This is a genomic window from Pseudomonas gingeri (assembly GCF_013385635.1).
Lineage (GTDB): Bacteria > Pseudomonadota > Gammaproteobacteria > Pseudomonadales > Pseudomonadaceae > Aquipseudomonas > Aquipseudomonas gingeri_A.
Window position 1 is genome coordinate 484,174 of record NZ_JACAPR010000007.1, and the last position, 57,671, is coordinate 541,844.

A 57,671-nucleotide genomic window follows, 5' to 3' on the forward strand; every position below is an offset into this window, starting at 1 on the left:
TCGCCGGCCACCGAGTAGTGTCCGTAGCGTTCGGTCTCGGCGCGGAACGGCCGGATCATCTGCGAGTGGCAACCGACGCAGCCTTCGCGGATGTAGATATCGCGACCTTCCAGTTGCAGCGCGGTGTAGGGCTTCATGCCTTCCACCGGCTTGTTGGTGACGTCCTGGAAGAACAGCGGGACGATCTGGGTCAGGCCGCCGATGCTGACGGCGAAGACCATCAGCAGCATCAACAGGCCGACGTTCTTTTCAATCACTTCGTGTTTCATGGCGAACTCCTCAGGCCGTCTGCGCGGCGGCGGTGACGGTGGCTGGCTCTGCGCCGCGCACGGTGCGCCAGGTGTTGTAGGCCATCAGCAGCATGCCGCTGAGGAAGATCGCCCCGCCGATCAGCCGCACGACGAAGCCGGGATGGCTGGCCACCAGGGTTTCGACGAAGGAGTAGGTCAGCGTGCCGTCCTCGTTGACCGCCCGCCACATCAGGCCCTGGGCGATACCGTTGACCCACATCGAGGCGATGTAGAGCACGGTGCCGATGGTCGCGAGCCAGAAGTGCGCGTTGATCAGGCCGAGGCTGTGCATCTGCGTGCGGCCGAAGACTTTCGGGATCATGTGATACAGCGCGCCGATGGAAATCATCGCCACCCAGCCCAGGGCGCCGGCATGCACGTGGCCGATGGTCCAGTCGGTGTAGTGGGAGAGGGCGTTGACGGTCTTGATCGCCATCATCGGGCCTTCGAAGGTCGACATGCCGTAGAACGCCAGGGACACCACGAGGAAACGCAGGATCGGGTCGCTGCGCAACTTATGCCAGGCGCCCGAGAGGGTCATCATGCCGTTGATCATGCCGCCCCAGCTCGGTGCCAGGAGAATCAGCGACATCACCATGCCCAGCGACTGCGCCCAGTCCGGCAGGGCGGTGTAGTGCAGGTGGTGCGGGCCGGCCCAGATGTACAGGGTGATCAGTGCCCAGAAGTGGACGATGGACAGGCGATAGGAATATACCGGGCGTTCGGCCTGTTTCGGCACGAAGTAGTACATCATCCCGAGGAAACCGGCGGTCAGGAAGAAGCCCACGGCGTTGTGCCCGTACCACCACTGGACCATGGCGTCGGTGGCCCCGGCATACACCGAGTAGGACTTGGTCAGGCTGACCGGGATTTCCAGGTTGTTGACGATATGCAGGATCGCCACGGTGATGATGAAGGCACCGAAGAACCAGTTGCCCACATAGATGTGCTTGGTGGTGCGCTTCATCACGGTGCCGAAGAATACGTAGGCGTAGGCCACCCAGACGATGGTGATCAGGATGTCGATCGGCCATTCCAGTTCGGCGTATTCCTTGGAACTGGTGTAGCCCAGCGGCAGGCTGATGGCCGCCAGCAGAATGACCAGTTGCCAGCCCCAGAAGGTGAACGCCGCCACTTTCGGCGAAAATAGCTGGGTCTGGCAGGTGCGTTGCACCGAGTAGTAGGAACTGGCGAAGAGCGCGCAGCCGCCAAAGGCGAAGATCACCGCATTGGTGTGCAGTGGACGCAGACGACCGAAGCTGGTCCACGGCAGATTGAAGTTGAGTTCGGGCCAGACCAATTGGGCGGCGAGGAAGACCCCGAGGCCCATCCCGACGATGCCCCACAACACCGTCATAATGGCGAATTGGCGGACCACCCTGTAGTTGTAGGCGGTACTGATTGAAGTGTTCATGGTTCCCCATCCACGGTTCAGACCCGGCCGGCGCTGTTGCATTCGCGGGATCTGGAGTTATAGGCAGACTAAAAGCCAGCCAAGCATGGGCAAATAGCCAGCGGGTGGTATTGACGGGGGTCAATGGGGCGGGAGTTGCCGGTGGCTCCCGTAGCCACCGGCGGGTTGATCAGAGGTGGTACTCCTCCTGGCTTACTTGCAATCGGTGAGTCGTACCGGACCGATCCCCAGGCCGCAGGCCTCATAGATCAGGCTCAGGCCAGGGGCGATCTTGATATAGGGGCGCTCCGGTTCGATGATGTCCAGGGTCATGTCCAGTACCGCATGCACCGTTCCCAACAGGGTCTTTGTGGTCGAGGACCAGGTTTTCGGGAGCAGTGGCGATTGTAGCGGCCAGCGTTTGCCGTAGGCTGTGCGGATGCTGATCAGTTCGTCCAGCGAGGGTACGCTCAGCCCTTGTGCCTGAGCCTTGCGCAGGGTCTCGGCGCTGCTGCCTTTGCCCAGGTTGTAGCACTGGACCACGCCGCTGACGGTGACCTCGTAGCTTTTGCGCTGCCCGGCGCTGTCGCTGACGCGGATAAAGGTCTTGCCATTGCCGCGCACGGTGACCCGGCCGCTGCTGTCGACGACGGCGATGCCCGGTTGATCGCTGCTGTAGTGATAAGCGGGCACGCCACCGCTGGCCGCGCGCTGGATCGTCGTGCCGGGGCCGAAGGCCGGCAGCACCAGCGGATGGCAGGGAATCAGGTAGATTTTCCCGGCGAGGCTGACGGGGCTGGTATCGAAGACCAGCTCCGGCACGCGCTTGCGGGCCCTGACCGTCAACGACAGGCGCGGGAACGTCAGGGCGGTCGATTCATCGCTGCTGCCGTCGAAGGCCACCTTGAAGGTGAAGGTCAGGCCGCTCAGGTCCCGCAGTTGATCGAGGTGGGTACGTGAGAGCACGCCTTCGATGACATCCGAGATACTGCTGACCACCTCCGCGTTCCACAGTACGAGGGTGAAGGGCCTGCCGTTGACCAGGGTACCCTCGATCCTCAGCCAGATCCGCTGGCCGATCTGGATATGCGGCCATTTCCTGACTTCTATATGGGCATCGCCGGCAAAGGTGTTGAGGTCCAGCAGGAGATTGTCCGGTGCCTCGCGAACGAAGGGGGGCGACAGGTCCTCGTGGGCGATGGGCAGTATGTCCAGCGGCAGGATTTTCGACGGTGCCGCGACACCACGACGGATGACGGTATAGCCGACCTCCACGCGCTTGCCGATATTGGCGCTGACAGCGGTGGCGGGAACGGCAAAGTCGACGCTGCCATTGGCATTGCCGGGCTTGGCGTCGATCGGCGGTGTGCCGCTACCGGGCGTGCCCCGCCAGTAGGCTTGAATGCTGTCGCCGGTTTCCATGGCATAGCCGACCCGGATCGTCGCGCCATCGAGCGCCTGCAGCGGGAACAGCACGGTGTCATGGGCCTCCAACACGGTGGGGCGTGGCAGATCCAGCGGCAGCGCGCTGACCGGTAGCAGCAACGGCTGTGAAACCAGCGGATCCGGGGCTTCGGTCTTGACCTCATAACGCACCACGACAGAGCCGCCGGCCAGCACGCTGACCTTGTCATCAGGGATCGTGAAATCGATGTCCTTGCTCGTGTCGATGACCGGCAGGGTCTGGTCATGACGGATTTCCATGCCGCTGGCGGTCGTACCGATCCAGACCAGCGTCACCGTCTGGCCCACGGCGCTGACCGGGTAGGGTTCCACCCGCGCGATCACCCCGCTTGCCGTCGGATCGAGCACGTTGCCATTGGCTTCAGCCACGGGCACCCGTGGCGGCTTGAGGATCAGCGCCTGGCCGACGATTTTCAGCGACAGGCTCTTGGAACGGCGCAACGGCTGTCCGGGTGCCTCCACGTAGTAGTAGAAGCGTGCCAGCCCCTGGATGATCAGCGGGAACTGTTCGTAGGGTACCGCAAAGGACACGAAGGGATCGCTGTCGTGGCCGGGTATGACCGCATTGTACGCCGGCAGCGTCGCGCCGAGGGCGGTTTCCCGCTCCACCAGCAGGCGCACGTTCTGCGCGCTGCTCATGTCGTCATAGCGCAAGACCAGGGTCTGCACGTCGTCGCCATCGAGCTGATCCAGGTCCAGTTGCATGCCCTGGGCACGCGGCACCACCGGTGCTGGCAGGGACGGATCGCCGATGCCGACTTCGACCAATGCCGGGCGTGACCAGCGCGACCAGTTGTTGACCCCATCGCGTATCTCGTAGCGCACCAGGATCGCGTCGGAGTTGCCGGCTTCGCGGATAATCTCGGGATCGATCGGCACCACCACTTCGTCGCTGGGCGCGGCCAGCGGTGGGTGTTGCATCAGGCGGCCATGCCAGGACACCACGATGGCATCGCCGGCGGCCATGTTCGCATAACGCTTGATGACCACGCTGACGCCTTCCGGATCCTCGATTACCCCGGGCGGCATCACCACGGGCAATTCCAGCTTGTCATTGATGGTCGGCGTCGCCGACTGGGTATCGGGGGCGCCGGGCACGTCCAGCTTGACCCGCAGGCTGGTCTCGGCGGTTTCCGGCGCGCCGCCGGGGAACGGCGTGAGGACATAGCGTACCGTCACCTCGCCGGTCATGATCCAGCGCGTGTCGACCCCCAGGGTGAGGTGGCTGGCGCCGGGTTCGCTGCCTTGGGTATGGCTGGCGACGGGATCGGGGTGCGTGCCCCAGAACAGGTCGACGCGGTCCCTGGGTTTCAGGTCCAGGGGCGCGATCACCACGGGTAGGGGACGTTGCGGATCGATCACGTCGGTGGCGCCGACGCCGCCGATATTGAAGCTGTTGATCAGCGGTGGTATGAGCTCCCGCGTGGCCCGCGGACGGCGCTCGGTGGGTGTCCATGCGGGCGCCCAGTCGGGACCGATCGGACCGGGGGTGGGCCACAGCCGGCTGGTTTGCAGCACGCTCAGCTTGCCGGCGGCGGCGACCGCATTGACCAGGCGGAACTGCGGCGGGGTGAGGCTCCTGATGCTGTCCGGTTCCAGCGGTGTGCACAACCCGCGCTGGGCGTTCGAATCCCTGGGTTCGTACTTGAACAGGGCGCCGTCCTGGCTGGAGTAGTAGATGCCATTGAGGAAGAGATTGTCGGCCAACAGAGTCTTGGTGACGAAGCAGATGTCCTCGACGGAAAAGAAGTCGACAGGCGGACTGTCGTCGACCTGATAGCGGGTAGGGGCCGGTGGCTTGGCATAGTGAATGCTGTCCAGCGATGTCCTGCCGAGAGTCAGCTCCAGGCGTTCTTTTTCCAGCACCTCGGTCTTCAGATCGGCCAGGGTGCGGGTGACCTTGATCGCCTGGCCATCGACGAAAGGTTCAAGGGTGACGTAGCCCTCGGGGGCGGAGGTGCGATAGATCGCGTCGACCAGCAGCGCACCGCGACCGTGGCCGAGCTTGCCGTGGGTATGCAACGCGGCATCGTCGGCGTGGGCGAACAGCGGGCTGAGGGCATAAGGCTGCGGGGTGCTTGGCACGCTGTCGGACACGTCCCAGGTAGCCGTGACCGGGCCACTCTGGCGCCACAGCGTACCGGGCTGCAGTACGCTCAACTTGCCGCTCGCCGCCACGCGCCGGACGTAGTCGCGGCCTGACAGCGAGCCGTTCTCCAACTGGCCCTGGGTGTCGATACCGTCATTGTGGAAGACGCTGCCACGGATCACTTCGTCCGCGTCCGGCACCAGCGGTACCGCATAGCTCAGCAAGGCGCCGTCGACTGTCGACAGATACAGTCGGGTGGTAGCCTGGTGGCCGGGCACGATTGCCGTTTCACGGGCGGTCTTGATGGCGTGGGCGAAGTCCCGTGCCGAAATGAAATGCGCGTAGGCCGGGTCGTCCGGTGGCGCTTGCTGGCTACCGGTCGCGACATACAGGCCGTCGACGACATAGCCGGGGATCAGGGCGAGGACCGCGATCTGCGGCGGCAGTACCTGCGTGCGCTCGAAGTTCGAACGGGTGTCGGCGATGGCCTCGGTCGCGACATATTCCTTGTCGGATTTCCTGAAGATGAAACCGAAGCTGCGCCCGGTTCTCTGGCCCATCTGCGCGAGCGCATGGCGCACGGCGTCCGGCGGCGTCATGAACACCGGGCTGAACATGGGCACGGAGGTGGCGATGGAGGCCTGGTCGGTGTCGACCAGCAGCCCGGCAGCGGTGTCGCGCAGGGCCAGTACCTTGCCGGGGCTCGTCCATATCTCGCGACCGCCGACCAGCACCCGCAGTTCCCCGGTTTTGACCAGCTCACGGGCGAAGGCCGGCACGGTGCCCTTGTCCTCGTCCTTGCCGCTCTTGAAACGCTGCTCCGTCGGATTGTCCATCAGGTTCAGCGAGCTGGCCGATGACGGCGCCAGCACGTTGAACAGATCGGTTTCATCCGGGGAGTGCTTGCTGGTGTAGCGGATCAGCGAGCCGTCCTGGCACGAAAAGTAGCGCAATGGAATCGAGCGATCCTTGATTGCCCGGTAGATGTCCCAGGTGGGAAACAGGTTCAGGTACAGGCGGGCTTCGCTCTCCGGCAGGGAGAAATCCAGCCTGCCCAGACGCGAGTTGTAGGTCCCGACAATCGTATGGTCTTCAAGGGGCAGGCCATTGCTGGTCGGGAACACCAGCGTGTGATCGAAGATTTCGGTAGGGGAAACCAGCGGCGTGGTGGCCACGAACTGGCCGTCGGGGCGTTTCAGGATCACGCCGCCATGAACCTGGTCATGGCGGCGGGCGATCTGCCAATGGGCATGGCGGGCCGCGTCGTCGGCCGTGGCGAAGACCGGGCCGAGGGCTCGTCGGCGCTGCCCCTGATAGGCCCGCCATGCGCCGGTGAGCCGAGCGGGCGAGCCCCACAGTTCACTCGGGTGCAGCACACTCAGTTCGCCGATCTCGGCCAGTGCGTGAATGAAATCCAGCGGGTCGAGGATGCCCTGCACCAGCCGCTCGGCGTAGCTGAGCTGATTGCTCGAACCGGCGAGCAGCGCCTTGTCGAAGGTCGTGTCCCGCGAGATGTATTTCAGCTGTGCGCCATCGCGGGTGCTCAGGTACAGCGGCAGATGAGGCGCGGTCGGGGTCGGGCGATAACCTTCGATCAGCGTGAGCGCGGCCAGCAGTTCATCGGGCAGGAAAAAGTTGCGATACAGCCAGACGTCCTTGCAGGGCAGGCGCTGCGGATACAGCTCGGTGCTGTAGTAGAGCCCGGCCAGACGATAACCGGGCAGTGCCACCAGGGAACCGTCAGGCCCGGTACGCAGCAGCGGGTTGGCGGCAAACAGGGGCGCGCGAGTGGTGATCGGCTCGCTTGCCACGTAGCGGTTGTGGCTGTCGGTGACGATGAAGCCGATCCGCCGTTGCCGGTGTTGACCGTTGATGCGTTGATTGGCCTGCAGGGCGGCGGCGTCCGGGGTGTCGAACACCGGTCCGAAGGCCGGCAGGGCCGGGGCCGACGCCTTGCCTGACGGGTAGGGCGTCCAGTTTTCGGGCGCCTTGCCAGGCGGGCCCCAGTAACTGTCGCCGCTGACGATGTAGAGTCCTCCGGCCTTTGCCAGGGCCTTGATGAAATCGCTGGGTGATATCCGGTCGAGGTCGCCGAGGTCCTTGCCGGGCAGCAGGCGCGGGATCAGGTCATCTTCCTCGGCGGACCCGCTGGGCATGTACTTGATGATGTTCTGGTCGGTCATCAGTACATAAAACGCCCTTATTCCGCGGAGTCGCGGGAGGAGGGCGATGAGCACCTCATCGGGGGTGATGCTTTTCAGCCTGAGGCGTCGCTCCTGCTCGGTGCCGGTCGATTGATCGTCCACGGCACCGCTGGTCTGCTCCTGAATGGTCGACAGGCTGATATTGGCACGGTACACGGCATGCAGCCTGTGCCCTGGCGGGAAGTCGGCGATACCGCTTGCCGTGACGGGATACAGGCTCTCACTGTCGAACCGGCTGCCACTGCCACTGGTGGGCAGCGTGGCGACAAAGGTCCCGTCCTCGCGCTGGAAGATCAGCCCACCGAGTTCCTTGTCGGTGCCTCCCTGGATGATCTGCTGGGCATGGCGGGCGGCATCGTCCGCCGAGAGGAAGACCGGGCCCAGTTCAGGGGGTGTGGTATCGGCGAAGGGGGTCCACTTGATCGGGTTCACTTCGCCCGCGCGGTTCCACAGGCGGCTGGTCTGCAGCACCCGCAGCTTGCCGGCGGCGGCGAGGGTCCGGACGAACTGGCTGGTAGGCAGCACACCGCTCGACAGTTGTTCGTCATAGTACGCGGCCCGGGCCTGCCAATCCGCGTCTTCGGGCAGCAGTGCCTGCTCCAGGTCACTGTCGTCGGCCTGATAGGCTAGCAGTGCACCGTCAGGCGTACCGTAAAACAGTGGCGGTGGTTGCGATCCGGGTGTCGAAGGACGTGCGCGGCGTGCATGGCGCAGTCCGCTGAACAGGTCGTGGGGACTGAAGAAGTTTTCGTACAGTGCGCCTCCCCGGGGCGGCAGTTGTGCGGGGCTGGCCTCGGCCTGGCCATAAAGGCCGACGAGGACAAAGCCTTCTGGCAACGACGGTACGCCCCGGGCGTCGTGCGCGAAGACGGCTTGCGCATTGACATAGGCCTGTTGGGCGGCCTGCGGTTGCGTCGCTTTGAACTCATCCTTCTGCGGATGCTTGAGGAGCAACGACGACTGGCGCTTCGCGCCTTTGAGAGCGGCCTGGCCGTGGGCATACCGGACAGCTTCGTCCAGGCTGGCGAAGGTGCGACTGAGCGGCGGATGAGCCTCGTTCCCCGGTCCTCGTGCGTCCGCGTGATCGGCTGGCAAGAGACGTGAAGTGGGTGGTTCGGCGTGGGTAAGGGCGTCTTGAAGCATGGCAATACTCGTCTGGAAATGACCGCGGGAAGCATCCCGTGTCGGCAGCGCCGGCCTTGCAGTGTCTGCACAGGCAGGTAAGGTGCATTCATTTTCAGGAAAAGCGGCGCAGCGATGCGTTACATATCTAGAGGCCCGCGGTCGGTGCGGGCAGTGAAGTGAGAGGTCATATGTCGACGCAGCAATCAACCCGTTCCCAGGTGCCATGGCCGGAGAATCCGGCCTGGCTGTACAACGCCGCCGAAGGAAAAGGCCCGGTGGCCACGCTGATCCTCGCCCACGGTGCCGGTGCGCCGATGGACAGTGATTTCATGAACGCCATGGCCGCGCGCCTGGCGGCAGAAGGCATCTACGTGCTGCGTTTCGAGTTTCCCTACATGGCCCAGCGACGCCTGGATGGCGGCAAGCGCCCGCCCAACCCGCAGGCCCGGTTGCTGGAGTGCTGGCGCGAGGTGTACGAGCAGGTCCGGCAGCAGGTCGGCGGGCCGCTGTTCATTGGCGGCAAGTCCATGGGCGGGCGCATGGCCAGCCTGGTGGCCGACGACCTTGGCGCGCAAGGACTGGTGTGCCTGGGCTACCCGTTCTATGCCGCGGGCAAGCCGGAGAAACCACGGGTGGCGCACCTGGCCGCGCTCGCGACAGCGACGCTGATCGTCCAGGGTGAGCGCGACGCCCTGGGCAATCGCCAGGCGGTATCGGACTATGCGCTGTCGGCCCGGATCGAACTGAGCTGGCTGCAAGCTGCCGATCACGATCTCAAGCCATTGAAGGCCAGTGGCTTCAATCATGCGCAGCACCTGGACACGGCGGCGCGGCAGATCGCTGAATTCATCGGCCGGCATGCTGGCTGAAGCGCCGGTTGCCCTGCCTGCGGCAACCGACGCGATTGGGCTCAGCGTCAACCGATGCTGACCACGACCTCGGTGGCGGGCGAGCGTTTCGACCAGTTGCCGACCACGTCATGGACCTCGTAGCGCACCGGCAGCTTGCTTGAGTCGCCGACGGCCTCGATGATCTGCGGCGGAATCGGGATAACCACCTCCATGCCGGCTTCCGCCGCTGTCAGCGGAGGGTGGTCGACCGTCGATTCGGCCCAACTGACCCGGATCCGATCGCCTTCGCTCATCTGCTCGTAGGGCGTGACGATCACCCGCACGCCCTGCGGGTCGACGATCACGGCTGGCGGCTGCACCCGGGGCGGGCGCAGGGCTTCGTTCTCGTAAGGCGTGGCCGGATCGATATCGATGCCGCCGGGGGCTTCCAGCTTGACGCGGATGTGGGTGATGTCGGAGTCCTGCGAGGTACTGCCGGGAAACGGGGTGAAGCGATAGCGAACCGGCACCGGATCCCTGGCCGACTCGATGTTTCCGGTATCCACCGCCAGGGTGACGAAGTCATTGATCGGTGGCGCGTCCCTCGGGTGATCGTAGCTGCTGACGGGGTCCGCGATTGCCCCCCAGTACAGGTCGATATGATCCAGGGGCTTGAGGTCCAACGGCCCCACCAGCACGGGCAGGGGTTTTGCCGGGTCGGCTACGTCAATGGCACCGATTCCGGCGGGATTGACGCTGAGGATCACCGGTTGATCCAGGTTTCTTGGGCTGATGTATTCAGACATGATGAAGGCTCCAGAAAGAGAAAAGACAGGTGGTCACTGCCCGCGTGCCTCGGGGCACCTGCCGGACACACGCATATCCACATAGGCGCTGCGCCGCTTTGAACGACCGATGCCGGTGAGGCTTTCCACGCTGAACGTGGCCTCGGCATGGCCATAGCAATTGCTGTCCAGCACCGCGCGCGGCACCTTCAGGTCGTAGCCATCGCGAACCTGTTCCTCGGTCAGTGGAGCGGACGTGTATGGCCACTGGTTTTTCGGATTGCCGCCCACCAGTTGGTCGAAGCCTTCGTAAAGGAAATGGATGACATCGCCTGGCCTGATGTTCAGATACGGGGCGATATGGACCGGTGCGCCGTCCTGGCCGTTGATCGTATTGATTGCACCATGCTCGTTCAGGTCGGTGAAGACCGGGGCTTCCGGTCCGTTCGGACCACCGGGCAGTTCATCCCGGGAACGGACGATGATGCCTTGTTCCGGCGACCTGGAAGTATTCGGATTGCCGGCCTGGGTGATGGTGTACTGCACGCGTATATCGGTGCCGGTGCCCACCGGGCGGAAACGGTTGTTGGGCACCGCCAGGTTCAGGTCGCGGGCGGCGCTGACATCGCCTGCGGTGATGCGATAGGGCGGTTCGAACATCGCCTGGCCGCCCCAGGTCAACTGGATGAGCTGCCCTTCGACGAACGCGGGGTTCCAGGCGATGATGGCGCTCGCGTCCCGTTCGAAGTCGTTCTCGTCGATCAGGTTGTCCACGGCCTCGGGCGAGGCGCCGCGAATGATCGGTCGCGCCATGTCGCCGGGCACCGGCAGCCTGGCCCTGACGACGATATCCAGCGGCAACGAGTAACCGACGACATGACCGTTGCGGCTGACCTCATAGCCCAGGCGGATGTCACCGTCGCCGGCCTGTTCGATGGTTTCGAAGGCCACGTCGATACGCAGGATGATCGGCTGGCCGATGGTTGCCGGGTCGAAGGGACCCAGAGCCACGCTGCCCCAGTGCAGGAGAATCTGATCGCCGTCTTCCACCAGGTCCGAAGTGGGGATCCAGACTTCGATACCGGCCTGGGCCTGTTCGTGGCTGATCGGCTCGACATAGCCATCGATGATTGGCGCGGGCAGGTCGAGCACCGGTTCATTGAGCAGCAGGAGAACGTTTGTGGCGGTCGAGTCCTGTGAGCGGTTGCCGGCCCGATCCGTGACGGTGTAGAGCACCGGTCCGTTGAAATCGCCCAGCGACTCGAGAAAGGCGCGGGAAAACTCGATGATCACCTCCCGGGGCTCTATGTCACCCTCTTCGACCCTGCCGCCAGGCCCTTCGGTATCGCCCCAGAAGGTGCGGATCCTGTCACCGATGGCGAAACCGCTATAGCCGTGGACGGTGCCCGGCAGCACATCGCCCAGTTGCGTCAGCTCTTCCGAGGTGAGGCCGTCGTTGACCTGTGGCGGGAAATCGAGAGGACCGAGGGTTGTGGGATGGCCGGGGGCGGTGGTGTCGATTTCGAGAAGGTAGGGGAGGGAATCAACGAATTCCTGGCTGATGGTGTCTGTAATTCGGTAGGCCAGTTGATATTTGCCTTCGACAAGGAGTTCGATAGGAACATCCCGTGTCAATGTATCCCCGGGGCTGTCCGTGGGTTTGATGAACTCTCTGGTACCTATCAGTTGCCCCTCCCTGAGCAATTGATAGGTTTCGTCGACCGAAGCATTGTTCCATACCTTGAAGGTAACGGGTAACGGGTTGTCGAGAGCACTTACAGGTAGTAATCCATCTTCCAGTGCCAATGGGATATCGGGCCGTTCTGGTTGCGATTCTTTAGTGGTTTGGAAGTTTTTTTTGGTTGTCATGTTCATGGTTTTTCCTTGTTTGCATGCGGCCTTCCCGCGCAGACCGCATGCAGGGAGAGTTGCTCGGAGAAAGTTAACTGTTGAAGTTAAGATTAATGGTGTGAGTTACCAGGGGTAATCGCATCCTACGACAGGACGACTCATTTTTACGGGGGCTGATCCCATAAGAGAGTTGGCAGGTTCCTGATTATGTTCGGGGCGTGGTTCAACACGATAGGTAATCTGTGCCCGCCCTACGCAAATACTCATCAGGTTGGCACGTGGGACTTGAAAGGTCAGGCCGGTACCAATGTTTGTAGGATTGATTGTTTCGGTTTTTTCATAGCGTGCCTCTTCGATAGGAGCGCCTGCTTCATCGAAGCCTTCGAAAGTCAGAGTGATATCGTGGTAAAGGCGGATATTTTCATAAGGCCTGATCAGCACAGGGGTATATTCGGGATTCAACCCCGGAATGATATGGCCTGTGTCAGATAAACGTGTGAATACCGGTTCCTGAAGACCCATCTCTCCACCGGGCTGTTCCATTTTCGAACGAACGATTACCGATTGTGTGGGTGACATGGCCGGATTGGGGTTTGTATCACGTGTTACCGTGTAGTAAACCGGAATTGCGGCACCGGTACCTTGGGTCTTGATAATCGAGTTTTCAACCGGAATATCGAGGTCGGAGCCGGCATTAAAGTCGGCCTGTGTGATTTGATACCATTGTTCCTGTGATTGCTGGCCCCAGTGAAGGTTGAGATAGTCGTTGACTCTCAGCCCATTGGTCCAGCGGAAGATGGCCCTTGCGTCCAGTTCGTAGTCATCCGGGTCAATGAGGTTGTCTTGCCCGTTCGGATTGCCGCTGGTGCCCTGGATTGTCAGAGGCTGAAGGCGTTCTTCTGGAACGGGCAGGGTCAGGTAGACAGTAACAGGCAGAGACTGCGAGGTTCCGATCAGTTGTCCATTATGGCGAACCTCGTACTTGACGTTGACGGTGGCCTCAGGGAACTGATTGATAATGTCGAATTGAAGGACCGGGGAAAGGATTGGGTCCTTATCTTCATCACCTTCCTGGACCGGTATTTCGGGCAGTGGGTTTGTATCTCCCCAATAGACGGTAATACGGTTCCCAGGTGCTGCCCCCGGATAGTTTGGAATATCGACAGTGACACCGCTTTGCGCGTCATCGTAGTCGATCAGCCCGCCCTGTTCCGGGCTGGCCTGTTCGACGATCGGCAGGGGCAGGTCGTTGGGGATATCGGCCAACAGCAACTTGATCTGGCGAGCCAGGGAGCGAGGCGAAACGTTGCCCGAGCGATCGGTGATGATATAGGTCACCGGCGATTCGGCGCTTCCGACCTCGGACTCGACACCTTCCAGAAATTCCCGACTGAAGGAAATAGGAACCTCCCGCGGTTTCATGTCTTCTTTCTGGACGACCTCGGCTGGTCCTTCAATATCCCCCCAGTAGGTCTGAATGATATCGCCCACGGCAATGGTGCTATAGCTGCTGACAATCACGTCGAGTTTGTCACCCATCGCGGTCAGTTCGGCGGAAGTCAGGCCATCATCGGCTTGCACGGGGAAAGCTATCGGGCCGTGGCTTGGCAATCCCGGACGAGTGGTGTCGATCTCCAGTAAATATTCAAAAGAAGGTGTCGGCTCCATACTGACCTTGTCATAGATCACGTAGCTGAGTTTGTATTTTTTATCGGTAGGATTCTCAGGGTCATTTTTTTCCACGAGAAATTCTTGCGGAACATATAACTTCAAGTGACGATTCGGATTGGCAAGATCGTCATCGGTAACATCGACGTACTCGTCAAATGGCTCACCTTCCCACAGCAATCTGTATTGGTGATCCTTGCTGGCGTCAGCCCATAACTCAAATGTGACGGCAAGAGGCTCATTCAGAGCGGAAATCGGCAGTAGTCCATCGGGGAATGCGAGTTCCACATCAGGTTTGCTTGCTTCTTTTGGGATTGATCGCGTGTATTTTTTCCGATCTAGAATGAGCGAGCTTTTTTTTGTACACATATTTTAATCCTTAAGATAATGGCTGTTTAAGTTTTTGGCGGCTGTTATGAGGGTGTTGTTGGTGGCCGCCATTTTTGAAACGTAGATAGAAAATTCTCTATCTGGGTTTCACGTAATCGCCATATCGAGGATGTGTCAAGAGGTGCTCTATAATTATTTTTTCTTTCTGCAAGAGTCGCCAAGGAGTTTTCCGAAAGGAAGATTCCTATGTTGATTGGGATATTTCTTACATTATTATCTGGTTGTTTTCATATTAAGGCGCAAATGTTTTTCATCCAATGATCACCTCTTATTTCATGTCGGAGAAGGAAGTGATGTTTTGTATGAAAGACAGATTGTCCAGCGCCAGAGAGGCAGATGTCATAGCCGGGAAGATTTGCCTGTTGCTGGGCACTTTGTTGGGGCTTCAAGTGAGCAGTGCCCACGCGCAAACAGACGTGGAAAATGAGACGAGAGGAACGGTGAGCAACAGATGGGAGATTTTGACCGCCGAAAGTAACGTCGAATCGTGGAATGTCCTGAACCGAGGGATACTGGAAATTATTGAAGGAGGAGCGGCGAATTCGATCCGTGTGAGTGAAGCCGGTCAGGTCAGAATCAATAATGGCCGGGTTGATGGAGGTATAACATTGGAGGCCTCCAGAGCCATTATCGAACGAGGGAACATCAGCAATAGCACCGGGGCGGCCTTGCGGGTGGAAACAGTGAGCACGTCCACCTCAAGAGATCCTTCTCGGGCAAGTATCAAGGACAGCACGCTTTCCGGGGCAGGGATGGGGATAGGGGTTGCAGCGCTGGGCCAGTTGAGCCTCGATAATACGCAGGTGTTCGGACATGATTTTGCGGGTGTGGGTGGCTTGGGTATCCGGATTCTCGGTGCTACGTTGACGATGACCAACAACAGTTATGTCCAGGGCGGTTCGACAGGCTTGGAGATCCATGGCCGGACAGCGATGCCAGGAGGCCCCGTGATTCCGACCCCGGCCGATGTCGTCGTTGACAACTCCACGATCGAGGGGTTGACCGGACCGGCGATTTCAACCGCAGAGGCTGCGATTGGAAATATCACCATCCAGAACGGCTCTCGTCTTCTGGCTGGCAACGGCAATCTGTTGGAAGTCAAGGAGGCGAGCGTTATCGGTTTCACTGCGGATAACAGCACGCTCACCGGCGATCTGGTCGCCGACGACACCAGCAGCCTGGATGTCACCCTGCAAAACAATGCCCAGCTCACCGGTAACCTGATCAACACCAATAGCGTGGCCATCAACAGTGGAGCGAACTGGACGATGGTCGACGATGCCGAGGTCAAGTCGTTGTCCATGGGCGGCGGCAGTGTGACCCTGGGCTCGGCCGAGCAGTTCTACACCCTGTCCCTGGGCGAGTTGTCCGGGACCGGGATGTTCAATATGCATGTCAACCTGTTGGACAACACGGGCGATCTGCTGGACATCAATGGCGAGGCCCATGGCGACTTCCTGCTGAATATCCAGAACACCGGCCTGGAGCCCAACTCCCCCGAGATCACCCCGCTGCATGTGGTGCATACCGAAGGTGGCAGTGCCGTGTTCGACGTGGTCGGCGGCAGTGTCGATATCGGCGTCTATTCCTATCAGCTGGAAAAGCAGGGAGATGACTGGTTTATCGTTGGCGCCGGCAAGACCATCAGCCCCTCGACCCAGGCAGCGCTGGGCCTGTTCAGTGTCGGGCCGACCGTCTGGTATGGCGAACTGGCGACCTTGCGCAATCGGATGGGCGAGATACGTAGCAGTGGCGAGGGTGGTGGCTGGATTCGCGGTTATGGCAACCAGTACAACGTCAGCGCGGACGCCGGGTTTGCCTACAAGCAACGCCAGAAAGGCTTGTCGCTCGGGGTCGACCTGCCCGTACCGGTGGGCAATGGGCAACTGTTGGTCGGGGTCATGGCCGGTCATAGCGAGTCCGACCTGAGCCTGAGCCGCGGTACTGCCGGCAAGGTCGACAGCGGTTATGTCGGGGCCTACGGCACCTGGTTGACGGAAGAGGGCTACTACCTGGATGCGGTGGCCAAGCTGAACCGCTTTCGCAACAAGGCGGATGTCTCGATGACCAATGGCGTCAAGGCCAAGGGCAGCTATGACAACTTTGCCTATGGCGGTTCACTGGAGTTCGGCAAGCACATCAGGTTGCAGGACTCGATGTTTGTCGAACCCTACGCCCAGCTGTCCACGGTCAACGTCAAGGGTGACAGCTATACCCTGGACAATGGCCTGCGGGCGAAGAACGACCATACGCTGTCCGTGCTCGGCAAGGCGGGCGCGACGCTGGGACGCAACCTGGAACTCAGCGATGGCGGCCTGTTGCAGCCTTATCTGCGCGCGGCGATGGTCCATGAGTTCTCCCGCAGGGGCAATACGGTGAAGGTCAACGATGTGTCCTTTGACAACAACCTGTTCGGGACCCGTGCCGAACTGGGCGTCGGGGTCTCGGCGGCTTTGTCGAAGAACCTGCAACTGCATGCGAACTTCGACTACATGAAGGGCGAGCACATCGAGCAGCCCTGGGGTGTGAATATCGGTATGCGCTACGGTTTCTGATGGCCGGGCAGCACTGCCCCGGCGTTCTGCGGAACCCTCGACGATCCTTCGTCGAGGGTTTTTTTATGGCTGGGGATCAGCGCACCGTCACGGTCGCACGCGATGAGATATAGACGTCGGCCGGCAACGAAGTGATCCGTCCCAGCTCGCTGATGACCTCGTAGCGCGCCCGGCCACGCCCGTGCTCGACGGCCATCAGGCGTGCCAGCGGCACCCGGAAGCGAACGCCGTGGCGGATCTCGTGGTCGGTCACCAGCCGCTCGGCGGTGAATTGCGCTTCAACGATCTCGCTGCCCCCCGTCAGGGCATCGAAGCCGAAGAACTGCAGGACGATGCGGTCGCCGGCCTTCATGTTGCGATACGGCGTCACATGCACCACGGTGCCCTCCGGGTCCCGGCGCGGGTCGACCACGTTGAGCACGTTGGCCCCCCTGAACACCGGTTCCAGCAACCCCGCCGAACCACCCGGCAGCTGCATCTGGAAGATCACGGCCACCGACTGCTTGGGCGAATAGGAGGTGTTCGGGTTGCCCTCGCGGGTCACGGTGTACTGTACGCAGATGTCCACTCCGCAGCCCTGTTCGGTAATCAGGCTGTTCGGGACATTGATGACCAGGTAGCAACCGCTGTCGACATCCTGCTGGGTAATCGGGCGTACCAGCGGCTGCGTCGACTTGCCCCAGAACAGATTGATCCGGTCACCGGCCCGGAAGGCGTCGCGCCAGGCGATGACAGCGTCGGCCGACAGCTGTGCGTGGTCCTCGTCGAGGTAGTTGTCCAGCGTCCGGGCGTTGGGGTTCTTGCCCTTGATCACCGGTGCGGCCAGTGCTTCGTTGACCACCGTCTGCGGCGTCGGGTCCTGGGGCCCGGGTAATTGCAAAAAAACCTCGAGTTCCAGGTCCGGGGACGTGAAGACCTCGCCATTGCGGCACACCTGGTAGTGCACCTTGGCCGGACCGTCGCCATGGCGCGAGATGGCCAGGTAGCGCACCATCACGTTCAGCAGCAGGGGTTTTTCCAGCTCATGGGCACTGACGACACGCCGGCCGGAGGCTTGCTCGCCGTTCCAGAACACCCGGATCTCGTCGCCAATGGCGACATGCTCGTAGCGGGGCACGGCGATTTTCACGCCGATGCGGGCGTGTACATCGTGCACCTGGCCGTCCTCGATCTGCAAGGCAACCGGGGCCGGCAGGTTGGCCGGCAGTTGCTGCAACTGCAGCTTGAGGGTGACCGGCTGCGAACGCACCGAGGTATTGCCGGCCCGGTCGCGGACGCTGTAGCTGACGGGGAAGTCGCCGTTGCCCAGTTGTTCGAGGAAGCCGCGCTCGACGGTGATCTGCACTTTGTCGGTCCCGGGTTCATCGGGCTGTACCGTGTACGCGGGGCCGGACCGTTCACCCCAGTAGCTCTGGATGACATCGCCCCATTTCATATCGAAGTAACCGGGGATGGTGGCGGTGAGCTGGTTGCCCAGTTCGATCAGCTCGCTGTTGGTCAGGCCGTCCTGGGCCAGCGCCGGGAGGATCGGGGCGGCGAGCAGTGTGCCGCCGGGTGGGGTGCGGTCGATGATAATGGAGGTTGTCTGGGATAAATGGGGCGTTGTGCCTGGAAATGTCGTAACTCTGTAGCCGAGTTGGTAGGTACCTTCGGTGGATAGCACTGTGACGGGAATTTCTGCGTACAAGATATCTCCAGGTTGTGGGGTGGATGGAGGCTGCATGGGCTCGCCGATCAGCGCGTTGTTCCAAGTGAGCTGATAGACGTCCTCGTGTGTCGCGTTGGGCCAAGTTGGAAGGGAAACGGCGACCGGGTAATCGAGGTCATTTGTCTGCAACAGTCCGTCTTCCGGAGCTGCTTGTTTGACAGACGGGGCAATAAGACCCTGGTTCATGAGGCGAGACTGTGGAGCGTTCGCTAAATCCTTCATAAGGATATCCCTGTAATCTAATTGAGTGTTGTCAGTCGTTTTCACACTCGGACACGTCGGCGTTTATTGCCGGTGTTGTGTGTCGTCGCGTGCTTATCTGGCAAATAAGGCATTCAAGTCTTGAATGAAAGGTAACTGTCTGTGCGATATAGTGCCAAGGCATCAACGAATAGTAAGTTCGATTGGATGTCAAGAGTTTTGCGCAAGTAAGTTTGTTTGTTCGATATATGTAAGTTTTAAGTTTGTATATATAGGGAAAATTCTTACTTATGAAAAAGAAAAGTTTCTGATTTTATTTGCCCAATAAAAAACCCGATGATTATCAGTCATCGGGTTTGTTATGTTGCCTATTGCGCTGTCAGCGATTAAAGCGCTCCACCAGGGAGTACTGCGTATTGGCCGTATGGGTCAACTCTTCACTCAATTGTGCCGAATTGTGCGCCTGCTCCGAAGTCTGGTCGGCCAGTTGCGCAATGGTGCTGATATTGCGGCTGATCTCTTCGGCCACGGAACTCTGTTCCTCGGTGGCGGCGGCGATCTGGGTGGTCATGTCGGTGATATTGGCCACCGCCTCGCTGATGCCCACCAGCGCGGCATCGGCCTCCAGCACACGGGCCACACCTTCCTGGGCCTGGCGGTGGCCGGCGTCCATGGTTTGCACGGCGGTACCGGCGGTCTGTTGCAGCTTGGCGATCAGGGCGTGGATCTGCCCGGTGGATTCGCTGGTGCGTTGCGCCAGCTGGCGCACCTCGTCGGCCACCACCGCGAAGCCACGGCCCATCTCCCCGGCGCGGGCCGCTTCGATCGCGGCGTTCAAGGCCAGCAGGTTGGTCTGGTCGGCGATACCCTTGATCACATCGACCACGCCGCCGATTTCGTCGCTGTCCTTGGCCAGCTGGGTCACGGTGCCGCCGGTTTCACCGACCACCACCGACAGGCGCTCGATGGCTTCGCGGGTTTCCCCGGCGATATCGCGGCCGCGACGGGTCAGGCGATTGGCTTCCTGGGTGGCGTCGGCCGTGCGCTGGACATGGCTGGCGACTTCCTGGGTGGTGGCGGCCATCTGGTTGACGGCGGTGGCCACCTGCTCGGTTTCCTGGCGCTGGCGGTCCAGGCCACTGGAACTCTTCTGGGCCAGTTCGTCGGACTGCCGGGCCTGGGCATTCAGGTGCTCGGCGGTATCCTGCAGACGGGTCAGGCAGGTCTTCAGGCGGGCTTCCTGGCTGAGGATGGACATTTCCAGGCGCGCCTGGGCACCCCGGCTGTCGGTGTACATCTGCGCGATCAGCGGGTCCGAGGTGGTCTGTTCGGCCAGGCGCAGCAGGCGCTTGAGACCGCGTTGCTGCCAGCTCAGGCCGAGCAGGCCCAACGGTACCGAGACGGCGGCGGCGAGGCCGAAGCCCCAGTGGGAGTTGAGCCAGACGCCGATCAGGAAGCTTACCTGGCTGACCAGGATGAACGGCAGCCAGTCCTGCATCACCGGCAGCCACTTGTCGCGCTGCGGAATGGCCGACTTGCCCTGGTTGATGCGCTGGTACAGCGCTTCGGCACGGCGGATCTGTTCGGCGGTGGGCTTGACCCGCACCGATTCATAGCCAATCACCTGGTTGCCTTCGAAAACGGGCGTCACATAGGCGTTGACCCAGTAGTGGTCACCGTTCTTGCAGCGGTTCTTGACAATGCCCATCCATGGCAGGCCTTGTTTCAGGGTATTCCACATGTGCGCAAACACCGCCGCCGGAACGTCCGGGTGTCGCACCAGATTGTGCGGTGCGCGGATCAGTTCTTCGCGGGAGAACCCACTGATTTCGACGAAGGCGTCGTTGCAGTAGGTGATCACGCCTTTGGCGTCGGTAGTGGAAATCAACCGTTGCTGAGCGGGAAAGGTGCGTTCGCGTTGGGTAATGGGTTGGTTGTTACGCATGGTTTTTCAATCCGCAAGGCTTTGACAGGTTTTCGGCAAGGCAGGGGAAATATTGAATATATTTTTCAACTTTCAGCGCCGGTTCACATTTTGCCCCTTGCGTACTCGTACTCGTCCTTGAATACGAGTCGAACACGCGTGAAGTTAACGCGTTCAGTTTTCCGTTTACGGTTTAACCGAACAAAAGTACCCATTGGGTACTTCCGTTCCATTTATCACGGTTGCAACATCGGATAAGTAAAGAATACGAAGTGCAGTGTATTAAGCGCGACATGGGTGGCGATGGCCGCCGCCAAACCGCCAAAACGGTAGGCCAGACCATAGCCGACACCCGCCAGTGTCGCCAGTAACACCCATTGCCAACCGGCGCCCAGGTGCGTCAGGCCGAAGATCAGCGCGGCGCCCAGCAACGCCAGGGTTTCGCCCCGGGGCAGGGATCTGAAGCAGCGGCTCAGGCCGCCCTGGATATAGCCGCGAAACAGCACTTCCTCGACCAGGCTCACCAGCAGCAGGTTGTTCAGCAGCCACAGCCAGCCCTGTTCCGGCCATTTCGGTGCCCAGCCGACGATGCCCAGGGTGACGGCGCCGCCGAGGGCCAGCAGCGACGTCACGGTCCCGGCAATCGCCGTGGTGCCCAGCACCCGTGCCGGCGAGCGGCGCCTGACCAGCCACGGGCAGACCAGCAGCAGCCAGAAGCCGATCAACGGTTTATCCAGATTGAGGTACATCGTGAACGGCACGGCGTCCGGGGTGAGGCGCACCGCGCTGATCATCCGGCCGTTCTGGAAGCCCGGCAGCCCGTGCAGGGCCAGGCCGATGGCGACCAGAAGGAACAGGCCGTGGCCGAGGTAGCGAACCGGGCGATTGCGTTGCTGGAATGCCGCGGCGCCCGTAGCCAGCAGCAGGGCCAGGGCGATCAGGCTGGGCACGCCCAGATGGCCCACGCTCAAGGCCAGGGCATAACCAAGGGAAAGCAGGGCCAGGTAGGCCCAGGGCAGCGCAGACATGCAGGGTCCTCGAGTCGTTGGAGAGCAACGTGGTCGTATGGGCGGGCGATTATAACGTGCGTCCCAGAGCGCCTGGCTAATGAAAAAACACCGGCGGGGCCGGTGTTTTTTCAACGACGCTCGAAAGAGACTACGGTTGTGCGGGAGGCGGATATTTGCCGTGACTTGCTACGATCTTCAGGGGCTCCTTGAATTTCGAGCCTTTCAAGGGCAGGTCCGGCAAGAGGCCATTTTCGGCAGGACCTTTGATCAGGAAGATATTGTCACCCGAGAGCCCCAGGCCGGAGATCTTGTGCAAGGTCCAACCTTCCGGCAGTTCGGAAGTTCTCAGTTCGAAATAATGCGAGGCTCGGGCTTTCTGTTGCGTGCGACCGTGCAACTTGCCAAAGATACTCTGGGAAAGTTTCTCGTGCGGGAGGCTGCCCGGTGCCAGGTCGGTTACATAGATGCCGTAATCGGTCCGGGTAAAGTCACCCAACGGACTTTGCCGGGTGACCGGCAGGTGCATGTGCAAGGCAGTACCGTAGCCACTTCCGCGAATAGCGGCGTATTTATCACGACCCATGTACTTGTACATGAACTCGCTCCACTCCGATCTTGGAATTTCCTGGCTTTTCAAACCTGGACAATGAGGAACGCTAGCGAAATGTCGCGTTGTCGCGGGCGGCGAATCGGGGCTTTCCGGCGCTGGGCGTTTAAGTCTTGAAATCGTAGGTGCTTGTGCTTCCTGTAAGGCTGTCTCATGCAGTTTTTTCCATGAGGGTGATTGAAGCGTGTCACCTTGCATGTGCAGATAGAATTTATTGCGCAGCGCAGAGCTTGGAAGGAGGCTTTCTATCTTTTCATGGTAATGAATGAGTTGTCTGGGAGTGAGCGCCGCCCAGTTGTTATCCCGATCACGGACAGCAATGCTCCAGCTTTCGTCCGGACTCTGCACCAGGAATTTTTGCGTGAACACAGCCTCTGACTGACTATTGGTCTTCTTTTTATAGGCTGCGTGCACTTCGACGGAGTTTGTCTCCGGTATCCGTTTTACCAGGATTTCCGGGGTGTCTGAGCCCAGGAAGAAATCGAGTTTGGGAATGGACCTGACAGGTCGCGTATCCTTGAGAGGAATGCAGCCTAGTGTTCGAATCGACAGCATTTTGTCGAATGCAAGCCTGGTCGCACGGGGGATGCGAAGAACAGGTGGCGGACAGCCGTTGTGCTGCTGGAACCTGCCGGCGATATGGCTTCCTGCCGAGTCAAGTTGCTGCTTGAACGCCTGCCTGGCGTTGTTCAGCACATCCATGGCCTGTCCTGCGCTACTGCGTACGTTATGCCAGAGCTTGTTGACCGCACGGACAAGTGTCCGTGGGCTGTACAGGGGAAGGGGCGAAGCGGAAAAAATACTCTCGCCAACGGCATAAGTCAGTTGCAGGCCGCTTTTGCGCAGGCCTTGGCGGAAGGCCCGGTCCGCCAGGCCGGCGCTGACGCCACGGCCTACATTATTCAGGGTCTGCCACAACCCCCCGAGGGTGGTTCTGCGGACAGTCTGTCCCGCCGCGGTGGTGAGTGCGTGCTGGCCGATGGAAAGAACCTGGCTTTTCAACCCTTGGCCGAGGGACGTTTGCAGGCCTGCTCGAACCGCCGTGCCCAATGTCTTGATGGCGGAGCCCACGCCTTTGGCTCCAGGCAGGGCGGTGAGTGCGATCTCCAGCGTAAGGCCCAGGTGGTCTTCGTTGCTGCGCTCGGCGGCGGGTTTGGCAAAGTAGTCGTAGAAGGGGATAAGCGACAGGAGGCTGAAGCGTTCTCCCCGATTGCGCGGCGGCAGGGTATTTTGCTCCTTGGAATAATCGACCTCCCATACCATAGGCGTATCCCATATGGGTTGGACCAGCTTGTCTATTATCTGCCGGGCTGTGCTGCCCGGATCGCTTGGACAAAGTCTGGCTGCGTTCAACCCGGCGTGCCATTCACCGGCTTCCAGTCCGACACCGGCAGGAATCCCGGACCTTACCAGCCTGCCTCCGGCCGAGGCCGGCTTGGGCAGCAGCATCGCGGAGCGGCTCCAGATATCGATCCAGCTGGCCCCCAACCCGTTATCCGACTTGAGGATATCCAGGAACTGGCTTGGCTTGCCCAGCAGTGGCTCGAGTTCGACGACGGCCAATGTGCCGGCCTTGTAGAACAATGAGTTGCGTGACGAGGGGGCGAGAATGCGCCAGCGTCCGGTATTGAGGGTATGCAGTTTTTGCAGCGGCAGGCCTTGAAAGAGAAATTCAAGTTGCGACTTTATAACGGGGTGGTATCTCTTTCTGTAGTCGGTAGAGTCGGCCGTGAATTTTTCGAGAAGTGCGTTTCTCTGGGCAATGAAAAAGTCGTATCGCACCATGTTCATACCGCAGAGGAAGGCGTCCAGGGTGCTGATGTCCTGATCCCCGAAGCGCGCGTCGGGATCAGTTCCCAGGGCCCAGAGTTGTACGCTGGCCATGGTGCGCAGGTCCGGTGCCTGCTCATGTTTCACCGACAGCAGATGGGCCTGGTTTCGCTCTTCTGCTTCCTTGGTCAGGTTGAGCCACTCCATGGCGTTTTCATAACCCCAGGCACGCGCGGTAGCTGCGGTCTGTTCGCCCAGGATCAGCCCGCTCAACTCACTGAGTGGATTCTGCGCCGGCCCCTTGGCTGGAAAGACCCTCTCGGCGTCGTGCATGTCCTGCGAGTCGATATCGATGCCGCTCTGCCTGGCGATATCCCTGGCCATTGTCACCACTTCGGCGACCGAAAAGGCCATCGAGGCGCGGGGATTGATTTCGTTCAGCAGTCTTGCGGCCCAACGCAGGGTGATGGCGGCAGGATCACTTTGATAATTCAGGGTCAGGCCGTCGCTGTCCCGCAGGAACAGTTCCGGGCGTGCGCGTTGCAGCAGAAGACCCGCGAGAAAGGTGGCGTGTCCTTGCCGGTCGGTCACTGTCTTGTGCATGAGGCGTTCATGGATGGGCGCAAGCAAGCGCTCCTTGAGTTGCCCCCAGGTCTGGACCTCGGCATCCGGGGCGGTGCTGGTGAGCTCGGGGCCCAGCTGCCACAGGTCGTTCACCGCCGGCCAGGCGATATTCAGCAGCGCTTCCACCAGCAGGTAGGCTTGCTCGCCCGGCGTCGCCGTTGCGGGGGCCTGGGTCATTTTCGCGGTCCATTCACGGAATGTCGGCAAGCCTTGCAGCAGTTGGTAGTGTTCGAACGTGTTCCATGCCGGCAGTGCCTGGATAAAGGCGGCACTCAGGCCGATCTTGTCGAGCAGGCGTGAGGCGAATGCCGGTGTCGAGGTGGTTTCTTCAATGGCATCCAGCAGTTGTTGTTGATTGGCCGCGAACGTCGCGTCTGGATCCTCCAGAAGGAGCAGAGTCTCCGGAAAAGGGATCTCGGCAGGTCTCGGTTGTTCGGCCCCGGGTAGCCAGGCACTGGCGGGAATGTACTGTCGTGTCAGCAGGGTGCTGCGGAAAACCAGTTCCAGCAAATCCGTTTGCGGATGAGCGGCTACCCAGGGTGCAATAAATGCCGGTATCGGGGACAGTCCGTTGTCTGCAATAACCACCGCGGGTGCAGCCAGACTGTGCACCAGTCGACGAAGAATATCCCAGGCCCCTTCGGCCGATTGGATCTGTATGCCGGTGAAATCTGACAGGAGGGCGTGGAGATCCGCTTTACGACAGAGAGATGAGAGTGCCAGGGTGGCGTCATCGATGGTCGATACGTGTTTCAGCGCCATCAATGGCGTCGGCCTTATCCCAGTCGTATCGTGGTGCGTGGCTACGTAAGGATAGAAGGCATAAGGGTAGAGTGCCTCGGTAATACGGTGAATCCGGCCCCAGCGTTCATTGGCCAGGGCACGCAGTTTTTCCTGACTCAGCACGCTGGCACAAGGGTCCTGGGGAAGGATGGAGAAAATCGATTCCTCGTCTGGCTCCGAGAGCGCCTTTAGCGTGCTTTCGACCTGCCTCAGGCCTCCGGCATGAGCGTCCAGGGCAATGCGCTGAAGTCCCAGTGCGAAATGCATGTCCACCTGCTCCGAGCCCTCGGGGATCGGTAGGGTCAGCACATTGTCCGATCGCCTGTTTCCAGCACCCTCGATATTTTCCGGGTCAACCGACCAGAGTTCGCTGTCGATGTGAAAAGGCGCCAGGGTATCATCGTACGACCAGCGGGCCATGGCATAGGCGGTCAATCGCAAGTCGCTTCGGGTGCCGATCTGGCTGGCGTATTCAGGCAGCATTTCCTTGAGCAGCCTGGCAGAGAAAGTTTGCACGTCCGCACGTTCGAGAAAACGCAGGCAACGCAACAGCAGGTCTTTTTCGCTCTTGAAGGGACTTTTGTCGATACTGCCCAGGTTTTTGCTGATCCAGTCACTGAACAGCAGATAGTGTTCCCGGTAGTTACCGTGGGTAGTGGCGGCATCGACGGCATCCATGAACGCTTCCCGCGATGAATACAGGAGATTGTTGCGCGCCGAGGAGTACCAGGAGACCTCGACGTTGTTCGCGGTGTAGAGGCGTCCGTCAGGCAGGGGACGTGAACTGTTTTCTGCCGCGTCGGCCAACAGGACCCGGGCCCGGTTGGCGATCCCGATCAGCGGCTGGCTGATGTCGGCCCAATAACTCTTCGGACCTGCGTACTGATCATCGGACAGGAAGTCATCCGGCAGGTTGTTCTCCGTCTTGAATAACCCGAAGGCGTGGGTGAGATAACTGTCTGTCTTGTCCAGCAGTGTGCGAAGAGTGGCCGAGGGCTGGCTATATTCATCTTTCTCGATAAGCAATACTGAGTTGACGACATCATTGAGCGATGCTGAAAGACCGCCCGTTATGCCAGCCTGGTCGACTATCGACAGAAACGAGGCTTCTGCGGCGGCAAGGCAGCTTTGTGCGGTGTATTCCTGTGCCGACGGTCCGGGTTCGAGTTGTGGTTGCGAAGCCTCCTGGCTTTTATCGGTTTTCAAAATTTTATGTTCGCGTTGTATTGAAACCATATCCATATGCGTTCTCTTGTTCTGGTTGTGGCGTGTTTTCTCCATCTTAGGATTTGTTTGATTTTAGTTGAAGGTGGGGAGGTTCGTGTCGTGTTACTTGTGCGCGTGAGAAAAAAACCAACAGGGGAGGGAAACTGTTTGGTTGCTTGTAAGATCAATATTCAGGAGTTAAAGACAAGGATTGCAATCAACATACTTAGGAATACGCACCGGCCAGTGCCGGTGCGTATTCACGCTACATGACAGGCGCCCATCAAGAAGCAATCAGTTGCCGCAATACATAGTGCAGGATGCCCCCGGCCTTGAAGTATTCCACTTCGTTAAGCGTGTCGATCCGACATAACACGTCGATCTTTTCCTGGCTGCCGTCCTCACGGGTCAGGGTCAGCGGCAGGTTCATCCGCGGTTGCAATTCAACTCCGCTCAAACCCCCGATACTCAGGGTTTCCTTACCGGTGAGCTTCAGGCTCTTGCGGTTCTGATCGAGCTTGAATTGCAGCGGCAGCACACCCATGCCCACCAGGTTGGAGCGGTGGATACGCTCGAAGCTCTCGGCGATCACCGCCTTGACCCCGAGCAGGTTGGTGCCCTTGGCCGCCCAGTCGCGGCTGGAGCCGGTGCCGTATTCCTGGCCGGCAATCACCACCAGCGGCGTGCCTTCGGTCTGGTAACGCATGGCGGCATCGTAGATCGCCAGTTTTTCCCCCGAAGGGACGTGCAGGGTATTGCCGCCTTCCTCGCCGCCGAGCATTTCATTACGGATGCGGATATTGGCGAAGGTGCCGCGCATCATCACTTCATGGTTGCCGCGTCGTGAGCCGTAGGAGTTGAAGTCCCGCGGTTCCACGCCCTGTTCGCGCAGGTAGCGGCCGGCGGGGCTGTCGGCCTTGATATTGCCGGCGGGGGAGATATGGTCGGTGGTCACCGAGTCGCCCAGCAGCGCCAGCACCCGGGCGCCGTGGATGTCCTCGACCACCGGCAGCGGACCGGTGATATCGTCGAAGAACGGCGGGTGCTGAATATAGGTCGAGTCTTTCTGCCAGACATAGGTGGCCGCCTGGGGGACTTCGATCGCCTGCCACTGGGCGTCACCGGCAAACACTTCGGCGTACTCCTTGTGGAACATCGCGGTATCGACCTGGGCCACGGCGTCGGCGATTTCCTTCTGGCTCGGCCAGATATCGCGCAGGTACACCGGCTTACCATCGGTGCCGGTACCCAGCGGGTCGCGGCTGATATCGATACGCACGCTGCCCGCCAGGGCGTAGGCCACCACCAGCGGTGGCGAGGCCAGCCAGTTGGTCTTGACCAGCGGATGCACCCGGCCTTCGAAGTTGCGGTTGCCGGACAGCACCGAGGCGACGGTCAGGTCCGATTGCTGGATAGCCTTCTCGATCGGTTCCGGCAGCGGCCCGGAGTTGCCTATGCAGGTGGTACAGCCGTAACCCACCAGGGCAAAACCCAGCTCATCGAGGTAGCGGGTGAGGCCGGCGGCCTTGTAGTAGTCGGTGACCACCTTGGAACCGGGGGCGAGCGAGCTCTTGACCCATGGTTGGCGCTTCAGGCCTTTTTCCACGGCCTTCTTCGCCACCAGCCCGGCGGCCATCATCACGCTCGGATTGGAGGTGTTGGTGCAGGAGGTAATGGCGGCAATCACCACCGCGCCATCCTTCAGGCGGTAGGTATGGCCTTCATAGCTGTAGTCGACACCGCCGACCTGATCCGCATTGCCGACGGCGACACCGCCTCCGCCTTCGCTTTCCAGGCGACCTTCCTCCTTGCTGGCGGGTTTGAGCTGCAAGCCGATGAAGTCGTTGAAGGCCTGGGCGACATTCGGCAGCGAGACCCGGTCCTGCGGGCGTTTCGGCCCGGCCAGGCTGGCCTCGACGCTGCCCATGTCGAGTGCCAGGCTGTCGCTGAACAGCGGCTCCTTGCCCGGCAGGCGCCAGAGCCCCTGGGCCTTGCTGTAGGCCTCGACCAGTTCCACGGTCGCCGCCGGCCGGCCGGACAGGCGCAGATAGTCGAGGGTGACCTCGTCCACCGGGAAGAAACCGCAGGTGGCGCCGTACTCCGGCGCCATGTTGGCAATGGTCGCGCGGTCCGCCAGGGGCAGTTCGGCCAGGCCATCGCCATAGAACTCGACGAATTTGCCGACCACGCCTTTCTTGCGCAGCATCTGCGTGACCGTCAGCACCAGGTCGGTGGCGGTGATGCCTTCCTTGAGCTTGCCGGTGAGCTTGAAGCCGATCACTTCGGGAATCAGCATCGACACCGGCTGGCCGAGCATCGCCGCTTCCGCCTCGATGCCGCCGACGCCCCAGCCGAGCACGCCGAGGCCGTTGATCATGGTGGTGTGGGAGTCGGTGCCGACCAGGGTGTCGGGGAAGGCATAGGTGCGGCCGTCCTCGTCCCTGGTCCAGACCGTGCGCCCCAGGTATTCGAGGTTGACCTGATGGCAGATGCCGGTGCCCGGCGGCACCACGCTGAAGTTGTCGAAGGCGCTCTGGCCCCAGCGGAGGAAGGCGTAGCGTTCACCGTTGCGCTCCATCTCGATATCGACGTTCTGGCCGAAGGCCGCCGCGGTGGCGAACTTGTCGACCATTACCGAGTGATCGATCACCAGGTCGACCGGGGACAGCGGGTTGATCCGCTGCGGATCGCCACCGGCCCTGGCCATGGCGGCACGCATGGCGGCCAGGTCGACCACCGCGGGCACGCCGGTGAAGTCCTGCATCAGGACCCGGGCCGGCCGGTACTGGATTTCCCGGTCGGAACCGCGTGTCTTGAGCCAGGCGGCGATGGCCTTGAGGTCGGCGCCGGTGACGGTCTTGCCGTCCTCCCAGCGCAGCAGGTTTTCCAGCAGCACCTTGAGCGACATCGGCAGTTTGTCCAGGTCGCCGAGTGAGCGGGCGGCTTGCGGCAGGCTGAAGTAGTGGTAGGTCTTGGCGCCTACATCCAGGGTTTTAAGGGTTTTCAGGCTATCGAGGGATGACATGAAATGACTCCTTGAGGCCCGCACGGCACGGGCCGGGTGGAACGAGCAGAGCCTTGAATCTAGCTCCGTTCGGGGGATCTGGCTAATCACTGGACTCTATGGGGCAGTCCAAGGTTCCGAACTCGGCTATCATGCGCGGGTTTTCGTGACAGGCTTGGCTTCACTTGTAGGAGCCGGCTTGCCGGCGATGAGGCCGGAGAGTCTGCGGGATCCGTTCAAGCCTTCTCGTCACCGCCGCCCAGCCCAGGAATTTTTTGTGAACACCCTCTTTATGCACTGCCGGCCAGGCTTCGAAGGTGAAGTCTGTTCCGAGATTTCCGAGCATGCCGCGAACCTGAATGTCGCCGGTTACGCCAAGGCCAAGGCCAGCAGCGCCTATGCCGAATTCGTCTGCACCGAGGACGATGGCGCCGCGCGGCTGATGGCCGGCCTGCATTTTGCCGACCTGATCTTCCCACGCCAGTGGGCCCGGGGCAGTTTCATCGACTTGCCGGAAACCGACCGTATCAGCGTGATCCTCGCCCAATTGGCGACGTTTCCGCTCTGCGGCAGCCTCTGGCTGGAAGTGGTCGATACCAACGACGGCAAGGAACTGTCGAATTTCTGCAAGAAATTCGAAGGCCCGTTGCGCAAGGCCCTGACCCAGGCCGGCAAGCTGGTGGAGGATGCCGACAAGCCGCGCCTGCTGCTGACCTTCAAGAGCGGTCGGGAAGTCTTCCTGGGCATGGCCGGCGCGGACAATTCGGCGATGTGGCCGATGGGCATCCCGCGCCTGAAGTTTCCCAAGGATGCGCCGAGCCGCTCGACCCTCAAGCTGGAAGAAGCCTGGCATCACTTCATTCCCCGCGATCAGTGGGAAGAGCGGCTCAATGGCGACATGACCGGCGTCGACCTCGGCGCGGCTCCCGGCGGCTGGACCTGGCAACTGGTCAATCGCGGCATGCTGGTGACCGCCATCGACAACGGCCCGATGGCCGAAAGCCTGATGGACACCGGCCTGGTCCAGCACCTGATGGCCGACGGCTTTACCTTCAAGCCGAAACAGCCGGTGGACTGGATGGTCTGCGACATCGTCGAAAAGCCGGCGCGCAACGCCGCGTTGCTGGAAACCTGGATCGGCGAGGGCCATTGCCGCGAAGCGGTGGTCAACCTCAAGTTGCCGATGAAGCAGCGTTATGCCGAGGTCCGGCGCCTGCTGGAGCGTATCGAGGAAGGCTTCAAGGCCCGTGGCATCAAGGTGGCGATCGGCTGCAAGCAGCTGTATCACGACCGTGAGGAAGTGACCTGCCATCTACGTCGACTGGATGTGAAAAAGCCGCGATAATAGCGAACCGGTTTCAGGAGTGAAGTATGACCCAGCCCCACGACCCAAGCGTTGACGGCACCCTAGACGCCACCGGCCTCAACTGCCCCGAGCCGGTGATGATGCTGCACCAGCATATCCGCGACCTGCAGCCCGGCGGCCTGCTCAAGGTGATTGCCACCGATCCGTCGACCCGTCGCGATATCCCCAAGTTCTGCGTGTTTCTCGACCACCAGTTGGTGGAGCAACGGGAAGAAGCCGGTACCTACCTGTACTGGATCCGCAAGAAACTCGACTAAACGGCCATAACCTGTAGGAGCCGGCTTGCCGGCGATTGCGTCCGGACAGGCGCCGCAAGGCTCAAGGGCTTCTTCGGGGGCAAGCCCCCTCCCACACAAGCCGGCTCCTACAGGGTTTGCGGGAGCCGCGCCGCGTGTATCCGGATCCGCTTGCGCGCACTGCGTGCCAGGCGGATCGACAGCATCACCGCCGCGCACGACAGCCCGACGATCAATCCTATCCATAGCCCGCTGGGGCCACGTGGCGCACCGAGCCAGTCGGTCAAGCCGAGGATGTAACCCACCGGCAGGCCGATTCCCCAATAGGCGAACAGGGTCAGGATCATGGTCACCCGAGTGTCCTGGTAGCCGCGCAACGCCCCGGCGGCGGTGACCTGGATCACGTCCGAAAACTGGAAAAGCGCGGCATACACAATCAGCATGCTCGCCACCTGGATCACCACCGGATCGCGGGTGTAGATCGTCGCGATAGGTTCGCGCAACAACAGCATCAGGCCGGCGGAAATACAGCCGTAGACCAGCGCCGTGGCCACTCCGACCCCGGCGGTGAAACGCGCTTCACGGGGCTGTTCACGTCCCAGCGCCTGGCCGACGCGCACGGTGATGGCCATGCCGATGGAGTAGGGGACCATGAACACCAGCCCGCTCATGTTCAGGGCGATCTGATGCCCGGCCACCACATGGGCGCCGAGGCTGCCGATCAGCAGGGCGATCACCGCGAAGATGCTCGACTCGGCGAAGACCGCGATGCCGATGGGCAGGCCGATGCCCAGCAGGCGCTTGATCACCGGCCATTGCGGCCATTCGAAATGGCTGAACAGCTGGCTCGGCTGATAGACCTTGGCCCAGCGCACCCAGCCGGCCATGCCGAACAGCATCACCCACATCACGATCGCCGTGGCCCAGCCGCAACCGGGGCCGCCCAGGGCCGGCACGCCGAGATGGCCGTAGATGAAGATGTAGTTCAGCGGGATATTCAAGGCCAGCCCGCACAGGCCCAGGACCATGCTCGGGCGGGTGCGGCCCATGCCGTCGCTGCAGCAGCGCAGCACATGGTAGAGCGCCACGGTCGGCAGGCCGGTGCCGATGCCGCGCAGGTAGTCCATGCACGGGCCGATCAGTTGCGGATCGACCTTCATCAGGTGCAGCACCGGCTCGGCGTTGTAGAGGATCACGCCCGCGCCGAGGCCCACCACCAGCGCCAGCCACAGGGCCTGGCGCACCAGCGGGCCGATCTCGGCCGGAGTGCCGGCACCATGGCGCTGGGCGACTTTCGGCGTGGTCGCCAGCAGGATGCCGGTCATCAGCAGGAACACCGGTACCCAGATCGAATTGCCCAGCGCCACGGCCGCCAGGTCCCGGGGGCCGACGCGCCCGGCCATGACCGCGTCGACAAAGCCCATGGCGGTATGCGCCAGTTGGGCAATGATGATCGGCAGGGCCAGTCCCAGCAGGTTGCGTACTTCCAGGCGCACCCGCGCCGGGCGGCTGAGAGGGAGGGCGTCGGGGGACGTAGAGACGTTGCTCACCGTTGATGTATCCAAGTGTTGCCGAGAAAACCGCGCATTCTACGCATTGACGCAAGGGTCAGGAATTTTCCTGTTGTAGCGTATTTGTAAGGCGCCGCGCGTGGGGCGTGGGCTTTCTGTGCCGGACACCAATCGCCGACTGGCCGCGGCTGGCGATCTGCGCCACACTGCGGGTCCGCGAAAGGAGCCTGCCATGCTGATTGTTGCCGACGAGAATATCCCCCTGATCGATGCCTTTTTTGCCGGTTTCGGCGAGATCCGCCGCCTGCCGGGGCGTGCCATCGATCGCGCGGCGGTGGCCGGGGCGGACGTGCTGCTGGTGCGCTCGGTGACTCCGGTCAGCCGCGAACTGCTCGAAGGCAGCGCGGTGCGGTTTGTCGGCACTTGCACCATCGGTACCGATCACCTTGACCTGGAGTATTTCCAGGAGGCCGGCATCCACTGGTCCAGCGCCCCCGGCTGCAATGCCCGTGGCGTGGTCGACTACGTGCTGGGCAGCCTCCTGACCCTGGCCGAGATCGAGGGCGCCGAACTGGCCCGACGTACCTATGGCGTGATCGGTGCGGGCGAAGTCGGCGGGCGCCTGATCAAGGTCCTGCGCGGCCTGGGCTGGAAAGTGCTGGTCTGTGATCCGCCACGCCAGGCGGTCGAAGGCGGTGACTATGTCGACCTGGAGCAGATTATCGAGCAGTGTGACGTGATCAGCCTGCATACACCCCTGACCCGTTCCGGGGCGCTGTCGACCTGGCACCTGCTCGATCGTCAACGGCTGGAGCGACTCAGGCCCGGTACCTGGCTGATCAATGCCGCCCGTGGCCCGGTGGTGGATAACGCCGCCCTGCGCGATGTCCTGCTGGAGCGCGAAGACCTGCAGGCGGTGCTCGATGTGTGGGAAGCCGAGCCCCAGGTGGATGTCGAGCTGGCGGAACTCTGCGTGCTCGGTTCGCCGCATATCGGCGGCTACAGCCTCGACGGCAAGCAGCGCGGCACGGCGCAGATCTACCAGGCCTATTGTGCCTTTATCGACCAGGCACCGGTGGTCAGCCTCGATGACCTGTTGCCCGAGCCGGCATTGGCGCAAATCACCCTCAATGCCGACAGCGATCCCGCCTGGGCCATGGCGATGATCTGCCGCGCGGTGTACGACCCGCGCCGCGACGACGCGGATTTTCGTCGCAGCCTGACCGGCAATGTGGCCGAACAGCGGGTGGCGTTCGACCTGCTGCGCAAGCACTATCCCGAGCGGCGTGAAATCGAAGGGCTGGCGGTCAAGATCAACGGCGAGTCCGCGGCGTTGCGGCAGTTGGTCCTGGCCCTGGGCGCCGTGCTGGTCTGACGTCGTGTCAGGATCAACACGCACTGTGTAGGAGCCGGCTTGCCGGCGATGAGGCCCGTGACCTGCACCAGCCGACCGGACAGAAAAAACCCGGCATCAGGGCCGGGTCGATAAAAGAGTTCGGGCTATCAGTCTTGCTGCACAGGCTTGACCAATCGCTGTTCCAGTTCGCGGCACGCGTCCTGGATCATTTCTTCGGTGATCGGAACTTCGCGTCCTGCTGCGTCGATAATCGCGCAGCCCAGGGTTTCCGGCTTGGGATGACGAATCACCGGGATCTGGTTAGTGCTGTGTTGCAAGTCCATGGCCTGTCTCCATATTCAGGTGCTTGATCATCAGGTGCCTGACAAGTGTATAACCGCGGCATGACCAGGTTGTGACAACCTTCTACCGCACAACCCTGTCGCACAGCGCCGCATGACCAGTGCAACAGAAATGGCGCAGTGTCGCCAGCCGGGTGTTAGACCGATCTTTTCTAGGCGCTAGCGTTTGCGGTCATAATTAACCTGACTGATTGCGTTTTGCAGAAGTTCACTCGAACTTCGGTGTAGGCTCTGTTTATCCCATCACGGATCCGCCTCCATGCTTTCAGCTCGTCAACGCCGGGCCATCCGCCTGGCCAGCCGTTTTGTCGCCCCTTATCGCTGGCAGGCCATCGGTGCCTTGCTGGCGTTGATCGTCACCGCCGGCATCACCTTGTCCATGGGCCAGGGCATCCGCCTGTTGGTGGACAAGGGCTTCATGACCCAGTCGCCGCACCTGCTCAACCAGTCCATCGGCCTGTTCCTCCTGTTGGTGCTGGGGCTGGCGGTCGGTACGTTCGCGCGCTTCTACCTGGTGTCGTGGATCGGCGAGCGGGTGGTGGCCGATATTCGCCGGCAGGTTTTCAATCACTTGATCTACCTGCATCCGGGGTTCTACGAGAACAACCGCAGCTCGGAAATCCAGTCGCGACTGACCGCCGACACCACCTTGCTGCAATCGGTGATCGGTTCCTCCCTGTCGTTGTTCCTGCGCAACGCGCTGATGGTCATCGGCGGCGTGGTGCTGCTGTTCATTACCAACCCCAAGCTGACCAGTATCGTGGTGGTCGCCTTGCCGCTGGTGCTGGCGCCGATCCTGATCTTCGGGCGGCGGGTACGCAGCCTGTCGCGCCTGAGCCAGGACCGTATCGCCGATGTCGGCAGCTATGTGTCCGAAACCCTCGGCCAGATCAAGACCGTGCAGGCCTACAACCACCAGGTACAGGACGAGAAGCGCTTTGCGGTGACCGTCGAGGAGGCTTTCCAGACCGCGCGCAAGCGTATTGTCCAGCGGGCCTGGCTGATCACCCTGGTGATCGTGCTGGTGCTCGGCGCGGTGGGCGTCATGCTCTGGGTCGGAGGGATGGATGTGATCGCCGGGAAGATCTCCGGCGGTGAACTGGCGGCCTTTGTCTTCTACAGCCTGATCGTCGGTAGCGCCTTCGGCACCCTCAGCGAAGTGATCGGCGAACTGCAACGGGCGGCGGGCGCGGCGGAGCGCATCGGCGAGCTGCTGCAGGCGAGCAACGACATCACCGCACCGGCCAACGGCGGGGTACGACTGGCCGACCGGGTCAGCGGTGATCTGGTGCTGGAGAACCTGCGGTTCAGCTACCCGTCACGCCCTGACAGCTACGCCATCGACGGCCTCGACCTGACCGTCAAGGCCGGTGAAACCCTGGCGCTGGTGGGACCGTCGGGGGCGGGCAAGTCGACCCTGTTCGACCTGCTGCTGCGTTTCTATGACCCGCAACAGGGTCGCCTGCTGCTCGACGGACAAGCCCTGACCCAGCTCGACCCGCTCGATCTGCGCCGCTGTTTTGCCCTGGTGTCGCAAAGCCCGGCGCTGTTTTTCGGCAGCGTCGAGGAGAACATCCGCTATGGCAACCCGACGGCCAGCGACGAGCAGGTCCGCGAGGCGGCGCGGATCGCCCATGCCCATGACTTCATCCTGCAGATGCCGGACGGTTACCAGACCCACCTGGGTGATGGTGGCCTCGGCCTGTCCGGCGGCCAGCGCCAACGCCTGGCGATTGCCCGGGCGTTGCTGGTGGATGCGCCGATCCTGCTGCTGGACGAAGCCACCAGCGCCCTCGATGCCCAGAGCGAACACCTGATCCAGCAAGCCCTGCCCAGCCTGATGCAGGGCCGCACCACCCTGGTGATCGCCCACCGCCTGGCCACGGTACAGAACGCCGACCGGATCGCGGTGATGGACCAGGGCAAGCTGGTTGCCATTGGCACCCACGCCCAGTTGATCGCCAGTAATCCGCTGTATGCGCGCCTGGCGGCGTTGCAGTTCAATGTTCGGCAAAGCGGGGTTGTTGACGGCGGAGGCGTGGTGCAGTGATTACGTGACCCTACAAGTAACCGACCAGGTAGCGCGGCTGTTGGCCGTAGCCGATAAAGCTCCGGCGGATAGCGCAGGTGCTGAGTCCACCCCATAAAAAACGGCGCCCGCAGGCGCCGTTCTGGTACTGCCGCCTGACTCAGCGGTATTCGCACAGGTAAGCGGTTTCCACGGCGACTTTCAGTTGGAACTTGCTGTTGGCCGGTACATTGAACTGGCTGCCGCTGGCGAAGGTTTCCCAGTCGCTGCTGTCGGGCAGCCTGACGGTCAGGGCGCCGGACACCACGTGCATGATTTCACGCTGGGCGGTGCCGAACTCGTATTCGCCCGGAGCCATGACGCCGATGGTGGCCGCGCCTTCGGCTTGTGCGAAGGCAATCGACTTGACGGTGCCGTCGAAGTACTCGTTGACTTTAAACATGGGCGATTCCTCGAAATGAGCTGGAAAATTTGGCCGATCAGTATGCCGAAGCGGTTTTGCCTCGTCACGCGTTGAAAAGACGACTTCGCCCGCATTCTGTAGGAGCCGGCTTGCCGGCGATCACTATCCGGGCGTCGACATCGTGTCGCCTGATGGATTGCAATCGCCGGCAAGCCGGCTCCTACAGGGGCAACATGAGGCTCAGCGGCAACAACCGCGCGGTATTGCGCGCATCTTCCAGCGCCCGGTGCTGCTGTCCACTGAACTGCATGCCCGCCAGTTGCAGGGCGCCGTTCAGGCCCAGGGGTTTTTGCAGCTTGCGGGCCTTGGCGAAACGCTGTTTGAGGTTGGCGTGGGGGATCTGGCTCAACAGGCTGTTCAACTGCAGGAGACGCCAATCCTGTTCCAGTTGCCGACGGTCATAGTCGCCCCAGCTGGCCCAGCCTTCCAGGCGCTCCCGATGTTGGCCGAGCCAGCGCTCGAATCCTTCCCAGACCTGCGCCAGCGGCGCGGCGCCGTCGATGTTGGCCTGGGTGATATGCGTCAGTTCGCGGCAAAATGACGTCAGCAGCGGCCTGCGCAGGGGCCGTACGAAACGCTGGAAGTGGTCCAGCTCGCGGCCCTCGCGGTTGACCAGGGTCGCACCGATCTCGATGATTTCCATCTCCGCCAGCGGCCAGCCCCCGTCATCCGTCGTGGCTTCCAGATCAATCACCAGCCAGTGCGGCATCTCGAGCTCCGAAGACAGCATCCTAGTCGGCTCAGCGTAGCCAAAGCCAACGCATCCGCCTAGGCTCTCTGTGAAAACTGCCTGATCGCCGCCCGGCGAGTTTTCTTATGGCGCTCGGGGTGCTTATTCCACGACCAGCAGTATCTGCCGGTTTTTCACCTGGTCGCCCCGGCCCGCCTGTACGCGGCGCACCACGCCATCGATCGCGGCCTTCAGCGGATGTTCCATCTTCATCGCTTCGAGCACCATCAGCAGTTGGCCTTTGCGCACCTGGCTGCCTTCGCTGACCAATACCTCGACAATCGCGCCGTCCATGGGCGCCTTCACCGTGCCGGAACTGGCCGTGCCCCGGTTTTCCACCGGAGCCAGGCTCAGATCCCGCAGATGCAGGCTGCCAGGACGGGTGAACAGCCACAGCTGCTCGTCCTCCAGGCGATAGGCGTGCCGGCGCTGTATGCCATCCAGCTCGACCGTCACCCAGCGGCTGTCGCGCTCCAGCACGCGGACTTCGATTTCCCGGTCGGCATGGCGGACCCGCAGTGGGGTATTGGGGCTGACCAGCAGTTGCAGATCGACCGTGGTCTCGCCCAGGCCGAGGCGATAGTGCCGGGGAACGCCGGGGCCGTTGCGCCAGTTGGCGAGGCGGCCGGCATGGCGCGCCGCCCGTGCCTCATGGAACAGCACCGCCGCCAGCGCCAGTTCGGCACTGGATGGCTGATAGGCTTGCAGGCTCGGATCGGCGCTGAAGTGCTCGCCGATAAACGCGGTGCTGAAATCACCGGCGACAAACGTCGGGTGCCCGAGCAGGTTGGCCAGCAGGCGCTGGTTGCTGGCCAGGCCGAGCAGGACACAGTCCTCGACCGCTCGCAAGAGCTTGCGCCGGGCCTCTTCGCGGGTCGCGCCGTGGGCGATCAGCTTGCCCAGCAGCGGATCGTAGAACGGGCTGATGTCCTGGCCTTCGAGCAGACCGTGGTCGACCCGCACGCCGCCCGCCAAATCCGGTTCCCAGCCCAGCAGCTGCCCGGTTTGCGGCAGGAAGTCGCGGGTCGGATCTTCGGCATACAGGCGCACTTCGATGGCATGTCCCTGGAGCATGATCTGCTCCTGGCGCAAGGGCAGCGGCAGTCCCGCCGCGACATCGAGCTGCCAGGCCACCAGGTCGAGGCCGGTGATCAGCTCGGTGACCGGGTGCTCTACCTGCAGGCGTGTGTTCATTTCCAGGAAGTAGAAACGGCCACGGGCGTCCAGCAGGAACTCCACGGTCCCGGCCCCCACGTAGTTCACCGCGCGTCCGGCCTGCAAGGCTGCTTCGCCCATGGCCTGGCGCAGCGTTCCGGTCATCACCGGGCAGGGTGCTTCCTCGATGATCTTCTGGTGCCGGCGCTGGATCGAGCAATCGCGCTCGCCGAGGTACAGCAGGTTGCCGTACTGGTCGCCGAACAACTGTATTTCCACATGGCGCGGTTCGATCAGCGCCTGTTCGAGGATCAACTCGTCGTAGCCAAAGGCGTGCAGCGCCTCGGAGCGGGCGGTGCGCAGTTGTGCGAGCAGCTGCGCGGGGTCGTCGACCAGGCGCATGCCGCGCCCGCCGCCACCGGCACTGGCCTTGATCATCAACGGGTAGCCGATGCGTGTGGCTTCGCGGGCAAGGGTCGCGTCGTCCTGCTCGGCGCCCTGGTAGCCGGCGATACAGGGTACGCCAGCGGCAAGCATGGCGATTTTCGAGCGGCGCTTGTTGCCCATCAGGTCGATGGCTTCGGGGCTGGGGCCGATAAAGATGATGCCGACGTCCTGGCAGGCGCGGGCAAAGGCGGCGTTCTCCGAGAGAAAGCCATAGCCGGGGTGAATGGCGTCGGCTCCGCAGCGGCGGGCGGCGTCGAGCAGGGCGGCGCTATCGAGGTAGGACTGCGCGACCTGGGACGCACCGATGCACACGGCTTCATCGGCCAGCTGCACATGGCGGGCGCCGGCATCGGCCTCGCTGAACACCGCGACGGTCCGATAGCCCTGTGCCTTGGCCGTGCGGATCACCCGGCAGGCGATTTCGCCACGGTTGGCGATCAGGATCTTGTGAAAGGCGGGCATTGGCTGGGTCCTTTGGTTCTGTGTCGGTAATGGTGCCAACCCTTGTAGGCACCGACTTGCCGGCGATGGCGGCCGACCGGTCGATGCAGGGCCTGCTGGCCTCATCGCCGGCAAGCCGGCTCCTGCAGGGGATCGCTTTCAGTCGCCCAGTTCGGTTGGCGTTTTTGCATGAAGGCCTGCGTCCCCTCGGTGCCTTCGGCTCCGGTCACCGCTTCGCCGAAGCGCCGGGCCGCCTGATCGAGCAACGGCCCCAGCGGCTGTTCGTCCAGCAGCAGGGCCTTGGTCGCGGCATTGGCTTGCGGCGCACAGCGCAGTACCTGGCCGAGCACCTCGCCGAGACGCTCGGCCAGGCCCTGGGCATCGTGCTCGACAAAATGCACCAGCCCCAGGCGTCCGGCCTCTTCGCCGTCAAAGCGTGCTGCGGTCAAGGCCAGGCGACGGGCCTGGGTCAGGCCGATGCGTCGGACCACAAAGGGCGCGATCTGCGCCGGCAACAAGCCCAGACTGGTTTCCGGCAGGCCGAATTGCGCGGTGTGCGCGGCAATCGCGATGTCGCTGACACAGGCCAGGCCGAAGCCGCCGCCGAGTACGGCGCCTTGCAATACGGCGATCACCACCTGCGGTTGCTGCTGGGTTTCTTCCAGCAGGGCGCCGAACGCCCGGTTCAGTTCCTGATAGGCCTGGGCTCCCTGGGCGCGGGCCTGGACCATGTCCCTTATATCGCCACCGGAGCAGAAATGCCCGCCGGCTCCGCACAGCACCAACGCTCGCACCGCGCGATCGTCGCGCACGGCGGCCATTACCGCACGCAGTTCGGCGACCATCTGCAGGCTCATGGCATTGCGACTGTCCGGGCGGTCGAGGGTGATATGCAACACACCGTTGTGGGTTTCCAGGCCCAGGGTCTGGCAGACGGGCAGGGCGCTCATCGTTTTTTCCCCGGCAGGATGCCCATCAGCTTGCAGATGATGCCGAGCATGATTTCGTCGGCACCGCCGCCGATCGACACCAGCCGCACATCGCGATAGGCCCGGGCCACCGGGTTGTCCCACATGTAGCCCATGCCGCCCCAGTATTGCAGGCAAGCGTCGGTGACCTCGCGGCCCAGTCGCCCGGCCTTGAGCTTGGCCATGGAGGCCAGGCGGGTGACGTCCTGGCCCCTGGTGTATTGCTCGGTGGCCTGGTAGACCAGCGCCCGCAGGCATTCGATCTCGGTGGACAGTTCGGCGAGGCGGAAGTGGATTACCTGGTTGTCGAGCAGCGGGCTGCCGAAGGTCTGGCGTTCCTTGCAGTAGGCAATGGTGCTGTCGACGCAGTACTCCAGGCCCTTGATCATGTTCGCCGCGCCGAACAGCCGTTCCTCCTGGAACTGCAGCATCTGCATCATGAACCCCGCACCTTCCTGGCCGATGCGGTTGCGCTGGGGCACGCGGACGTTGTCGAAGAAGATCTGCGCGGTTTCCGAGCTGCGCATGCCGAGTTTGTCCAGGTGCGGGCTGAGGCTGATGCCCGGGCTGTTCATCGGCACCATGATCAGCGACTTGTTGACGTGCGGCTTGTCGTCCGAGGTGTTGGCCAGCAGGCAGATAAAGTCGGCGCTCGGTGAATTGGTGATCCACATCTTGCTGCCATTGATCACATAGTCGTCACCGTCCTTGCGCGCATGGGTCTTGAGCCCGGCGACATCGGAACCGGCACCGACTTCGGAAACGCCGATGCAGCCCACCTGCTCGCCACTGATGGCCGGACGCAGGAATTCCTCGCGCAGGGCATCGGAGCCGAAGCGCGCCAGGGCCGGGGTGCACATGTCGGTCTGCACGCCGATGGACATGGGGATCCCTCCGCAGTGGATGCTGCCGAACTCCTCCGCGGCGACAATCGAATAGCTGTAGTCCAGGCCCATGCCGCCAAACTGCTCGGGCTTGGAAATACCCAGCAGGCCCAGCTCGCCGGCCTTGCGAAAGATGCCATGGATCGGGAAGCGCCCGGCCTTTTCCCATTCATCGACATGGGGATTGATCTCGTGTTCGACGAACTGGCGAACGGTACGGCGCAGCGCTTCATGTTCCTGGGTAAAGATCATTGTTGTTCTCCTGTGGTCTTGGCGCTCAGAACCTCGCCACGCCGAAGCTGTTGGCGTGCAGTGGACGCGCCTCGGCTTCGTGGCAGATATCCAGCAGGTAGCCCAGCAGTGTCCGGGTGTCCCGCGGGTCGATCAGGCCGTCGTCCCACAGGTTGGCGGTGCCGTAGAGGGCGGTGGACTGGCTGTCGAGTTTTTGCGCGGTCACCTGCTCCAGCATGTCGAGCATCTTTTCGTCGACGGCCTGACCGTCCTTGACCTGCCTGGCCTCGGTGACAATGCGCAGCACCTTGCCGGCCTGGGCGCCGCCCATCACCGCGGTGCGGCTGTTGGGCCAGGCAAAGATGAAGCGCGGGTCGAGGCCGCGGCCGCACATGGCATAGTTGCCGGCACCGTAGGAGCCGCCGACGACGAGGGTCAGTTTAGGCACCCGCGCGTTGGCCACCGCCTGGATCATCTTCGCGCCATGCTTGATCACCCCCTGTTGCTCGGACTCGGTGCCGACCATGAAACCGGTGGTGTTGTGCAGGAACAGCAGCGGCGTCTGGCTCTGGTCGCACAACTGGACGAACTGCGCGGCCTTGCTCGCTCCCTTGGGGGTGATCGGGCCGTTGTTGCCGATCAGCCCGCAGGCGCGTCCCTGGATCTGCAGATGACCGCAGACCGTCTGCTGGTCGAACTCGCCCTTGAACTCCAGGAAGCTCGAACCATCGGCCAGGCGGGCGATGATTTCCCGTACGTCATAGGGCTTTTTCGGATCGTCGGGAATCAGTCCCAGCAGGTCATCGAGGGGGTACAGCGGTTCGGTGAAAGTCGGCGCGGGCAAGCGCGGCAGCCGCGTGTTCCACGGCAGGTGGGCGACGATCTCGCGAGCCAGACGAATCCCGTCGGCGTCGTTTTCCGCCAGGTATTCTGCGGTCCCGGCCACCTGCGCGTGCATTTCGGCGCCCCCGAGTTCTTCGTCGGTGGCGACTTCTCCCGTGGCGGCCTTGAGCAGCGGCGGCCCGGCGAGGAACAGCTTGGCCTTGCCGCGCACCACCACCACATAATCCGACAGCCCCGGCTGATAGGCGCCGCCGGCGGTCGCCGAGCCGTGGACCACGGTAATCTGCGGCAGGCCCATGGCCGACATCCGCGCCTGGTTGGCGAAGCTGCGCGCGCCCTCGACAAAAATTTCCGCGGCATAATTCAGGTTGGCGCCGCCGCTTTCCGCCAGGGTGAGCACCGGCAGTTTGTTTTCCATGGCGATCTGTTGCAGGCGCAGGGTCTTTTTCAGGCCGCTGGGGGAAATGGTCCCACCCTTGATCGCGCTGTTGTTGGCCACCACCAGCAGGCGCACCCCGGACACGTAGCCGATGCCGGCGATCAGGCCGCCGCCGGCCTGGCTGCCATCCTTGTCGTCGTGCAGCTTGTAGCCGGCCAGGCTCGCCAGCTCGAGAAACGGCGCGCCGGGGTCGAGCAGCAGGTTCAGGCGTTCCCGGGGCAGCAACTGGCCGCGCCGGATGAACTTGTCCCGGGCCTGCTCGGCCTTGTCCAGCAGGTTCTGTTCCAGCTGGCGCAGCTGTTCGAGACTGGCCAGCAGGGCGTCGCGATGGCGGGCGAAGTCGACGGACTGACGGTCTAGCTGGGATTCGATCACCGGCATGGTTTACTCCTTGTCCTTGAGCACATCCGGCAGGTAGGCCCGATGGAAGCCGTTGTACGACTCGCTGTGCCGCGCCGGCTGCAGCGGCCAGGCCCGGCTGCCGAGGCTGGCGCCGCCGTCGATGCGCAGGGTGCTGCCGCTGATGAAGGCCGCCGCCGGACTGAGCAGGAAGACAATCGCCGCGCTGACCTCGGACTCGGTGCCGATGCGCTTGAGCGGCACGTGCTCGCGCAAGGTCGGAATGACTTTCTTGAAGGCCCCCTCGTAGGTGTCCATGCCGCTGGAGGCGATCCAGCCCGGCGCCACGGCATTGACTCGGACCCCGGCATGGCCCCATTCGAAGGCGGCGGTCTTGGTGAAGTTGTCCATGCCGGCGCGGGCGGCCCCCGAGTGGCCCATGCCGGGCATGCCGCCCCACATGTCGGCGAGCATATTGACGATGCTGCCGCCGTGCTGGCTCATGCACTGGTTGAAGACTTCCCGGGCCACCAGGAAACCGCCCACGAGATTGGTGCGCAGCACGGTTTCGAAACCTTTCTGGTTGATCGAGGCCAGGGGCGCCGGGTACTGGCCGCCGGCATTGTTGATCAGGCCGTGGATCGGGCCGTGCTCGGCCAGCAGTTGGCTGACCAGCTGTTTCACTGCGTCTTCGTCGCGGATATCGCAGGCCTGCCAGGCGGCGCTGCCGCCGTCCCCATGGATCTCGGCGGCGACCGCCTGCAGCTTTTCGGCCTTGCGCCCCACCAGCAGCACCCGGGCTCCGAGTGCGGCCAGTTCATGGGCGGTGCAACGGCCGATACCACTGCCGCCGCCCGTGACGAGGATCGTCTGGCCGTTGAACAGATCGGCTTTGAACACGGAAGCGTAGGTCACGGTGACGGTCCTTCAGGCCAGTTGATCGGCAAGCTGTTGCGGCACGGGAATCTGGATTTCCAGCAGTTGCTGGGCAAAGGCCTTGCCCTGGGGATCGATGCGCAGGCTGGCGACACCACCGCCGCCCAGGGCGTTTTCCAGCAGGAAGTTGAGGCTGTGGCTGCCCGGCAGGTACCAGCGCTCGACGCGCCCGTGCACGGGATCGAGGACATGGCTCATCCAGTCGACGACCACGGCCGCGGTCAGGGCCTCGGCGATCCAGGGCAGGTATTCCGGGCGTCGGGCCATGACCCCGATATTGCTGTGATTGCCCTTGTCGCCGGAGCGCGCCACCGCCAGCCTGATCAACGGCACGTTGGCTTCGGCACGGCCTTGCGGCCTGGGTGGCTGCAGGTCCTCGGTGACGCTGGCCGGATCGAATGAGGCGAGGACGGGCAGGGCACAAGGGTGGAGCTGCCCGTCGATGTGCACGCCAAGTTCACAGGCGCTCTTGTCGATCAGGAACGAGAACAGCCGGATCAACGGGTACACCGTCGGCCGTCCGCCGACAATGCCGGTCAGCCCCGGCGCCATGCCGGTGGCGGCCTGGGCGATTTCCCGGGAGAACAACACCAGGGCCCGCTTGTCCGGATGACGCACGGCGAGCTTGACCACCACCTCGCGGCTGTCCTGGCGCCGGCCGTGGGGACCGTAGGTGGCCTCGCTGCCGAGCAGTTCGATATTCACTTCGCTGTAAGGTGCCCAACCGTGCAGGCGGAACATTTGCGCGGTCTTGTCGATGATCGCCTGGCTGACGCGGCGGGCCTTGTCCACGGCATCGATGCCGGCCATCAGGCAACTGGCGGTGCAGCGAAAACCATCCGGCCAGGTGGCACTGACCTTGTATTGCGCGGTGGGTGGCAAGCCCCTGGCGCCGCGCACGCTGACGGCATTTTCGCCGTGTTGGGCGAGCGTCACCCGGGTGAAATCGCAGATCACGTCCGGCAGGTGATAGGCCCGTGGGTCGCCGATCTCGTAGAGCAGTTGTTCGCCCACGCTCAGCGGGCTCACCAGGCCACCGCTGCCTGTTGGCTTGCTGACGATAAAGTCGCCGTCGGCACCGACCTCGACGATTGGAAAGCCGATATGTTCATAGTCCGGCACCTCGCGCCAATCGGTGAAGTTACCGCCGGTGCACTGCGCGCCGCATTCGATGATATGCCCGGCCAGGGCGGCCTGGGCCAGTTTGTCGTAGTCGCTCCAGGACCAGCCGAATTCATGTACCAGGGCGGCGCTGACCACCGCGCTGTCCACCACCCGCCCGGTGATCACGATATCCGCGCCCAGCCGCAGGGCTTCGACGATGCCCGGTGCGCCGAGGTAGGCGTTGGTGGAGACGCAGAACGGCGGCAATGGCGCGCCGCTGTACATTTCGTGGATGCCGCTGCCGGCCAGTTGCTGGAATCGTGGTTGCAGGTCGTCGCCTTGCAGCACGGCGATCTTCAAGGCCACGCCGGCCTTGTCGCAGGCCCGTTGCAGGACGGCGGCGCAGGCCAGCGGATTGACCCCGCCGGCGTTGCTGATGACACGGATGCGCTGCCGGGCGATATCCGCCAGCAAGGGTTCGAGCACTTCGACGAAGTCCGTGGCGTAGCCGGCCTCGGGATCTTTCAGGCGCGCTCCGGCGAGGATCGACAGGGTGATCTCCGCCAGGTAGTCGAATACCAGATAATCCAGGCGCCCGGCTTCCACCAGGGGACGTGCGGCAGTCGAGGTATCGCCCCAGAAGGCGCTGGCACAACCGACACGAATCGTCCTGTTCATTCGCACACTCTCCGAAAGGGATGCGCCGAGACTACCAAGCAAGCGCTTGGTTTGTAAATCCCGTGACCGAGTTTAGCCCAAGCGCTTGCTTGGGACCGCCCGTAGGCTTAAATTGCGCGCGCAACCTCCCGGTTTCCGGGCGTGCAACGGCACAGTGTAGCCAGAGGAGAATGCCGTGAACGAACAACAAGCCCAGCAGGTGATACGTGATCTGGTGCAGGAAGGGCAACTGACCGACCCGGACAGTGCCCGTGGCAAACTGCTGCAGACCGCCGCGCATCTGTTTCGCAACAAGGGCTACGAGCGCACCACGGTGCGTGACCTGGCGAGCGCCATCGGCATCCAGTCGGGGAGCATCTTTCATCACTTCAAGAGCAAGGACGAGATCCTGCGCGCGGTGATGGAGGAAACCATCCACTACAACACCGCCTTGATGCGAGCTTCCCTGGCCGAGGCCGCTAGCTTGCGCGAGCGGGTGCTGGCGTTGATCCGCTGCGAGCTGCAGTCGATCATGGGCGGCACCGGCGAGGCCATGGCGGTGCTGGTCTACGAGTGGCGTTCACTGTCGCCGGAAGGGCAGGCCAAGGTCCTGGCACTGCGCGACGTTTATGAACAGATCTGGCTGCAGGTGCTCGGCGAGGCCCGCGATGCGGGCTATATCAAGGGGGATGTGTTCATCACCCGGCGTTTTCTGACCGGGGCCTTGTCCTGGACCACCACCTGGTTTCGCCCCCAGGGCAGCCTGACGCTGGAGCAACTGGCCGACGAAGCCCTGATGCTGGTCCTCAAAGATAGCTAAGTGCGCGTTGTGCAAGTAATTATTTAATCGGCGTGGCGTTGTCTAAGTAATCGAAAGCGCCTAGTTTAATGGCATCGATGGTATTTTCTGAGGTACGTGGCCTTGAACCTTTCGCCAGTACGGATGGCATTCCGAATTCTAGGGTTGGCGCTGGGGATGCTGGCGGTGCAAACCGTGTCGGCCGCGCAGGAAGTCAAGATCGGTGCCGCGCACTTTCCGCCCTACACCATTCGACCCGAGCAGGGCGCCGATACCGGTGTGCTGCCGCAGCTGGCGGAAGCCTTGAACGCCTTGCAGAGCGACTACCGCTTTGTCCTGGTGCCGACCTCGATTCCCCGACGTTTTCGCGATTTCGAAGAGGGTCGCACCGACATGGCGATCTTCGAGAATCCGGAATGGGGTTGGAAGGAGATTCCCCATGTCAACGTCGACATGGGCCTGGAAGATGCCGAGATATTTGTCGCCCAGCACAAGCCGGATCGTGGCCAGGGCTATTTTGCCGATCTGAAAGGCAAGCGCCTGGCGCTGTTCAGTGGTTATCACTACGAGTTCGCGCAGTTCAATGCCGATCCCAAGTTCCTCGCCGAGACCTACAACGCCACGCTGACCTACTCTCATGACAGCAACCTGCTGATGGTGCTGCGTGGACGGGCGGATATCGCCCTGGTTACCCGGTCCTATCTGTTCGACTACCTGAGCCGCAACCCGGGGACCGCCAAGGAGTTGCTGATCTCCGAGCGGATCGATCAGGTCTATCACCATTACGCCCTGCTGCGGCCGAAGGCACCGATCAGTGGTGAGGTATTCGGCCGGTTGCTGCAGCGGCTGCGGGATAATGGTGAACTGTTGAAGATCTTCCAGCCTTATCGGATCACCGTCATGCCGGTGGCCGATGTGACCAAGACGCCGCTCTGACGCGCCTGCGTGTCATCCTTGCGACACAATGAGCGGGTGGCCCCGCTCTTTTTGCCTGTCGGCTCTCAGCGCCGGGCGAAGGTGTCGCTACGGGTCCCCGAGACCTTCCGGCAATGCACCAGGGCATCGCGGATCATGAAGTTCACCAGGGTCGGCGATACGCCCAGTTCCTTGGCGATGTCCTTCTGCGGCACGCCGTGCAGGCGATACATCTCGAAGGCATAGCGGGTGCGCTGGGGCAGCTCGGTCAGTGCGTCGGCAATATGCTCCAGCGTCGAGAAGTTGATGTGCGAGGTTTCTGGCGACGCGCCGTGGATAACCACATTCAACCCTTCCTCCTCCGGCCCTGAATACTTCAGTTCCAGCGCCTGCTTGCGATAGTGGTCGATCGCCAGGTTGCGCACGATCTGGAACAGGTAGCTGAGTTGGGCCTTGAACGACGAGGTGATCTGCGGCGCCGATTGCAGTCGGAAAAACGCGTCCTGTACCACGTCCTCGGCCCGCGAGCGGCACCCGGTGATGCGCGCGGCGATCTTGACCAGGATCAGGCGATTATCGACAAAGGCCTGGAGTAACGGTGAATCACACCTGCTTGTGGATACTTGTTCCGTCATGGAAATCACCTTGTAGCGAATAGGTTGTAGGCCGGGGTCTGTCAGCGACTGGCTACACATCGAGCGACAAATTATGCTGAATGATAATGATTGTCAATTGAGAAGTAGAATTAATGATACCTGCTGATGCATTACCGAGACATGACGCACCGCCCTGGGGCGTTTGCCCGCAGGATCCCTGCACCGCGCCGGACTAATTATTTGCCAACGTCATCCGTTCTCATGTGGACAGGCCGGGTAAGCGACCCGGTCAAGGATCGATACCCGTGAGGAGGGCGCAATGGTTAATCGCAACGGTGGCTGGGCATGAGCACCTCTTTGAACCTTCGCCTGTTCTGCCTTCCCTATTCCGGCGCCAGCGCCATGGTCTACAGCCGCTGGCGGCGCAAGCTGCCGGAGTGGCTGCAGGTGCGGCCGTTGGAATTACCGGGACGCGGCATGCGCATGAACGAGCCGCTGCAGGTGGATATCGCCCGCCTGGCCCGGCAGTTGGCGGATGAAATCGCCGCCGAGCTGGATCGCCCTTATGCCTTGTTCGGCCACAGCCTGGGCGGCTTGCTGGCGTTCGAGCTGGCCCATGTGCTGCGCGCCCGTGGGCTGCCGGCACCGTTGGCGTTGTTCGCTTCCGCCACGGCCGGGCCGGCCAGGCGCGATGTCAGTGAATATGCCCTGGCGAAAACCGACGAGCAGTTGCTGGATCGTTTGCGCGAACTCAAGGGCACTCCGGCGGATGCCCTGGCCAACAGCGACCTGATGCAGATGATGTTGCCCATCCTGCGCGCCGACTTCTTGCTCTGCGGCAGTTTCCAGTACGGCGAACGCGAATCGTTGTCCGTGCCGATCCATGTGTTTGGCGGTAAGCAGGACAGCGTCCGTGTAGACGAACTGCTCGACTGGCAGGAGGAAACCGCCACCGGTTTTTCCCTGGACATGTTCGAGGGACACCACTTCTACCTGATCGAGCAGGAAGCCGCGCTGTTGCGCCACCTGCGTCGTTATGCCGACCAGCATCTGGCGCGCTGGCGCAATGATCAGGCCCGCCAGCTGACCCGCGCCGCCAGCTGAGATCCGTGTTGCGCCTGCGGGTGCAACCTTTTCCAAGAATTCAATTTGCTAGCCGACTCAGGCAGGAATCCCATGATGGACGCGTTCGAACTCCCCAATACCTTGGCCCAGGCCCTTCAACGCCGTGCGCTGCAGACCCCGGATCGAGTGGCGCTGCGCTTTCTCGCCGAAGACAAGGAACAGGGTGCGGTCCTCAGTTATCGGGATCTGGACCTGCGGGCGCGTACCATCGCCGCGGCGTTGCAGGCCAATGCCCGCCTGGGCGATCGTGCGGTGCTGCTGTTTCCCAGCGGCCCGGACTATGTCGCGGCGTTCTTTGGTTGCCTGTACGCCGGGGTGATTGCGGTGCCGGCCTACCCGCCGGAGTCGACCCGCCGTCATCATCAGGAGCGCCTGCTGTCGATCATCGCCGATGCCGAGCCGCGTCTGGTGCTGACCAGTGCCGACTTGCGCGAACCGTTGCTGCGGATGGACGAACTGACAGCCGCCGATGCGCCGCAATTGCTCTGTGTCGATACCCTCGACAGCGGGTTGGCCGCAGCCTGGCAGGAGCCTGGTGTAAAACCTGACGACATCGCCTTCCTGCAATACACTTCCGGCTCCACTGCGTTGCCCAAGGGCGTGCAGGTCAGCCACGGCAACCTGGTTGCCAACGAGCTGCTGATCCGCCATGGCTTCGGCATCGATCTCAATCCCGACGACGTGATCGTCAGCTGGCTGCCGCTGTACCACGACATGGGCCTGATCGGTGGCCTGCTGCAACCGATCTTCAGCGGCGTACCTTGTGTACTGATGTCTCCGGCGTATTTCCTCGGTCGGCCGTTGCGCTGGCTGGAGGCGATCAGCGAGTACGGCGGGACCATCAGCGGCGGCCCGGATTTCGCCTATCGGCTGTGCAGCGAGCGGGTCAGCAAGAGCGCCCTGGCGCGGCTCGACCTGAGCGGCTGGCGCGTGGCCTACTCCGGTTCCGAGCCGATCCGTCTCGACACCCTCGAACGTTTCGCCGAAAAGTTCGCGCCGTGCGGTTTCAGCGAACAGAGCTATTTCGCCTCCTACGGCCTGGCGGAAGCCACCCTGTTCGTTGCCGGTGGTCAGCGTGGCCGGGGGATTGCGGCGTTGCGTCTGGATGAGGCGGCCCTGGCGCGCAATCGCGCGGAGCCGGGCGAGGGCAGTCCGATCATGAGCTGCGGCACCCGCCAGCCCGAGCACGCGGTACTGGTGGTCGAGCCGAACAGCTTGCAGGTACTCGGCGAAAACAGCGTCGGTGAAGTCTGGGCCGCCGGCCCGAGCATTGCCCATGGCTACTGGCGCAACCCCGAGGCGTCGGCCAAGACCTTTGTCCAGCATGACGGCCGCACCTGGCTGCGCACCGGCGACCTGGGTTTCCTGCGCGAGGGTGAGTTGTATATCACCGGACGCCTGAAAGACATGCTGATCGTGCGCGGGCACAACCTGTATCCCCAGGACATCGAGCAGACCATCGAGCGCGAAGTGGAAGCGGTACGCAAGGGCCGGGTAGCCGCTTTTGCCGTCACTCGCGACGGCCAGGAAGGCATCGGCATCGCTGCCGAAATCAGCCGCAGCGTGCAGAAGGTCCTGCCCCCCGACGCTTTGATCAAGGCCATCCGCCAGGCGGTGGCCGAGGCGTACCAGGAAGCGCCAGGCGTGGTGGTGCTGCTCAATCCGGGCGCCTTGCCGAAGACTTCCAGCGGCAAGCTGCAACGGTCGGCCTGCCGCGACCGCCTGGCCGATGGCAGTCTCGACAGCTATGCGTTGTTTCCCGACCAGACGGCTGTACCCGGCGAGGTGGTCGAGGCGGTTGCCGACGATCTGCAGGGACTGATCGGACGGATCTGGTGCGAGCAGTTGCAATTGCAGCAGATTGCCGGCGACGATCATTTCTTCCTGCTCGGCGGCAACTCGATCCTGGCGACCCAGGTGGTGGCCCGGTTGCGCGAAGCGCTGGGCATCGAATTGAACCTGCGGTTGTTGTTCGAAGCACCGACCCTCGCAGCCTTCGCCGCCGAGGTGGCGCGGCAGCAACAGGACGGCGGGCTGGCCCAGGGCGCCATCGCGCGCCTGTCGCGCCATGGAGACCTGCCGCAGTCCCTGGCCCAGAACCGCTTGTGGTTCCTCTGGCAACTGGACCCCCACGGCAGTGCCTACACCATTCCCGGCGCCTTGCGCCTGCGCGGCGAGCTGGACGAGGCGGCGGTACGCAGCAGTTTCCAACGCTTGATCGAACGCCACGAATCCCTGCGCACGCGTTTCTACGAGCGTGATGGCCAGGCCCTGCAACGGGTCGACGTCGATGCCGCGTTCGAACTGCAACTGATCGACCTCAGTGATCTGCCGGCAGATCAACGTGAAGCCCGCGCCCGACAGATTCGCGAGGATGAAGCCCATACCCGGTTCGATCTGGAGAAGGGGCCGCTGTTGTGGGTGACCCTGGTACGCCTGGATGACCAGGAACACCAGTTGCTGGTGACGATGCATCACATCATTGCCGATGGCTGGTCGCTGAATATCCTCATCGACGAGTTCTCCCGGTTGTACGCAGCGGCTGCCCAGGGGCAGATCGCCGAACTGGCACCTTTGCCGTTGCAGTACGCCGACTACGGCAGTTGGCAGCGCCAATGGCTGGCCCAGGGCGAAAGCCAGCGCCAGCTGGCGTACTGGAAAGAACAACTGGGTGACGAGCAACCGACCCTCGGCCTGGCCACCGACCATCCGCGTTCGGCACAGAAACGCCACAGTGCGGCGCGTTTGAACTTGCGCCTGGACGCCGGGCTCAGCGAAGCGGTGCGCCAGGCCGCCCAGGCCTGTGAGGCGACGCCGTTCATGCTGTTGCTCGCGGCGTTCCAGAGCCTGTTGCACCGCTACAGCGGCCAGCGCGACATTCGTGTCGGCGTGCCGAGTGCCAACCGCCCGCGCCTGGAAACCCAGGGACTGATCGGCTTCTTTATCAATACCCTGGTCCTGCGCGCCGAGCTGGATCCGCGCCTGCCATTTGCCGACCTGCTGGCGCAAACCCGCCAGGCGACCCTGGGGGCCCAGGCCAATCAGGACCTGCCGTTCGAACAATTGCTCGAAGCCTTCCCCGATGCCCGCGAGCAAGGCCTGTTCCAGGTCATGTTCAACCACCAGCAGCGCGACCTCGGTGCCTTGCGCCGCCTGCCGGGGCTGCTGGCCGACGAATTGCCCTGGCACAGTCGCGAGGTCAAGTTCGACCTGCAACTGCACAGCGAGGAAGATCGCCACGGCCGGCTGAGCCTGGCCTTCGACTACGCCGACGAACTGTTCGACGAGGCGACCATTGCCCGCCTGGCCGGGCATTTCGTCAGCCTGTTGCAACAGGTCACCAGCCGCCCGCAACAGGCTATCGGTGAGCTGTCGTTGTTGACGGCAAGCGAACAGGAACAGCAACGCCAGTGGAGCGTCGCGCCTTGTACTCCAGCCGGCCAGTGGTTGCCCGAGCTGTTGAATCGCCAGGCGCTGCTGACCCCCGAGCGCACCGCGTTGCTGTGGGAGGGTGGCAGCCTCGACTTTGCCGAGCTGCATGCCCAGGCCAACCGCCTGGCCCACTACCTGCGGGACAAGGGCGTCGGCCCGGATGTGCGGGTGGCCATTGCCGCCGAACGTTCACCCCAGTTGCTGATCGGTCTGCTGGCGATCATCAAGGCCGGCGGCGCCTATGTACCGCTCGACCCGGATTATCCGAGTGAACGCCTGGCCTACATGCTCGCCGACAGCGGCGTCGAATTGCTGCTGACCCAGAGCCATCTGCTCGACGACCTGCCGGTGACCGCCGGCGTCAGCGCCGTGGCGATGGACCTGCTCAAGCTCGACAACTGGCCGAGCCAGGCGCCGGGCCTGCACCTGCACGGCGACAACCTCGCCTATGTGATCTACACCTCCGGTTCCACCGGTCAGCCCAAGGGCGTCGGCAATACCCATGCGGCCCTGGCCGAGCGCCTGCAATGGATGCAGGCCACTTACGCCCTGGACTCCAGCGATGTGCTGATGCAGAAGGCGCCGATCAGTTTCGACGTGTCGGTGTGGGAGTGTTTCTGGCCATTGATCACCGGTTGCAAACTGGTGCTCGCCGGTCCCGGCGAACACCGCGACCCTTATCGCATCGCGCAACTGGTGCAGGCCTTTGGCGTGACCACGCTGCACTTCGTGCCGCCGCTGCTGCAACTGTTTATCGACGAGCCGCAGGTGGTGCAATGTGCCAGTCTGCGCCGGCTGTTCTGCGGTGGCGAGGCGTTGCCCGCCGAGTTGCGCAACCGGGCCCTGGAGCAGTTGCCGCAGGTGCAGTTGCACAACCGCTACGGCCCGACCGAAACCGCGATCAACGTGACCCACTGGCACTGCCAGTGGGTCGATGGTGAGCGTTCGCCGATCGGCCGGCCGCTGGGCAACGTGCTCTGCCGAGTTCTCGACGCCGATCTGAACCCGCTGCCCGGCGGCGTGCCGGGCGAATTGTGCATCGGTGGCATCGGTCTGGCCCGTGGTTACCTGGGCCGCGCCGGGCTGACCGCCGAGCGTTTTGTCGCCGACCCTCAGGGAACGGCGGGCGAGCGCCTGTACCGCACCGGCGACCGCGTACGCTGGGGCGCCGATGGCGTGCTGGAGTACCTCGGTCGCCTGGACCAGCAGGTCAAGCTGCGTGGCTTGCGGGTCGAACCCGAGGAAATCGAAGCGCGCCTGCTGGCCCGGGACGGCGTCGCCCAGGCCGTGGTACTGGTCCGCGAGACCGCTGCCGGCGGGCAACTGATCGGCTACTACAGCAGCCCCGAGGCGACTGAAACCGAAGCACTGCAGAGTGCCCGGCTCAAGGCCGCGCTGGCGGCGGAGCTACCGGAATACATGGTGCCGGCGCAACTGGTGCGCCTGGACGAAATGCCCCTGAGCCCCAGTGGCAAGCTCGACCGCAAGGCCCTGCCCGAGCCGCAGTGGCAGGTGCGCGAGCATGTCGAGCCGAGCACGGCGCTGGAGCAGCAGATCGCCGCGATCTGGCGTGAAGTGCTGGGCCAGCCGCAAGTCGGGCTGGGCGATGACTTCTTTGCCCTTGGTGGCCATTCGCTGCTGGCGACCCAGATCATTTCCCGGACCCGCCAGGCCTGCGATGTCGAGCTGCCGTTGCGGGTATTGTTCGAGGCTCCGGAACTGGGGGCGTTTGCCGAACGGATCCGCCTGATCCAGCTGTCCGGCCAGCGCAACCAGCAATCGCCGATCGGTACTGTCGACCGCAGCCAGCCGGTGCCGTTGTCCTATTCTCAGCAACGCATGTGGTTCCTCTGGCAGATGGAACCGGACAGCCCTGCCTATAACGTCGGCGGCATGGCGCGGTTTACCGGCGTGCTCGATGTGGCCTGTTTCGACGCCGCGCTGCAAGCCTTGATCCTGCGCCATGAAACCCTGCGTACCACCTTCCCGAGCATCAATGGCGTGGCCCATCAGCGGGTGGCGCCCGAGACCGGCATCCGCCTGGCCTGGAAGGATTTTTCGGCCCTTGATCGCGAGACGCGCGAGCAACGCGTGCAACAACTGGCCGACAGCGAAGCGCACCTGCCGTTTGACCTGGAAACCGGACCACTGCTACGGGCCTGCCTGGTCAAGGCCGCGGCGCAGGAGCATTATTTTGTCCTGACCCTGCATCACATCGTCACCGAAGGCTGGGCGATGGACATCTTCGCCCGCGAATTGAGTGCGCTCTACGAAGCGTTCATCGAAGGGCGCGAGTCGCCGTTGCCGCCGTTGGCGGTGCAGTACCTCGACTACAGCGTCTGGCAGCGCCAGTGGCTGGAGTCCGGCGAGCGCCAGCGCCAACTGGACTACTGGACCGCGCAACTGGGCAACGAACACCCGTTGCTCGAATTGCCGGGCGACCGTCCGCGGCCAGCAGTGCAAAGTCATCGGGGCGAGTTGTACCGCTTCGACCTCGGCGATGAACTGGCGGCACGGGTGCGGGCGTTCAACGCGCAACATGGCCTGACCCTGTTCATGACCATGACCGCCGCGCTGTCCGTGCTGCTCTATCGCTACAGCGGCCAGACCGACCTGCGCATCGGCGCGCCGGTGGCCAACCGGATCCGTCCGGAAAGCGAAGGCCTGATCGGCGCCTTCCTCAATACCCAGGTGCTGCGCTGCCAGCTCGACGGACAGATGCGCGTCGAGCAGTTGTTCGAGCAGGTACGCCATACCGTGATCGAAGGCCAGTCCCATCAGGACCTGCCGTTCGATCATCTGGTGGAAGCCCTGCAACCGCCCCGCAGCGCGGCCTACAACCCGCTGTTCCAGGTGATGTGCAACGTCCAGCGCTGGGAGTTCCAGCAAAGCCGCAGCCTCGGTGGAATGAAAGTCGAATACCTGGTCAACGATGCCCGGGCGACCAAGTTCGACCTCAACCTGGAGGTCACCGACCTCGACCATCGCCTGGGTTGCTGCCTGACCTACAGCACCGACCTGTTCGACGAACCGCGTATCGCGCGCATGGCCGGGCATTGGCGCAACCTGCTGGAGGCGCTGATCGGCGATCCGCAACAGCGCCTGAGCGAATTGCCGCTGTTGCAGGCCGACGAGCAGCAGGCGCTGTTCGCCAGCCTGGGGGCCGAAGACGGCGAGCAGCGCCTCGACCAATGCATCCACCGCCTGTTCAGCCAACAGGCCGAGGCCCGGCCGCTGGCACCGGCGCTGACTTTTGCCGGCGAGACCCTGAGCTACGCCGAACTCAATGCCCGGGCCAACCGCCTGGCCTGGCGCCTGCGCGAGCAGGGCGTGGGCCCGCAGGTGCGGGTCGGCCTGGCGTTGGAGCGTTCGCTGGAAATGGTCATCGGCCTGTTGGCGATTCTCAAGGCCGGCGGCGCCTATGTGCCGCTGGACCCGGAGTACCCGCTGGATCGCCTCAACTACATGATCGAGGACAGCGGCGTCGGCTTGCTGCTGAGCAACAGCGCCTTGCTTGCGGCTCTCGGCCCCTTGCCGACGGGCGTCGCGCAGTGGTGTCTGGAGCAGGACGGTCCGGCCCTGGCGGCGTATCCATCGGACGAGCTGCCGTTTATCAGCCTGGCGCAGCACCAGGCGTACCTGATCTACACCTCCGGCTCCACCGGCAAGCCCAAGGGCGTGGTGGTGTCCCATGGTGAAATCGCCATGCATTGCCAGGCGGTGATCCGCCGCTTCGACATGCAGCCCGATGACTGTGAACTGCATTTCTATTCGATCAACTTCGACGCCGCCACCGAGCGTCTGCTGGTGCCCTTGCTCAGCGGCGCGCGGGTGGTGCTGCGGGCCCAGGGGCAGTGGGATGCCGAGGAAATCTGCCAGCTGATTCGCCAGCAGCGGGTCAATATCCTTGGTTTTACCCCGAGCTACGGCAGCCAGTTGGCCCAATGGCTGGCGACCCAGGCGCAGACCCTGCCGGTGCGTATGTGCATCACCGGTGGCGAGGCGCTGACCGGCGAACACCTGCAACGGATTCGCGCGGCATTCCAGCCGAGCCTGTTCTTCAACGCCTATGGGCCGACGGAAACCGTGGTCATGCCACTGGCCAGCCTGGCGCCCGAACAGCTGGAAGAGGGGGCGGCCAGCGTACCGATCGGCAGCGTGATCGGTGCCCGCGTGGCCTATATCCTCGATGCCGACCTGGCGTTGGTGCCGCAAGGTGCCACCGGCGAGCTGTATGTTGGCGGGGCCGGTCTGGCCCAGGGTTATCACCAGCGTCCGGGAATCACCGCCGAGCGTTTTGTCGCCGATCCGTTCGCCACCGATGGCGCGCGTCTTTATCGCACCGGTGACCTGGTCCGTCAGCGTGTCGATGGCCTGGTGGAATACCTGGGACGGATCGACCATCAGGTGAAGATCCGCGGTTTCCGCATCGAGTTGGGGGAAATCGAAACCCGGCTGTTGGATCATGCGGCGATTCGCGAGGCCGTGGTCCTGGCGCTGGACGCCCCCGGCGGCAAGCAACTGGCCGCTTACCTGGTCAGCGATGTGGCGACGCAGGACGAAGCACGGCAGGTACAGCTGCGCGAAGCGCTCAAGGCGCACCTGAAAAGCCAGTTGCCGGACTACATGGTGCCCACCCACCTGATCCTGCTGGACAGCATGCCGTTGACCGCCAACGGCAAGCTCGACCGGCGTGCCTTGCCCGCACCGGACCCGCAGCTCAACCGCCAGCACTATGTGGCGCCGGGCAATGAGCTGGAACAAAGCCTGGCCGGGATCTGGTGCGAGGTGCTGAACGTCGGACAGATCGGACGGGGCGATAACTTCTTCGAACTCGGCGGTGACT

The 57,671-nt window shown here is 62.7% G+C and carries 32 protein-coding genes (2 of these 32 only partly in view); 10 read left to right on the plus strand and 22 right to left on the minus strand.

All coding sequences use genetic code 11. From position 1 onward, the window contains the following. The 3 genes from ccoO to HX851_RS35970 all read right to left on the minus strand — a co-directional run. Positions 1–269, minus strand: partial view of a cytochrome-c oxidase, cbb3-type subunit II gene (gene ccoO / locus HX851_RS35960; protein ID WP_103032484.1) — the start only. The gene continues 340 nt to the left of window position 1, outside the view; only the first 269 of its 609 coding nucleotides appear in the window; its start codon is at positions 267–269; its stop codon lies beyond the left edge, outside the window. 10 nt (positions 270–279) lie between these two features. Continuing rightward, entirely contained in the window at positions 280–1,704 is a 1,425-nt protein-coding gene (gene ccoN, locus HX851_RS35965; RefSeq protein WP_177064315.1) for a cytochrome-c oxidase, cbb3-type subunit I, read from the minus strand. A 192-nt stretch (positions 1,705–1,896) separates the two neighbouring features. Continuing rightward, the gene (locus tag HX851_RS35970; protein ID WP_177064316.1) at positions 1,897–8,583 is read right to left on the minus strand and encodes an immunoglobulin-like domain-containing protein; all 6,687 of its coding nucleotides are present in this window, start codon (positions 8,581–8,583) and stop codon (positions 1,897–1,899) included. A 170-nt stretch (positions 8,584–8,753) separates the two neighbouring features. Between HX851_RS35970 and HX851_RS35975 the strand changes: the two genes are divergently transcribed. Continuing rightward, a complete protein-coding gene (locus tag HX851_RS35975) occupies positions 8,754–9,434 on the plus strand; it encodes an alpha/beta family hydrolase (protein ID WP_177064317.1) in 681 nt (226 codons plus the stop codon). Between the two features lie 47 nt (positions 9,435–9,481). Here the strand turns inward: HX851_RS35975 and HX851_RS35980 are convergent, their stop codons facing one another. From HX851_RS35980 to HX851_RS35990, 3 genes are all read right to left on the minus strand, one after another. After that, the gene (locus tag HX851_RS35980; protein WP_177057365.1) at positions 9,482–10,201 is read right to left on the minus strand and encodes a hypothetical protein; all 720 of its coding nucleotides are present in this window, start codon (positions 10,199–10,201) and stop codon (positions 9,482–9,484) included. 33 nt (positions 10,202–10,234) lie between these two features. After that, the gene (locus HX851_RS35985) at positions 10,235–12,049 is read right to left on the minus strand and encodes an addiction module component (protein ID WP_256262813.1); all 1,815 of its coding nucleotides are present in this window, start codon (positions 12,047–12,049) and stop codon (positions 10,235–10,237) included. Between the two features lie 105 nt (positions 12,050–12,154). After that, positions 12,155–14,068: a hypothetical protein gene (locus tag HX851_RS35990; RefSeq protein ID WP_177064319.1), complete on the minus strand. Its 1,914-nt coding sequence runs from the start codon at positions 14,066–14,068 to the stop codon at positions 12,155–12,157. A gap of 323 nt (positions 14,069–14,391) precedes the next feature. Here HX851_RS35990 and HX851_RS35995 point away from each other — a divergent pair, with 323 nt between their 5' ends. Continuing rightward, entirely contained in the window at positions 14,392–16,644 is a 2,253-nt protein-coding gene (locus HX851_RS35995; protein ID WP_177064320.1) for an autotransporter outer membrane beta-barrel domain-containing protein, read from the plus strand. Positions 16,645–16,720: 76 nt separating this feature from the next. On the opposite strand, the gene HX851_RS36000 is transcribed toward HX851_RS35995, so the two are convergent. The 5 genes from HX851_RS36000 to acnA all read right to left on the minus strand — a co-directional run bounded on the left by HX851_RS36000 (position 16,721) and on the right by acnA (position 29,502). Continuing rightward, complete coding sequence (locus HX851_RS36000) at positions 16,721–18,331, minus strand: hypothetical protein (RefSeq protein ID WP_256262815.1); 1,611 nt, start codon at positions 18,329–18,331, stop codon at positions 16,721–16,723. Between the two features lie 601 nt (positions 18,332–18,932). Then, the gene (locus tag HX851_RS36005) at positions 18,933–20,498 is read right to left on the minus strand and encodes a methyl-accepting chemotaxis protein (protein ID WP_177057360.1); all 1,566 of its coding nucleotides are present in this window, start codon (positions 20,496–20,498) and stop codon (positions 18,933–18,935) included. Between the two features lie 215 nt (positions 20,499–20,713). Further along, positions 20,714–21,505: a CPBP family intramembrane glutamic endopeptidase gene (locus HX851_RS36010; RefSeq protein WP_177064322.1), complete on the minus strand. Its 792-nt coding sequence runs from the start codon at positions 21,503–21,505 to the stop codon at positions 20,714–20,716. A 130-nt stretch (positions 21,506–21,635) separates the two neighbouring features. Further along, the gene (locus tag HX851_RS36015; protein ID WP_177064323.1) at positions 21,636–26,513 is read right to left on the minus strand and encodes a hypothetical protein; all 4,878 of its coding nucleotides are present in this window, start codon (positions 26,511–26,513) and stop codon (positions 21,636–21,638) included. A gap of 247 nt (positions 26,514–26,760) precedes the next feature. Continuing rightward, the gene (gene acnA, locus HX851_RS36020; protein WP_177057357.1) at positions 26,761–29,502 is read right to left on the minus strand and encodes an aconitate hydratase AcnA; all 2,742 of its coding nucleotides are present in this window, start codon (positions 29,500–29,502) and stop codon (positions 26,761–26,763) included. Positions 29,503–29,758: 256 nt separating this feature from the next. Here acnA and rlmM point away from each other — a divergent pair, with 256 nt between their 5' ends. Together rlmM and tusA are read left to right on the plus strand one after the other, a co-directional pair. Beyond that, a complete protein-coding gene (gene rlmM, locus HX851_RS36025; protein ID WP_177064324.1) occupies positions 29,759–30,826 on the plus strand; it encodes a 23S rRNA (cytidine(2498)-2'-O)-methyltransferase RlmM in 1,068 nt (355 codons plus the stop codon). A gap of 26 nt (positions 30,827–30,852) precedes the next feature. Next, positions 30,853–31,104, plus strand: a complete 252-nt coding sequence (gene tusA, locus HX851_RS36030; RefSeq protein WP_177057355.1) for a sulfurtransferase TusA — start codon at positions 30,853–30,855, stop codon at positions 31,102–31,104. A gap of 107 nt (positions 31,105–31,211) precedes the next feature. Here tusA and HX851_RS36035 read toward each other — a convergent pair whose 3' ends face one another. After that, positions 31,212–32,633, minus strand: a complete 1,422-nt coding sequence (locus HX851_RS36035; RefSeq protein WP_177064325.1) for an MATE family efflux transporter — start codon at positions 32,631–32,633, stop codon at positions 31,212–31,214. Between the two features lie 193 nt (positions 32,634–32,826). On the opposite strand from HX851_RS36035, the gene pdxB reads away from it, so the two are divergent. After that, positions 32,827–33,969, plus strand: a complete 1,143-nt coding sequence (pdxB, locus tag HX851_RS36040) for a 4-phosphoerythronate dehydrogenase PdxB (RefSeq protein WP_177064326.1) — start codon at positions 32,827–32,829, stop codon at positions 33,967–33,969. A gap of 128 nt (positions 33,970–34,097) precedes the next feature. Here the strand turns inward: pdxB and HX851_RS36045 are convergent, their stop codons facing one another. Further along, on the minus strand, positions 34,098–34,274 hold the full coding sequence (locus tag HX851_RS36045; protein WP_177057352.1) for a PA1571 family protein: 177 nt from the start codon (positions 34,272–34,274) through the stop codon (positions 34,098–34,100). Positions 34,275–34,551: 277 nt separating this feature from the next. On the opposite strand from HX851_RS36045, the gene HX851_RS36050 reads away from it, so the two are divergent. Beyond that, the gene (locus HX851_RS36050) at positions 34,552–36,342 is read left to right on the plus strand and encodes an ABC transporter transmembrane domain-containing protein (protein WP_177064327.1); all 1,791 of its coding nucleotides are present in this window, start codon (positions 34,552–34,554) and stop codon (positions 36,340–36,342) included. A gap of 139 nt (positions 36,343–36,481) precedes the next feature. On the opposite strand, the gene ppnP is transcribed toward HX851_RS36050, so the two are convergent. From ppnP to HX851_RS36090, 8 genes are all read right to left on the minus strand, one after another. Then, on the minus strand, positions 36,482–36,763 hold the full coding sequence (gene ppnP, locus HX851_RS36055) for a pyrimidine/purine nucleoside phosphorylase (protein ID WP_177064328.1): 282 nt from the start codon (positions 36,761–36,763) through the stop codon (positions 36,482–36,484). Between the two features lie 181 nt (positions 36,764–36,944). Beyond that, complete coding sequence (locus HX851_RS36060; RefSeq protein WP_177064329.1) at positions 36,945–37,493, minus strand: 3'-5' exonuclease; 549 nt, start codon at positions 37,491–37,493, stop codon at positions 36,945–36,947. Positions 37,494–37,616: 123 nt separating this feature from the next. After that, complete coding sequence (locus HX851_RS36065; protein WP_177064330.1) at positions 37,617–39,578, minus strand: acetyl/propionyl/methylcrotonyl-CoA carboxylase subunit alpha; 1,962 nt, start codon at positions 39,576–39,578, stop codon at positions 37,617–37,619. A 101-nt stretch (positions 39,579–39,679) separates the two neighbouring features. Further along, positions 39,680–40,507 (minus strand): enoyl-CoA hydratase/isomerase family protein, encoded by an 828-nt coding sequence (locus HX851_RS36070; protein ID WP_177064331.1) that lies wholly within the window; start codon positions 40,505–40,507, stop codon positions 39,680–39,682. Beyond that, positions 40,504–41,661 carry a citronellyl-CoA dehydrogenase gene (gene atuD / locus HX851_RS36075; RefSeq protein ID WP_177057346.1) on the minus strand — a complete coding sequence of 386 codons (1,158 nt, stop codon included), beginning with the start codon at positions 41,659–41,661 and terminating at the stop codon, positions 40,504–40,506. The genes HX851_RS36070 and atuD overlap by 4 nt, the downstream gene beginning before the upstream one ends. A 25-nt stretch (positions 41,662–41,686) precedes the next feature. Beyond that, a complete protein-coding gene (atuC, locus tag HX851_RS36080) occupies positions 41,687–43,303 on the minus strand; it encodes a geranyl-CoA carboxylase subunit beta (RefSeq protein WP_177064332.1) in 1,617 nt (538 codons plus the stop codon). A gap of 3 nt (positions 43,304–43,306) precedes the next feature. Then, complete coding sequence (locus tag HX851_RS36085; protein WP_177057344.1) at positions 43,307–44,176, minus strand: SDR family oxidoreductase; 870 nt, start codon at positions 44,174–44,176, stop codon at positions 43,307–43,309. A gap of 12 nt (positions 44,177–44,188) precedes the next feature. Continuing rightward, on the minus strand, positions 44,189–45,979 hold the full coding sequence (locus tag HX851_RS36090) for an acyclic terpene utilization AtuA family protein (protein WP_177064333.1): 1,791 nt from the start codon (positions 45,977–45,979) through the stop codon (positions 44,189–44,191). Positions 45,980–46,154: 175 nt separating this feature from the next. Between HX851_RS36090 and HX851_RS36095 the strand changes: the two genes are divergently transcribed. Together HX851_RS36095 and HX851_RS36100 are read left to right on the plus strand one after the other, a co-directional pair. Beyond that, a complete protein-coding gene (locus tag HX851_RS36095; protein WP_369680880.1) occupies positions 46,155–46,778 on the plus strand; it encodes a TetR/AcrR family transcriptional regulator in 624 nt (207 codons plus the stop codon). Positions 46,779–46,934: 156 nt separating this feature from the next. After that, positions 46,935–47,693 carry a substrate-binding periplasmic protein gene (locus HX851_RS36100; protein WP_438362377.1) on the plus strand — a complete coding sequence of 253 codons (759 nt, stop codon included), beginning with the start codon at positions 46,935–46,937 and terminating at the stop codon, positions 47,691–47,693. A 65-nt stretch (positions 47,694–47,758) separates the two neighbouring features. Here the strand turns inward: HX851_RS36100 and HX851_RS36105 are convergent, their stop codons facing one another. Then, positions 47,759–48,307 carry an RNA polymerase factor sigma-70 gene (locus HX851_RS36105; RefSeq protein ID WP_177057342.1) on the minus strand — a complete coding sequence of 183 codons (549 nt, stop codon included), beginning with the start codon at positions 48,305–48,307 and terminating at the stop codon, positions 47,759–47,761. Positions 48,308–48,613: 306 nt separating this feature from the next. Here HX851_RS36105 and HX851_RS36110 point away from each other — a divergent pair, with 306 nt between their 5' ends. Both HX851_RS36110 and HX851_RS36115 read left to right on the plus strand, forming a co-directional pair. Continuing rightward, positions 48,614–49,372, plus strand: a complete 759-nt coding sequence (locus HX851_RS36110; RefSeq protein ID WP_177057341.1) for a thioesterase II family protein — start codon at positions 48,614–48,616, stop codon at positions 49,370–49,372. 72 nt (positions 49,373–49,444) lie between these two features. Next, positions 49,445–57,671, plus strand: partial view of a non-ribosomal peptide synthetase gene (locus tag HX851_RS36115; RefSeq protein WP_177064334.1) — the 5' portion only. The gene runs 4,787 nt beyond the window's last position; 8,227 of the gene's 13,014 nt are visible here — the first part of the coding sequence; the start codon lies at positions 49,445–49,447; its stop codon lies off the right edge, out of view.

Bases quoted from the DNA above. Each gene is read 5' to 3' on its own strand.
- atuC (WP_177064332.1), bottom strand. From the start codon at position 43,303: ATGCCGGTGATCGAATCCCAGCTAGACCGTCAGTCCGTCGACTTCGCC.
- atuD (WP_177057346.1), bottom strand. From the start codon at position 41,661: ATGATCTTTACCCAGGAACATGAAGCGCTGCGCCGTACCGTTCGCCAG.
- HX851_RS36060 (WP_177064329.1), bottom strand. From the start codon at position 37,493: ATGCCGCACTGGCTGGTGATTGATCTGGAAGCCACGACGGATGACGGG.
- HX851_RS35995 (WP_177064320.1), top strand. From the start codon at position 14,392: ATGAAAGACAGATTGTCCAGCGCCAGAGAGGCAGATGTCATAGCCGGG.
- HX851_RS36105 (WP_177057342.1), bottom strand. From the start codon at position 48,307: ATGACGGAACAAGTATCCACAAGCAGGTGTGATTCACCGTTACTCCAG.
- HX851_RS36090 (WP_177064333.1), bottom strand. From the start codon at position 45,979: ATGAACAGGACGATTCGTGTCGGTTGTGCCAGCGCCTTCTGGGGCGAT.
- HX851_RS35975 (WP_177064317.1), top strand. From the start codon at position 8,754: ATGTCGACGCAGCAATCAACCCGTTCCCAGGTGCCATGGCCGGAGAAT.
- HX851_RS35980 (WP_177057365.1), bottom strand. From the start codon at position 10,201: ATGTCTGAATACATCAGCCCAAGAAACCTGGATCAACCGGTGATCCTC.
- HX851_RS36100 (WP_438362377.1), top strand. From the start codon at position 46,935: ATGCTGGCGGTGCAAACCGTGTCGGCCGCGCAGGAAGTCAAGATCGGT.
- HX851_RS35985 (WP_256262813.1), bottom strand. From the start codon at position 12,049: ATGACAACCAAAAAAAACTTCCAAACCACTAAAGAATCGCAACCAGAA.
- HX851_RS36070 (WP_177064331.1), bottom strand. From the start codon at position 40,507: ATGAGCGCCCTGCCCGTCTGCCAGACCCTGGGCCTGGAAACCCACAAC.
- HX851_RS36110 (WP_177057341.1), top strand. From the start codon at position 48,614: ATGAGCACCTCTTTGAACCTTCGCCTGTTCTGCCTTCCCTATTCCGGC.
- HX851_RS36010 (WP_177064322.1), bottom strand. From the start codon at position 21,505: ATGTCTGCGCTGCCCTGGGCCTACCTGGCCCTGCTTTCCCTTGGTTAT.
- HX851_RS36005 (WP_177057360.1), bottom strand. From the start codon at position 20,498: ATGCGTAACAACCAACCCATTACCCAACGCGAACGCACCTTTCCCGCT.
- HX851_RS36065 (WP_177064330.1), bottom strand. From the start codon at position 39,578: ATGCCCGCCTTTCACAAGATCCTGATCGCCAACCGTGGCGAAATCGCC.
- ppnP (WP_177064328.1), bottom strand. From the start codon at position 36,763: ATGTTTAAAGTCAACGAGTACTTCGACGGCACCGTCAAGTCGATTGCC.
- HX851_RS36050 (WP_177064327.1), top strand. From the start codon at position 34,552: ATGCTTTCAGCTCGTCAACGCCGGGCCATCCGCCTGGCCAGCCGTTTT.
- HX851_RS35990 (WP_177064319.1), bottom strand. From the start codon at position 14,068: ATGTGTACAAAAAAAAGCTCGCTCATTCTAGATCGGAAAAAATACACG.
- HX851_RS35970 (WP_177064316.1), bottom strand. From the start codon at position 8,583: ATGCTTCAAGACGCCCTTACCCACGCCGAACCACCCACTTCACGTCTC.
- pdxB (WP_177064326.1), top strand. From the start codon at position 32,827: ATGCTGATTGTTGCCGACGAGAATATCCCCCTGATCGATGCCTTTTTT.
- HX851_RS36045 (WP_177057352.1), bottom strand. From the start codon at position 34,274: ATGGACTTGCAACACAGCACTAACCAGATCCCGGTGATTCGTCATCCC.
- acnA (WP_177057357.1), bottom strand. From the start codon at position 29,502: ATGTCATCCCTCGATAGCCTGAAAACCCTTAAAACCCTGGATGTAGGC.
- HX851_RS36015 (WP_177064323.1), bottom strand. From the start codon at position 26,513: ATGGATATGGTTTCAATACAACGCGAACATAAAATTTTGAAAACCGAT.
- ccoN (WP_177064315.1), bottom strand. From the start codon at position 1,704: ATGAACACTTCAATCAGTACCGCCTACAACTACAGGGTGGTCCGCCAA.
- tusA (WP_177057355.1), top strand. From the start codon at position 30,853: ATGACCCAGCCCCACGACCCAAGCGTTGACGGCACCCTAGACGCCACC.